At 65.1% G+C, this 52,989-nt stretch carries 67 protein-coding genes and 1 tRNA gene (1 of these 68 only partly in view); 15 read left to right on the top strand and 53 right to left on the bottom strand.

Going from position 1 to position 52,989, the window contains the following annotated elements:
• A protein-coding gene (locus tag AC1DW9_RS29790; protein ID WP_441508940.1) for an aminoglycoside phosphotransferase family protein crosses the window boundary here: on the top strand, positions 1-35 show its 3' end. 805 nt of this gene lie to the left of the window's left edge; 35 of the gene's 840 nt are visible here — the last part of the coding sequence; its start codon lies beyond the left edge, outside the window; its stop codon occupies positions 33-35.
• Positions 36-141: 106 nt separating this feature from the next.
• Here the strand turns inward: AC1DW9_RS29790 and AC1DW9_RS29785 are convergent, their stop codons facing one another.
• From AC1DW9_RS29785 to AC1DW9_RS29765, 5 genes are all read right to left on the bottom strand, one after another.
• Complete coding sequence (locus AC1DW9_RS29785; protein WP_441493248.1) at positions 142-2,124, bottom strand: acetyl/propionyl/methylcrotonyl-CoA carboxylase subunit alpha; 1,983 nt, start codon at positions 2,122-2,124, stop codon at positions 142-144.
• A 199-nt stretch (positions 2,125-2,323) separates the two neighbouring features.
• Positions 2,324-3,574 carry a YeeE/YedE family protein gene (locus AC1DW9_RS29780; protein ID WP_441508939.1) on the bottom strand — a complete coding sequence of 417 codons (1,251 nt, stop codon included), beginning with the start codon at positions 3,572-3,574 and terminating at the stop codon, positions 2,324-2,326.
• Positions 3,575-3,614: 40 nt separating this feature from the next.
• Positions 3,615-4,550 (bottom strand): sulfurtransferase, encoded by a 936-nt coding sequence (locus AC1DW9_RS29775; protein ID WP_441493250.1) that lies wholly within the window; start codon positions 4,548-4,550, stop codon positions 3,615-3,617.
• Between the two features lie 161 nt (positions 4,551-4,711).
• Positions 4,712-5,386 carry a cation efflux transmembrane domain-containing protein gene (locus tag AC1DW9_RS29770; RefSeq protein WP_441493251.1) on the bottom strand — a complete coding sequence of 225 codons (675 nt, stop codon included), beginning with the start codon at positions 5,384-5,386 and terminating at the stop codon, positions 4,712-4,714.
• 97 nt (positions 5,387-5,483) lie between these two features.
• Positions 5,484-6,245 (bottom strand): SDR family oxidoreductase, encoded by a 762-nt coding sequence (locus tag AC1DW9_RS29765; protein WP_476855257.1) that lies wholly within the window; start codon positions 6,243-6,245, stop codon positions 5,484-5,486.
• 158 nt (positions 6,246-6,403) lie between these two features.
• Here AC1DW9_RS29765 and AC1DW9_RS29760 point away from each other — a divergent pair, with 158 nt between their 5' ends.
• Complete coding sequence (locus AC1DW9_RS29760; RefSeq protein ID WP_441508470.1) at positions 6,404-7,492, top strand: Kelch repeat-containing protein; 1,089 nt, start codon at positions 6,404-6,406, stop codon at positions 7,490-7,492.
• A 25-nt stretch (positions 7,493-7,517) separates the two neighbouring features.
• Here AC1DW9_RS29760 and AC1DW9_RS29755 read toward each other — a convergent pair whose 3' ends face one another.
• From AC1DW9_RS29755 to lipB, 3 genes are all read right to left on the bottom strand, one after another.
• Positions 7,518-9,125, bottom strand: a complete 1,608-nt coding sequence (locus AC1DW9_RS29755; protein ID WP_476855256.1) for a carboxyl transferase domain-containing protein — start codon at positions 9,123-9,125, stop codon at positions 7,518-7,520.
• Between the two features lie 106 nt (positions 9,126-9,231).
• Positions 9,232-9,414 (bottom strand): hypothetical protein, encoded by a 183-nt coding sequence (locus AC1DW9_RS29750; RefSeq protein WP_113517734.1) that lies wholly within the window; start codon positions 9,412-9,414, stop codon positions 9,232-9,234.
• A 93-nt stretch (positions 9,415-9,507) separates the two neighbouring features.
• Positions 9,508-10,209 (bottom strand): lipoyl(octanoyl) transferase LipB, encoded by a 702-nt coding sequence (gene lipB / locus AC1DW9_RS29745; RefSeq protein WP_441493255.1) that lies wholly within the window; start codon positions 10,207-10,209, stop codon positions 9,508-9,510.
• 131 nt (positions 10,210-10,340) lie between these two features.
• Between lipB and AC1DW9_RS29740 the strand changes: the two genes are divergently transcribed.
• The 6 genes from AC1DW9_RS29740 (at position 10,341) to AC1DW9_RS29715 (ending at position 15,573) form a co-directional block, all read left to right on the top strand.
• Positions 10,341-10,610 carry a FliM/FliN family flagellar motor switch protein gene (locus tag AC1DW9_RS29740; RefSeq protein WP_074471588.1) on the top strand — a complete coding sequence of 90 codons (270 nt, stop codon included), beginning with the start codon at positions 10,341-10,343 and terminating at the stop codon, positions 10,608-10,610.
• Positions 10,611-10,719: 109 nt separating this feature from the next.
• Positions 10,720-10,804, top strand: a tRNA-Leu gene (locus tag AC1DW9_RS29735).
• Positions 10,805-10,978: 174 nt separating this feature from the next.
• Positions 10,979-12,385, top strand: coding sequence for a magnesium transporter (gene mgtE / locus AC1DW9_RS29730; RefSeq protein WP_441493256.1), 1,407 nt, complete (start codon positions 10,979-10,981; stop codon positions 12,383-12,385).
• Positions 12,386-12,462: 77 nt separating this feature from the next.
• Entirely contained in the window at positions 12,463-13,395 is a 933-nt protein-coding gene (locus tag AC1DW9_RS29725; protein ID WP_441493257.1) for a glycoside hydrolase family 25 protein, read from the top strand.
• 108 nt (positions 13,396-13,503) lie between these two features.
• A complete protein-coding gene (locus tag AC1DW9_RS29720) occupies positions 13,504-14,472 on the top strand; it encodes a glycoside hydrolase family 25 protein (RefSeq protein ID WP_476776869.1) in 969 nt (322 codons plus the stop codon).
• Between the two features lie 105 nt (positions 14,473-14,577).
• Positions 14,578-15,573 (top strand): CorA family divalent cation transporter, encoded by a 996-nt coding sequence (locus tag AC1DW9_RS29715; protein ID WP_441508474.1) that lies wholly within the window; start codon positions 14,578-14,580, stop codon positions 15,571-15,573.
• Positions 15,574-15,595: 22 nt separating this feature from the next.
• On the opposite strand, the gene dmeF is transcribed toward AC1DW9_RS29715, so the two are convergent.
• Together dmeF and AC1DW9_RS29705 are read right to left on the bottom strand one after the other, a co-directional pair.
• On the bottom strand, positions 15,596-16,582 hold the full coding sequence (gene dmeF, locus AC1DW9_RS29710; protein ID WP_441508475.1) for a CDF family Co(II)/Ni(II) efflux transporter DmeF: 987 nt from the start codon (positions 16,580-16,582) through the stop codon (positions 15,596-15,598).
• A 19-nt stretch (positions 16,583-16,601) separates the two neighbouring features.
• The gene (locus AC1DW9_RS29705; protein ID WP_441508476.1) at positions 16,602-16,868 is read right to left on the bottom strand and encodes a metal-sensing transcriptional repressor; all 267 of its coding nucleotides are present in this window, start codon (positions 16,866-16,868) and stop codon (positions 16,602-16,604) included.
• Positions 16,869-17,080: 212 nt separating this feature from the next.
• Here AC1DW9_RS29705 and AC1DW9_RS29700 point away from each other — a divergent pair, with 212 nt between their 5' ends.
• Together AC1DW9_RS29700 and AC1DW9_RS29695 are read left to right on the top strand one after the other, a co-directional pair.
• A complete protein-coding gene (locus tag AC1DW9_RS29700) occupies positions 17,081-18,253 on the top strand; it encodes an isovaleryl-CoA dehydrogenase (RefSeq protein ID WP_476855255.1) in 1,173 nt (390 codons plus the stop codon).
• Between the two features lie 4 nt (positions 18,254-18,257).
• Positions 18,258-18,776: a gamma-glutamylcyclotransferase family protein gene (locus AC1DW9_RS29695; protein WP_441493263.1), complete on the top strand. Its 519-nt coding sequence runs from the start codon at positions 18,258-18,260 to the stop codon at positions 18,774-18,776.
• 204 nt (positions 18,777-18,980) lie between these two features.
• Here AC1DW9_RS29695 and AC1DW9_RS29690 read toward each other — a convergent pair whose 3' ends face one another.
• From AC1DW9_RS29690 to AC1DW9_RS29680, 3 genes are all read right to left on the bottom strand, one after another.
• Entirely contained in the window at positions 18,981-20,777 is a 1,797-nt protein-coding gene (locus tag AC1DW9_RS29690; protein ID WP_441493264.1) for an ABC transporter ATP-binding protein, read from the bottom strand.
• Between the two features lie 384 nt (positions 20,778-21,161).
• Positions 21,162-21,335 (bottom strand): hypothetical protein, encoded by a 174-nt coding sequence (locus tag AC1DW9_RS29685; protein WP_441493265.1) that lies wholly within the window; start codon positions 21,333-21,335, stop codon positions 21,162-21,164.
• Positions 21,336-21,344: 9 nt separating this feature from the next.
• The gene (locus tag AC1DW9_RS29680) at positions 21,345-21,767 is read right to left on the bottom strand and encodes a rhodanese-like domain-containing protein (protein WP_441493266.1); all 423 of its coding nucleotides are present in this window, start codon (positions 21,765-21,767) and stop codon (positions 21,345-21,347) included.
• Between the two features lie 110 nt (positions 21,768-21,877).
• Here AC1DW9_RS29680 and AC1DW9_RS29675 point away from each other — a divergent pair, with 110 nt between their 5' ends.
• The 3 genes from AC1DW9_RS29675 to AC1DW9_RS29665 all read left to right on the top strand — a co-directional run bounded on the left by AC1DW9_RS29675 (position 21,878) and on the right by AC1DW9_RS29665 (position 23,762).
• Complete coding sequence (locus tag AC1DW9_RS29675; RefSeq protein WP_441508479.1) at positions 21,878-22,567, top strand: DUF599 domain-containing protein; 690 nt, start codon at positions 21,878-21,880, stop codon at positions 22,565-22,567.
• 100 nt (positions 22,568-22,667) lie between these two features.
• Positions 22,668-23,366 carry an alpha/beta hydrolase gene (locus AC1DW9_RS29670; RefSeq protein WP_441493268.1) on the top strand — a complete coding sequence of 233 codons (699 nt, stop codon included), beginning with the start codon at positions 22,668-22,670 and terminating at the stop codon, positions 23,364-23,366.
• Positions 23,367-23,495: 129 nt separating this feature from the next.
• Positions 23,496-23,762, top strand: a complete 267-nt coding sequence (locus AC1DW9_RS29665) for a DUF3253 domain-containing protein (RefSeq protein ID WP_441508480.1) — start codon at positions 23,496-23,498, stop codon at positions 23,760-23,762.
• 18 nt (positions 23,763-23,780) lie between these two features.
• Here AC1DW9_RS29665 and AC1DW9_RS29660 read toward each other — a convergent pair whose 3' ends face one another.
• The 9 genes from AC1DW9_RS29660 to crcB form a co-directional block, all read right to left on the bottom strand.
• Positions 23,781-24,569, bottom strand: coding sequence for a YdcF family protein (locus AC1DW9_RS29660; protein WP_441508481.1), 789 nt, complete (start codon positions 24,567-24,569; stop codon positions 23,781-23,783).
• Positions 24,570-24,740: 171 nt separating this feature from the next.
• Positions 24,741-25,259 (bottom strand): lysozyme inhibitor LprI family protein, encoded by a 519-nt coding sequence (locus tag AC1DW9_RS29655; protein WP_441508482.1) that lies wholly within the window; start codon positions 25,257-25,259, stop codon positions 24,741-24,743.
• A gap of 48 nt (positions 25,260-25,307) precedes the next feature.
• On the bottom strand, positions 25,308-25,928 hold the full coding sequence (locus AC1DW9_RS29650) for a glutathione S-transferase family protein (RefSeq protein ID WP_441508483.1): 621 nt from the start codon (positions 25,926-25,928) through the stop codon (positions 25,308-25,310).
• Positions 25,929-26,024: 96 nt separating this feature from the next.
• Positions 26,025-28,025, bottom strand: coding sequence for an acetyl-CoA carboxylase biotin carboxylase subunit (locus AC1DW9_RS29645; protein WP_441508484.1), 2,001 nt, complete (start codon positions 28,023-28,025; stop codon positions 26,025-26,027).
• 120 nt (positions 28,026-28,145) lie between these two features.
• Positions 28,146-28,583, bottom strand: a complete 438-nt coding sequence (locus tag AC1DW9_RS29640) for a hypothetical protein (protein ID WP_441493274.1) — start codon at positions 28,581-28,583, stop codon at positions 28,146-28,148.
• Positions 28,584-29,017: 434 nt separating this feature from the next.
• The gene (locus AC1DW9_RS29635; RefSeq protein WP_476776867.1) at positions 29,018-29,698 is read right to left on the bottom strand and encodes an HAD-IA family hydrolase; all 681 of its coding nucleotides are present in this window, start codon (positions 29,696-29,698) and stop codon (positions 29,018-29,020) included.
• 55 nt (positions 29,699-29,753) lie between these two features.
• The gene (locus AC1DW9_RS29630; RefSeq protein WP_441508486.1) at positions 29,754-30,242 is read right to left on the bottom strand and encodes a hypothetical protein; all 489 of its coding nucleotides are present in this window, start codon (positions 30,240-30,242) and stop codon (positions 29,754-29,756) included.
• A 91-nt stretch (positions 30,243-30,333) separates the two neighbouring features.
• Positions 30,334-31,602 carry an RluA family pseudouridine synthase gene (locus AC1DW9_RS29625; RefSeq protein ID WP_441493277.1) on the bottom strand — a complete coding sequence of 423 codons (1,269 nt, stop codon included), beginning with the start codon at positions 31,600-31,602 and terminating at the stop codon, positions 30,334-30,336.
• Positions 31,599-31,982, bottom strand: a complete 384-nt coding sequence (crcB, locus tag AC1DW9_RS29620) for a fluoride efflux transporter CrcB (RefSeq protein WP_441508487.1) — start codon at positions 31,980-31,982, stop codon at positions 31,599-31,601. Before crcB ends, AC1DW9_RS29625 begins: the two co-directional genes overlap by 4 nt.
• 159 nt (positions 31,983-32,141) lie before the next feature.
• On the opposite strand from crcB, the gene AC1DW9_RS29615 reads away from it, so the two are divergent.
• Positions 32,142-33,455: a hypothetical protein gene (locus AC1DW9_RS29615; protein ID WP_441508488.1), complete on the top strand. Its 1,314-nt coding sequence runs from the start codon at positions 32,142-32,144 to the stop codon at positions 33,453-33,455.
• A gap of 99 nt (positions 33,456-33,554) precedes the next feature.
• Here the strand turns inward: AC1DW9_RS29615 and AC1DW9_RS29610 are convergent, their stop codons facing one another.
• Entirely contained in the window at positions 33,555-34,862 is a 1,308-nt protein-coding gene (locus AC1DW9_RS29610; protein ID WP_441493280.1) for a replication-associated recombination protein A, read from the bottom strand.
• Positions 34,859-36,235, bottom strand: a complete 1,377-nt coding sequence (locus AC1DW9_RS29605) for a DegQ family serine endoprotease (RefSeq protein ID WP_441508490.1) — start codon at positions 36,233-36,235, stop codon at positions 34,859-34,861. The genes AC1DW9_RS29610 and AC1DW9_RS29605 overlap by 4 nt, the downstream gene beginning before the upstream one ends.
• A gap of 212 nt (positions 36,236-36,447) precedes the next feature.
• Here AC1DW9_RS29605 and AC1DW9_RS29600 point away from each other — a divergent pair, with 212 nt between their 5' ends.
• Positions 36,448-36,867 carry a BLUF domain-containing protein gene (locus AC1DW9_RS29600; RefSeq protein ID WP_441493282.1) on the top strand — a complete coding sequence of 140 codons (420 nt, stop codon included), beginning with the start codon at positions 36,448-36,450 and terminating at the stop codon, positions 36,865-36,867.
• 9 nt (positions 36,868-36,876) lie between these two features.
• On the opposite strand, the gene AC1DW9_RS29595 is transcribed toward AC1DW9_RS29600, so the two are convergent.
• The 29 genes from AC1DW9_RS29595 to AC1DW9_RS29455 all read right to left on the bottom strand — a co-directional run.
• Positions 36,877-37,848 carry a tripartite tricarboxylate transporter substrate-binding protein gene (locus tag AC1DW9_RS29595; protein WP_441493283.1) on the bottom strand — a complete coding sequence of 324 codons (972 nt, stop codon included), beginning with the start codon at positions 37,846-37,848 and terminating at the stop codon, positions 36,877-36,879.
• Positions 37,849-38,244: 396 nt separating this feature from the next.
• Positions 38,245-38,661 (bottom strand): 50S ribosomal protein L17, encoded by a 417-nt coding sequence (rplQ, locus tag AC1DW9_RS29590; protein ID WP_113517762.1) that lies wholly within the window; start codon positions 38,659-38,661, stop codon positions 38,245-38,247.
• A gap of 112 nt (positions 38,662-38,773) precedes the next feature.
• On the bottom strand, positions 38,774-39,790 hold the full coding sequence (locus AC1DW9_RS29585; RefSeq protein WP_043237077.1) for a DNA-directed RNA polymerase subunit alpha: 1,017 nt from the start codon (positions 39,788-39,790) through the stop codon (positions 38,774-38,776).
• A gap of 90 nt (positions 39,791-39,880) precedes the next feature.
• Positions 39,881-40,270 (bottom strand): 30S ribosomal protein S11, encoded by a 390-nt coding sequence (gene rpsK / locus AC1DW9_RS29580; RefSeq protein WP_043237079.1) that lies wholly within the window; start codon positions 40,268-40,270, stop codon positions 39,881-39,883.
• Between the two features lie 118 nt (positions 40,271-40,388).
• Positions 40,389-40,757, bottom strand: a complete 369-nt coding sequence (gene rpsM, locus AC1DW9_RS29575; protein ID WP_043237082.1) for a 30S ribosomal protein S13 — start codon at positions 40,755-40,757, stop codon at positions 40,389-40,391.
• Positions 40,758-41,241: 484 nt separating this feature from the next.
• Positions 41,242-41,823, bottom strand: a complete 582-nt coding sequence (locus tag AC1DW9_RS29570; RefSeq protein WP_441508489.1) for an adenylate kinase — start codon at positions 41,821-41,823, stop codon at positions 41,242-41,244.
• A complete protein-coding gene (secY, locus tag AC1DW9_RS29565; RefSeq protein ID WP_069880173.1) occupies positions 41,823-43,160 on the bottom strand; it encodes a preprotein translocase subunit SecY in 1,338 nt (445 codons plus the stop codon). The genes AC1DW9_RS29570 and secY overlap by 1 nt, the downstream gene beginning before the upstream one ends.
• Before the next feature lie 98 nt (positions 43,161-43,258).
• Positions 43,259-43,738 (bottom strand): 50S ribosomal protein L15, encoded by a 480-nt coding sequence (rplO, locus tag AC1DW9_RS29560; protein WP_069880172.1) that lies wholly within the window; start codon positions 43,736-43,738, stop codon positions 43,259-43,261.
• Positions 43,739-43,751: 13 nt separating this feature from the next.
• Positions 43,752-43,946 carry a 50S ribosomal protein L30 gene (rpmD, locus tag AC1DW9_RS29555; RefSeq protein WP_069882649.1) on the bottom strand — a complete coding sequence of 65 codons (195 nt, stop codon included), beginning with the start codon at positions 43,944-43,946 and terminating at the stop codon, positions 43,752-43,754.
• Positions 43,947-43,956: 10 nt separating this feature from the next.
• Positions 43,957-44,520 carry a 30S ribosomal protein S5 gene (gene rpsE / locus AC1DW9_RS29550; protein WP_113517766.1) on the bottom strand — a complete coding sequence of 188 codons (564 nt, stop codon included), beginning with the start codon at positions 44,518-44,520 and terminating at the stop codon, positions 43,957-43,959.
• A 68-nt stretch (positions 44,521-44,588) separates the two neighbouring features.
• On the bottom strand, positions 44,589-44,951 hold the full coding sequence (rplR, locus tag AC1DW9_RS29545; RefSeq protein WP_441493285.1) for a 50S ribosomal protein L18: 363 nt from the start codon (positions 44,949-44,951) through the stop codon (positions 44,589-44,591).
• Positions 44,952-44,962: 11 nt separating this feature from the next.
• Entirely contained in the window at positions 44,963-45,496 is a 534-nt protein-coding gene (gene rplF / locus AC1DW9_RS29540; RefSeq protein ID WP_043237092.1) for a 50S ribosomal protein L6, read from the bottom strand.
• A gap of 30 nt (positions 45,497-45,526) precedes the next feature.
• Positions 45,527-45,925 (bottom strand): 30S ribosomal protein S8, encoded by a 399-nt coding sequence (gene rpsH / locus AC1DW9_RS29535; RefSeq protein WP_043237093.1) that lies wholly within the window; start codon positions 45,923-45,925, stop codon positions 45,527-45,529.
• A gap of 12 nt (positions 45,926-45,937) precedes the next feature.
• Complete coding sequence (gene rpsN / locus AC1DW9_RS29530; protein ID WP_043237095.1) at positions 45,938-46,243, bottom strand: 30S ribosomal protein S14; 306 nt, start codon at positions 46,241-46,243, stop codon at positions 45,938-45,940.
• Between the two features lie 36 nt (positions 46,244-46,279).
• The gene (gene rplE, locus AC1DW9_RS29525) at positions 46,280-46,846 is read right to left on the bottom strand and encodes a 50S ribosomal protein L5 (RefSeq protein WP_043237096.1); all 567 of its coding nucleotides are present in this window, start codon (positions 46,844-46,846) and stop codon (positions 46,280-46,282) included.
• Positions 46,839-47,156 carry a 50S ribosomal protein L24 gene (gene rplX / locus AC1DW9_RS29520; protein ID WP_043237098.1) on the bottom strand — a complete coding sequence of 106 codons (318 nt, stop codon included), beginning with the start codon at positions 47,154-47,156 and terminating at the stop codon, positions 46,839-46,841. The genes rplE and rplX overlap by 8 nt, the downstream gene beginning before the upstream one ends.
• Positions 47,156-47,524 (bottom strand): 50S ribosomal protein L14, encoded by a 369-nt coding sequence (gene rplN, locus AC1DW9_RS29515; protein WP_043237099.1) that lies wholly within the window; start codon positions 47,522-47,524, stop codon positions 47,156-47,158. The genes rplX and rplN overlap by 1 nt, the downstream gene beginning before the upstream one ends.
• Before the next feature lie 109 nt (positions 47,525-47,633).
• Positions 47,634-47,876 (bottom strand): 30S ribosomal protein S17, encoded by a 243-nt coding sequence (rpsQ, locus tag AC1DW9_RS29510; RefSeq protein WP_043237101.1) that lies wholly within the window; start codon positions 47,874-47,876, stop codon positions 47,634-47,636.
• A gap of 11 nt (positions 47,877-47,887) precedes the next feature.
• Positions 47,888-48,100, bottom strand: coding sequence for a 50S ribosomal protein L29 (gene rpmC / locus AC1DW9_RS29505; protein WP_043237102.1), 213 nt, complete (start codon positions 48,098-48,100; stop codon positions 47,888-47,890).
• Between the two features lie 10 nt (positions 48,101-48,110).
• Positions 48,111-48,524 carry a 50S ribosomal protein L16 gene (rplP, locus tag AC1DW9_RS29500; RefSeq protein WP_043237103.1) on the bottom strand — a complete coding sequence of 138 codons (414 nt, stop codon included), beginning with the start codon at positions 48,522-48,524 and terminating at the stop codon, positions 48,111-48,113.
• A gap of 18 nt (positions 48,525-48,542) precedes the next feature.
• Positions 48,543-49,253 (bottom strand): 30S ribosomal protein S3, encoded by a 711-nt coding sequence (rpsC, locus tag AC1DW9_RS29495; RefSeq protein ID WP_043237104.1) that lies wholly within the window; start codon positions 49,251-49,253, stop codon positions 48,543-48,545.
• A 10-nt stretch (positions 49,254-49,263) separates the two neighbouring features.
• Complete coding sequence (rplV, locus tag AC1DW9_RS29490) at positions 49,264-49,647, bottom strand: 50S ribosomal protein L22 (protein ID WP_043237105.1); 384 nt, start codon at positions 49,645-49,647, stop codon at positions 49,264-49,266.
• Positions 49,648-49,650: 3 nt separating this feature from the next.
• On the bottom strand, positions 49,651-49,929 hold the full coding sequence (rpsS, locus tag AC1DW9_RS29485; protein ID WP_043237107.1) for a 30S ribosomal protein S19: 279 nt from the start codon (positions 49,927-49,929) through the stop codon (positions 49,651-49,653).
• Between the two features lie 8 nt (positions 49,930-49,937).
• A complete protein-coding gene (gene rplB, locus AC1DW9_RS29480; protein ID WP_069880166.1) occupies positions 49,938-50,780 on the bottom strand; it encodes a 50S ribosomal protein L2 in 843 nt (280 codons plus the stop codon).
• Positions 50,781-50,795: 15 nt separating this feature from the next.
• A complete protein-coding gene (locus tag AC1DW9_RS29475; RefSeq protein WP_043237110.1) occupies positions 50,796-51,107 on the bottom strand; it encodes a 50S ribosomal protein L23 in 312 nt (103 codons plus the stop codon).
• Positions 51,104-51,724 carry a 50S ribosomal protein L4 gene (rplD, locus tag AC1DW9_RS29470; RefSeq protein WP_069880165.1) on the bottom strand — a complete coding sequence of 207 codons (621 nt, stop codon included), beginning with the start codon at positions 51,722-51,724 and terminating at the stop codon, positions 51,104-51,106. Before rplD ends, AC1DW9_RS29475 begins: the two co-directional genes overlap by 4 nt.
• The gene (gene rplC, locus AC1DW9_RS29465; protein WP_113517770.1) at positions 51,724-52,449 is read right to left on the bottom strand and encodes a 50S ribosomal protein L3; all 726 of its coding nucleotides are present in this window, start codon (positions 52,447-52,449) and stop codon (positions 51,724-51,726) included. The genes rplD and rplC overlap by 1 nt, the downstream gene beginning before the upstream one ends.
• Positions 52,450-52,516: 67 nt before the next feature.
• Positions 52,517-52,825: a 30S ribosomal protein S10 gene (rpsJ, locus tag AC1DW9_RS29460; RefSeq protein ID WP_043237115.1), complete on the bottom strand. Its 309-nt coding sequence runs from the start codon at positions 52,823-52,825 to the stop codon at positions 52,517-52,519.
• Between the two features lie 69 nt (positions 52,826-52,894).
• Positions 52,895-52,989, bottom strand: a 95-nt coding sequence (locus AC1DW9_RS29455) for an EF-Tu C-terminal domain-related protein (protein ID WP_476855260.1), incomplete at its 5' end; no start/stop codon positions are given.

Here is a 52,989-nt window from a genome sequence, read left to right as displayed (position 1 = left end):
CGGAAAAGGCTGCGGCGCTCCTCGATGAAACCTAGAGCCGGCCCAATTCTCGGCTGGCACAAGGCTATCCCGCTGAAGCGCGGCGGTGGCATCAACGATGGCGGGCCAGCAACGCTGGGATAACCGAAATCAGTTGGAGCCCTACTCTCCCAGCACCACGACCTTGGCGCCCTCGGCCACCTGTGCCCCCGGCTGACCGGCAACTTCAGTCACGGTGCCGTCGCGCGGAGCCGTCAGCACATGCTCCATCTTCATCGCCTCGACGATCGCGAGCCGCTGGCCCTTGGTGACCAGCTCGCCGGGCTGGACGAAGAGCGCGATCAGCTTGCCATGCATCGGCGCCTTGATGACGCCCCCAGACCCCGCGGCGGCGTCGAGATCGACCGCAAACGGATCGTAGAGCGAAACCGTCGTCTGCCGCCCGCGGTGCAGCGCGAACCAGACGCCCCGCTCGGCCTGCGCCAGCGTGATCTCGTGCTCGCCCTCATCGATCTCATGGCCAGGCAGGCTGACGCGCGCACCGTCTTCATGCCACTCGATCCGGGCATCGATCCGTTCGCCGTCGACTGAGAGCGGCAGGCCAAGCGGCTGGCGCGGCATCAGCGAGAAGGCATCGGGAACGACCCAGGGCGAAAGCGCCCCGCCCTCATGCGCCGCCGCTGCAACGAGGCCGGCCTCCTGGCGCTGCTCCTCGAGCTGCAGCGCGGCAGCAGCTACCGCAGCGGCATCAAGCGGCTGCGGCACGGCACCCAGCGCATCGAGATTACGATCGATGAAACCGGTATCGAATGGCCCCTGCCGGAAGCCCTCGGCCTCCGCGAGATGCTTGAGGAAGGCAAGGTTGGTGCGCGGCCCGGCGACGATCGTTTCGCCCAGCGCCTGCGCCAGTCGGTCGAGCGCCTCATTGCGATCGGCGCCATGGGCGATGACCTTGGCAATCATCGGATCGTAGAACGGCGTCACCGTGTCGCCGGCCTCGACGCCCGTATCGATGCGGATGCCTTCCCCCTCGGTGAACTGCAGCGCCCAGAGCTTGCCGGTCGACGGCAGGAACCCCTTTTCGGGATCCTCGGCATAGAGCCGCGCTTCGACGGCATGCCCATTCGCCTGCACATCGGACTGGGTGAAGCCGAGCGGCTCGCCGGCCGCCACCTTGAGCTGGAGCTCGACCAGATCGAGCCCCGTGATCGCCTCCGTGACCGGGTGCTCGACCTGCAGGCGCGTATTCATTTCCATGAAATAGAAGCGGTCGGCCCTCAGGCCTTCCCGCCCATCCGCAATGAACTCGACCGTGCCGGCGCCGACATAACCGACAGCGCGCGCCGCCTCGGTGGCTGCCTTGCCCATCGCCGCCCGGACCTCGGCGCTCATGCCCGGAGCCGGGGCCTCCTCGATCACCTTCTGGTGCCGGCGCTGCAGTGAGCAATCGCGTTCGTAGAGGTGGACGACATTGCCATGACTGTCGCCAAAGACCTGAATTTCGACATGGCGCGGCGAGAGCACGTATTTCTCCACCAGCACGCGGGCATCGCCGAAGGCGCTCTTGCCTTCACGCTGGGCGCTGGAGAGCGCGTCGGCGAAATCCTCTGGCCGATCGACCTTTTTCATGCCTTTGCCGCCGCCACCCGCGACCGCCTTGATCAGCACGGGATAGCCGATCACTTCGGCTTGCCCCGCGAGGAAGCCGACATCCTGTTCGGCGCCGTGATAGCCCGGGACCACCGGCACCTTCGCCTTCTCGACCAGCGCCTTGGCTGCATCCTTCAAGCCCATGGCGCGAATGGCCGAGGCCGGCGGACCGACGAAGACGATGCCGGCAGCGGTGCAGGCATCGGCGAAATCGGCATTCTCGGAGAGGAAGCCGTAGCCCGGATGGATGCAGGCAGCATTCGCCTGCCTGGCAACGGCCAGGATCTTCTCGGCGTCGAGATAGCTTTCGCGGGCCGGCGCAGGACCGATCCGATAGGCCTCGTCCGCCATCTCTACGAAGAGCGCATCCTCATCGGCGTCGGAATGGACCGCGATGGTGCGCAGGCCCAGGCGCCTGGCTGTCCGGATGACGCGGCAAGCGATCTCGCCGCGATTGGCGATCAGGATGGAAGGCAGTTTCTCGGCGATCGTCATGGGCCGCGTCCTTTGAACGTCTGCCCCGTTATAGCAATCCGCACGGCGATGTCTGCGCGCCATTGCGCATCTGCGGATGCGCGGCTCGTCGCGCTTACGCCTCCTCCCCGCTTTGGGAGGAGGCGCAGCCGACTGACCGATCGCGAGGCAACAGAGCAGCCCTTTCGATAGCTTCGTTGCGCTCCAAGGGAAGACCCGCCTAACTCAGCACTCCGAGTCGGCGGCCGAGTTTCAGCGTGACCGTAGCTCCGACCAGCAGCGCCACACCAAAGATCCAGCCGGAGACTGCGCCTGCCGATACGCCCGAGAGCAGCGTGCCGACCGTGCAGCCAAGCCCGACCAGTGTTCCCCAACCGAGGAGCACGCCACCCAGAATCCCACGCAGGATCTGTGGCGGACGCGGCAGGCTCGGCCTGAACTCGCCCGAAGCGAGCGCAGCGCAGAAGGACGCCAGCACAAGGCCGATGACGAACAGACCGTTCGGCGTCAGCAAGGCGTCACGGATCACCGTGGCGCAGCCGCGAAAGCTGTCGAGGCCTTCCAGCCGCTCCGGCAGCAGGTCGAAAGCGTTCGCCACCTGCCGTGAGCGCGAGCCGAGTTCGGCCGTGACGCCGAGCGGGCTCAGCCGCAGATAGGCTGCTATGCCGACGAGGCCGAGGAAGAGACCGCCGAGCCAGGACGGCCAGCGCGCGACGAAGACCTGATGCAAAGGGGCTTGTGACTCCGCTTCGGTCCCGCCGATCGGCCGCCCTACCCGCAACAGCACGAGCGCCAGCGCGGCCAGCGCGCCAAGGCCACCGAGCAGCGCGCCGGCATAGCCGAGATGGCGCGGCAGCCAGAGCACCGCGGATTCCGAGATGCTGAGCAGGTAGAGTTCGTTCCAGCTCAGGAAACCGAACCCGAAGCCAAGCCCGGCCCCGATCAGCGCGAAGGGCGCGGTCGGCGAGCCTTCGCCCAGTCTGTACCAATGGGCACTGATGCAGGAGCCGGAGATCGCCATGCCGGCGCCGAAAGCCAGGCCCGCCAGAACCAGTACAGGACCGACCGGACCGATATGGGCCGTCGGCGGCAGCCGTGCCCCCGACGGGTCGGGCAGCCAGGCTCCGAAGATCAGGGTATAGCCGACGATGCCGACCGCAAGCGCAGTCAGGATACCGAGCAGACCGCGCGGGTCGCGCCGGTCGAGCCAGTCCCGCCAGATGCAGAGGAAGCAGAAGCGGGAGCGCTGCAGCACGAAACCGAAGACCGCGCCGAGGATCAGCGAGAGCTGCAGTTGCGGTGCCGGGTCGCCATGGGTTCCGACGAGATGGATCGCCCCGGCGAGCACCAGGACGACGGCCGTCGCGGCCACGAAGCGCGCAGGCGGGAACTGCAGCTCATCGGCAGCAATCCCGCCCGAGGCGGCTTCGCGCGCCCGCTGATAATCGAGCGCGCCAGTGTCGTCGGACATGCTCATGGATGCTGCCCGGGCAGACTCGCCAGCCTGGCGCTCACTTGCCGCTCCAGACCGTGCCCGCCGGGTTATTGATCGGCAGGCCGACGACATTGCCGTACTCAGTCCAGGAACCGTCATAATTGGCGACCTGGTAGCCAAGCAGGCGCGACAGGATGAACCAGCTATGGCTCGATCGCTCGCCGATCCGGCAGGTCGTGATGATCGGCTTCGAGCCGTCGATGCCGATCTCGGCATAGAGCTTCCTCAGCTCCTCGACCGGCTTGATCGTGCCATCAGCCTGGTTGACTGCGCGTGCCCAGGGCAGGTTGACGGAGCCTGGGATATGGCCGGCGCGGAGCGCCAGTTCCTGGAACCCAGCCGGTGCGATGATCTTGCCCGAGAACTCGTCGGGCGAGCGGATGTCGAGGATGCGGGCATCGGACTTCCTTTCGACGACATTCACGACATCCGTCAGCCGCGCGCGCAGCGTGCGGTTGGGTTGGGAGACGGTGAAGCCCGACGCCTTGACCGGTGCCGGACTGGTCGCGACCGGGCGCTTCTCCAGCTCCCATTTCTTGCGGCCACCATCGAGCAGCTTCACGTTGTCGCGCAGGCCGTAGATGTCGAACACCCAGGCGCCCCAGGCGGCGAACCAGTTGTTGCTGTCGCCGTAGAGAACGACCGTCGTATCCTTGTCGAGGCCGAGCTTGCGGGCCAGCGCCTGGAATTTCTCAGGTGTCGCGATATCCCGTGACACGGTCTCGACCAGATCGGTGTGCCAGACGACGTTCTGCGCCCCCGGGATATGGCCGCGTTCATAGAGCCCAGGCTCGACGCTGACCTCGACGATCCGAAGCGTCGGATTCGCGAGGTTCTGCTCGAGCCATTCGGTCGTCACCAGCGGACCGCCATTCGCCCAGGCAGCCCCGATCGATGCGAGCCCCCCCAGCACCGAACCGAGCACCCATCCCAGTCGCGTCTTCCCAGCCATATCGCCTCAACTCCGTCCATTTGATCGAGAAATCGGGAGGGAGATCGTCGCCGCCAGGGCCGCGCAAGAACAGCCGAACAGGATTTTTTTGTTTGCCGGGTGCGGACAAGAACCGTCCCCCGGCGCCTGCCGTAGGGGAAGATCCTTCCGAAAGGCCCGTGTCAGGCTTCCGCTGGGAGGGTTTTGTCCTGCGGCACCCGGGCAGCTTTCCAGATCGCCCAGGTCGCCTGGAAGCAGATGCCGGCCACGATGAGGTCGAACAGATATTCCGGCCAGCGCACCGGGGCGACGCGGGCGACGAGACCAAGCAGCGCAAAGCCGGTGGTCGAGATCACGTCGTTGCGGCTGGAGAGCCAGGTCGCCTTGATCACCGGATTGGTCTCGCGGCGGAAGCGCCAGAGCAGCGCGACGATCAGGATGGCGATGACGATCGCGCTCGCCGCGGAGAAGCCGAGCGTCCAGATCTCGATCGGCCTTGGGCTGACAATCTTGTCCCAGAGGTCGTAGAGCGTGTGGATACCGGCGACCGCCATGACCGCCCCGATACCGAGCGCGGCCCAGCGCTCGGCCCGCTCGTCACGGCCGAAGACCAGCGCGGCGATGCCGTAGAGCAGGACGTCGTAGACCCAGTCGACGCCGTCCTTGAGCAGTTGGGCGTTGCCGATGCCGTGCGCCCAGAGCACGACATGGGCGGCGAACAGGAAAATGCCGAGCGCGATGCCCCAGATGGTCAGGCGATAGGCGCGGGCCATGCGTGCCTGCGCCTTGCTGTCATGGCCGGGCCCGCCCCGACCTTCCATGTCTTCAAACGGCGTGTTCGTCTCGAACGCGGACATGCAAGGCGCTCCTCAAGGCCGGCATCCCACTGTCCTGCAACGAGCTGGCGACGCAAGGCGTCATGACCGGGACAGGCCCAGCCGTGACGCCGAGAGATCAGCCGCGCCCGACCAGCGGCGCCTTGGTCGCCATCACGGTGACGAACAGCACATTGGCCTCGATCGGCAGGCTCGCCATGTGCAGAACCGTGGAGGCGACATGCGCCACGTCCATCACCGCCTCAACCTTGATCGAGCCGTCGGCCTGCGGCACGCCGGTCGTCATCTTCTGCGCCATCTCGGTCAGTGCATTGCCGATATCGACCTGGCCGACCGCGATGTCGTATTTGCGGCCGTCGAGCGATGCGGTCTTGGTCAGGCCGCTGATCGCGTGCTTGGTCGCGGTATAGGCGGCCGAGTTCGGGCGCGGCACCTGCGCCGAGATCGAGCCGTTGTTGATGATGCGACCGCCGCGCGGGCTCTGGTCCTTCATCTGCTTGAAGGCCTCCTGCGTGCAGAGGAACGKCCCGGTCAGGTTGGTGTCGACCACCGCCTGCCACTGCTCCAGCGAGAGATCCTCGAGCAGGATTCCGCCCGGTGCATTGACGCCGGCATTGTTGAACAGCACGTCGAGGCGGCCAAAAGTCTCCTTCGTCCTGGCAAAGAGGTTCTTCACGGAAGCCTGGTCGGTCACATCGGTCGAGACGGCGAGCGCCTGCGCGGCCGGGGCGCCCGAGAGCTTGATCGTCTCCTCCAGCGCGTCCACCCGACGCCCGGCGAGGACCGTGCGATACCCGTCCTTGAGGAAGGCGATCGCGACGGCGCGGCCGACGCCCGAACCCGCACCGGTGATGATGGCGACCTTGTTGTGCCCAGACATGCGTATCCTCGCGTTTCCCGTGATTTCAACCGTTTCAGGCGGCCGGACCATAACAGCGTATGCAGTATGCGGAACAGGGTTTGGCGCAAGCCCGTCCCCGCCCTTTCGCTTGCCAAGGCCCGCGGCTGACATAGTCTTGTAGCGAGGGAGGATGCATGATGACCAGCCTGAGCCGCCGCCGTTTCATCGCCACCGGAGCGGCAACGCTTGCAACTGCCCCCGCACTGGCCCAGCAGCCGGGCCACGAGCACCATGGCGGCGCCTATGAGCGGCTGAACCAGCCCGGCCGCATCGACCGGCCGGAACTTGCAAAGACGCAGAACGTCTTCGATTCCCCTGCCCCGAAGGCCGCCAACCCCGGCCGCTGGCAGGCGAAGGCGCCGCTGCCGATGCCGCGCTCGGAAATGGCCTGGGCGACGGCGCATGAGGGCAAGATGCACATCGTCGGGGGGTATGCCGAGCAGCGCGTCGACCGCCCCTATCACCATGTCTACGAGGCAGCCTCCGACCGCTGGAGCGATGCCGCTCCGTTGCCGCTAGGCGCCAACCATGTCGGCGTCGCCTTCCTGGACGGAAAGCTCTACGCGATCGGCGGCTTCCTGGAGCAGAATCGCAAGCCGCATCCGCGCTGCTTCGTCTATGATCCGGCGAGAGACAGATGGGCCGAGATCAGGTCCCTGCCGCGCCCCGTCGGCTCGGCGGCGATTGTTGGCCTGGGCGGTCGGTTGCATGTCATTGGCGGCGCCATCGGCGAGACGACCGACACCAAGAAGTCGATCGACTGGCACCTGACCTACGATCCCAAGGCCGACAACTGGGAGAACCGCGCGCCGTTGCCGACCGCCCGCGACCACACCGGCACGCTCGCCATCGCGCCCCTGATCCATGTCATCGGCGGCCGCGTCGACTCCTTCCACACCAATTCGAACCTGCACCACGCCTATGACCCGGCGACCGACAAATGGACGCCGCGCAATCCGCTGCCAACAGCCCGCTCCGGCCACGGCGCGGTGCTCTACCGCGGAAAGGTCTTCGTCATGGGCGGCGAAGGCACCAACCGCGTCTTCGGCCAGATGGAGGCCTATGACCCCGTTGGCGATGCCTGGGAGCAATACGCTCCAATGCCAACGCCCCGCCACGGGCTCGGCGCTGCACTGGTCGGAGACGCCATCCATGTCGCCGGCGGCGGCCCGATCATGGGCGGCGGCGTCCAGAGCGCCGTGCACGAGGCATTTGTGCTGGGCTGAGCCCCTGGCGGCCAGCGCTCCCGCCTCACATCCGGAAGACGCCGAAGCGGGTCTCCGGCACTTCGGCATTGAGACAGGCGGAGAAGGCCAGCGCCAGCACGCGGCGCGTCTCGGAGGGAAGGATGATGCCATCGTCCCAGAGCCGCGCGGTGGCGTGATAGGGCGAGCCCTCATCCTCGTATTTCGCGCGGATCGGGGCCTTGAAGGCCTCTTCCTCCTCGGCCGACCAGGACTTGCCCTCAGCCTCGATATTGTCGCGGCGGACGGTCGCGAGCACGCTCGCCGCCTGCTCGCCGCCCATCACCGAGATACGGGAGTTGGGCCAGGTGAACAGGAAACGCGGWGAATAGGCGCGSCCGCACATGCCGTAATTGCCGGCSCCGAAGGAGCCGCCRAYCAGYACGGTGAWCTTCGGCACGCGGGCCGAGGCGACTGCCGTGACCAGCTTGGCGCCGTCCTTGGCGATGCCGCGCGTCTCGACATCGCGGCCGACCATGAAGCCGGTGATGTTCTGCAGGAAGAGCAGCGGAATGCGACGCTGGCAGCAGAGCTCGATGAAATGCGCGCCCTTCAGCGCGCTCTCCGAGAACAGGATGCCATTATTGGCGATGATGCCGACCGGCATGCCGTGGATGCGGGCAAAACCGGTGACCAGCGTCGTGCCGTAGAGTCGCTTGAACTCGTCAAATTCGGAGCCGTCGACGAGCCGGGCGATGACCTCGCGGATGTCGTATTGCTTCTTCAGGTCGGTCGGCACCACGGCCTCGAGCTCGGCGGGGTCGTAGAGTGGCTCCCTCGGCTCGGCGATGTCGATATCGGGACGCTTGACGCTGTTCAGGTTGGCAGCGATGCGGCGCGCAATCGCGAGCGCATGGGTGTCGTCGCCGGCATAATGGTCGGCGACGCCGGACAGCCTCGCATGGACATCGGCGCCGCCAAGGTCCTCGGCCGAGACAACCTCGCCGGTCGCCGCCTTCACCAGCGGCGGGCCACCCAGGAAGATCGTGCCCTGCCGGCGCACGATCACCGTCTCGTCCGACATCGCCGGCACATAGGCGCCGCCGGCCGTGCAGGAGCCCATGACGACGGCGATCTGCGGAATCCCCTCCGCCGAGAGCGTCGCCTGATTGTAGAAGATCCGGCCGAAATGCTCGCGATCGGGGAAGACATCGGTCTGGTGTGGCAGGTTGGCACCGCCGGAATCGACGAGGTAGACGCAAGGCAGCCGGTTCTCGCGTGCGATCTCCTGCGCCCGCAGATGCTTCTTCACCGTCATCGGGTAATAGGTGCCACCCTTGATGGTGGCGTCGTTGCAGACGACCATCACCTCGCGGCCGGCAACGCGACCGATCCCGGCGATCATGCCTGCGCCGTGGATCTCCTTGTCATACATCTCGAAGGCGGCCAGCGCCCCGATCTCGAGGAAGGGCGAGCCCGGATCGAGCAGGCGCAGCACCCGCTCCCGCGGCAGCAGTTTTCCACGAGCGGTATGGCGCTCCCGCGACTTGGCATTGCCGCCGAGCGCAGCGGCCGCGCGGTGCCGGGCCAGCTCGGCACGCAGGCCGTCCCAGGCCTCGGCGTTGGCGCGCGTCTCGGCCGAGTTGAGATCGACCTTGCTCTCGATGACCGCCACGGCACGCTCCCTTAAGCGAAGAAGTCCTCGCCGGGTTATGGCGCGCCACGCGAAAAACGCCAACCGGCGCGGATGCGCAGGGGCGCGAGCGCAAATCCGCCCGCTCTCAGCGCGCCACCGCAGGGGCAGCCACGGCGCCGATCGCGCCCCCCGCAACCGCTCCGATCGGCCCGCCGATAAGGGCCCCCGTGCCGGCGCCCGCAGCCGCGCCGGCGATGATCTTGTCGTTGGTGGTGCAGGCACCCAGCACGACCGCGCAGGCGGCCGCGAACATCACTGTCCGGATCATCTTCGTCCCCGTTTCCGATTCATCCCACCGCGGGAGGTTGGCCGGCTTTGGTCAACGGATGGTGAACGAAGGATGAAGAGCCTTAGTCGAGGCTCAGGCGAGAACGGTTGCCCCGAAGATCCTCTCGAACTCGGCACGCAGCATCGAATCGACCTCCGGAAGCGTCACCGGCAACCCGAGATCGACCAGCGAGGTCACGCCCTGGTCACTGACGCCGCAGGGCACGATTCCCCCGAAATGCGACAGCTCCGGCTCGACATTCAGCGAGATGCCGTGGAACGAAACCCAGCGCCGGACGCGGATGCCGATGGCGGCGATCTTGTCCTCGCTATCCGCTCCTTTCTCGGGCCGGCGCACCCAGACGCCGACACGGTCCTCGCGCCGCTCGCCGCGGACATTGAAGCGCTCAAGCGTGCCGATCAGCCAGGCTTCGAGGGCGGCAACGAATCGCCGGAGGTCGGGATCGCGACGCTTCAGGTCGAGCATGACATAGGCCACCCGCTGGCCGGGACCGTGATAAGTGAACTGCCCGCCCCTGCCGCTCTGATGCACCGGAAAGCGTTCGGGCTCGATCAGATCGGCCTCGCGGGCCGAGGTGCCGGCGGTATAAAGCGGCGGATGCTCGATGAGCCAGACGCGCTCGCGGGCCTTGCCGTCCGCGATCAGCGCCGCGCGCGCGTCCATCTCGGCGACAGCTTCGTCATAGCCGACAAGCCCCCCGGCATGGACCCATTCGACGGGCTCGGAGCCCGGCTGCGGCAGGAATGAAACCGCAAGCGTCTCACGTGTCTTCACGGTGCATTAACTCTGTTTGTTCAACGATCGCTAACCGGCTACCGCCTGTCGCCGGCAGGCTCATGCGCCGAAGCCGGCCGGCAGGCAAGTTTCGTTGGTTGAATTCGCAAGTAGGGTTTCGGAGGCAGGACTTGAAGGCCGATCTCGATCTCGTTTCGGTAGAGCTCACCGTGGTTCTGGGCTCGACTCAGATGCCGATCTACAAATTGCTGCGCATGGGCCGCGGTGCGATCATCGAGCTCAACGCCACCGAGAACGACGAAGTCCAGATTCTCGCCAACAATCACCCGTTCGCCCGCGGCAACGTCGTGGTCAGCGGTTCGCGCATCTCTGTCGAGATCACCGAGCTCCTGAAGCGCCCCACGGTCTTCAGCGCGCAGACCATTGCCGAGGCCGCCTGAAAAGGATTTCAAAGTTTTCCACACAACGAGCTTGTCGCGGCGGATTCGATTTGTTAGACCCGCGCCGCTCCGGAGTTCACCGCCTCACCGCGGTTTTCTCTTAGCCGCTGCGGTCATGGCGGAATTGGTAGACGCACTACCTTGAGGTGGTAGCGGGGAGACCCGTGGAGGTTCGAGTCCTCTTGACCGCACCAAATTCAGGCTGATGCCTTGAAACGGCGACCCTCGCGGGTCGCCGTTTTGGTTTTCGGCCCTGCCGGCCATGAAACGTGAGGTCGCCGCGGCGCGTTGCCAGCACAGTCCACGGCTGACACAAGAGGCCCTTCCCTCGAATCCAAGCCCTTTCCTCAAATCGTGGAGTCGGACCGATGGTCGAAGCCGAAAACGCTCCCGACGAATCCGCCACCCGCAGGATTCGCGACGAGGATGGCGCGATTGATCCCGCGCTGGTCGAACAGGTCTCGCAGGCCGTCCTGCTCTCGGACGTCACGACGTTGCGCGGCATCGTTGCCGACATGCACGAGGCCGATCTCGGCGCATTGCTGGAAGCCCTCGACGCCGACGAACGCCCGCGCCTGATCTCGCTGCTCGGCTCCTATTTCGACTTCACGGCGCTGACCGAAGTCGACGACACCGTTCGCGAGGAAATTCTCGAAGAGCTCTCGGCCGAGACCGTCGCGGAAGGCGTACGCGAACTCGACACTGACGACGCGGTCTACATTCTCGAGGACCTCAACGAGGCGGACAAGCAGGAGGTCCTCGACAAGCTCACGCCCTCCGAGCGCATCGCCCTGCAGCAGGGCCTGGATTATCCCGAGGACACGGCCGGCCGGCGCATGCAGAGCGAGGTCATCGCCGTGCCGCCCTTCTGGACCGTCGGCCAGACCATCGACTTCCTGCGCGACACCGCAGACCTGCCCGACCGATTCTTCGAAATATTCGTGGCCGACCCGGCCCATCATTTCGTCGGCACGGTGCGGCTGGACCGACTGCTGCGCAACCGGCGCCCCGTGGTGATTTCGCAGCTGCTGGAAGAGGACCGGCGGGTCGTCGAGGCGACCGACGAACTCGAGGACGTGGCGCGGCTGTTCCAGCGCTACAATCTTGTTGCGGCACCGGTGATCGATGCGACCGGTCGTCTCGTCGGCGTGCTGACCATCGACGATATCGTCGACGTCATCGAGGAAGCCGCGGACGAGGATGTGAAACAGCTCGGCGGCGTCAATCCCGACGAAGAGCTCTCGGACCCGGTCCGGAAGATCATCTGGAGCCGCTTCAGCTGGCTCTTCGTCAACCTGATGACCTCGTTTCTCGCCGCCGCGGTGATGAGCCTGTTTGAGAATCAGCTCGCAAAAGTCGTGGCGCTGGCGATCCTGGCGCCGATCGTAGCGAGCCAGGGCGGCAACGCCGCCACTCAAACCATGACGGTCGCTGTCCGCGCCCTGGCCACGCAGGAGCTTGGCGCCTGGAATCTGCGGCGCTTCTTCACCCGCGAACTGGTCGTCGGCCTCGTGAATGGCTTCGGCTTTGCCGTGATCACCGGCGCCATCGCCGCCGCCTGGTTCGGGAGCGCGGGCCTCGGCGCCGTCATCGCGATCGCGATGGTCGTCACCCTGATCTCGGCCGCCATTGCCGGCGTCCTCATTCCACTGGCACTCGACAAACTCGACATCGATCCGGCGATTGCGTCCGGAACCTTCGTCACGACGGTCACCGACGTGGTCGGCTTCTTCGCCTTTCTGGGGATCGCCACACTTCTGCTCGGCCTGGGGTGACGAAAGCAAAAACTTCGGTAACGTAAACCGGGCGTCAAGTTTTCTCCGCAATTCTCCGCGAGATGATCGCCCGTCGCATGTCCCGCCTCCGTTCAGCCCCATTTCTCGCCGTCGCCGTCGCCGCGCTCGCGGTCCTTGGCGGCTGCGTGGCGTTCGAGGGCCGATATCCGCAGAAGGGCGATGCCCGGCCGCATCCCGGCGTCGCGAGCGCCCTGAACTATGCCGTCCAGGGCATCGATATCTCGCGCTGGCAAGGCGAGATCGACTGGGCCGCGGTCAAGGGCGCCGGCACCCGCTTCGTCTACATGAAGGCGACGGAGGGCGGCGACCACATCGACCCCTCCTTTCTGCGCAACTGGGAAGGCGCGCGCCGGGCCGGCGTGCCGCGCGGAGCCTACCACTTCGTCTTCTGGTGCCGCCCCGCCCATGAGCAGGCAGTCTGGTTCAAGCAGCATATCCCGAACGACCCCGGCGCCTTGCCGCCGGTGCTCGATGTCGAGTGGAATGGCCATTCCAAGACCTGCCCGCAGAAGATCGACCGCTCGCTGGCACTGGAGAAGATCCAGCTGATGCTGACCGAGCTCGAGCAGCTCACCGGCAAGAAGCCGATCATCTATACCGACATCACCTTCCATAAGGACGTGCTGGAAGGGCAGTTCAACGAATATCCCTACTGGATCCGCTCGACGGCAGCGAAGCCCGAGACACGCTACGAGAACCGCCCCTGGGCCTTCTGGCAATTCACCACGACCGGCCGCGTGCCGGGCATCAGGGGCGATGTCGACCGCAACGCGTTCTTCGGCGACGAAGAGCAGTTCATCGGCTGGATCAACGGCGAGTTCGACATCGGCCGGAGGCAGTGGACCAAGCGGCGCGCCTCTCCGGCGCAACCCAGCCCCAGCATCGTCAATGATCCGGAATTCGAGCCTCCGGTCAGCCAGGCTCCGCCCGCCCCGGTCATACCCGGCGCGCTGCAGCCGGTGCCGTCCTCGCTGCAGATCGGCGGATAGCGGGCGCGCCGGTTAACCAACCCTGAAATCATCCGCTCGCATCCGAGCGAACGCTTACCGCGCCTTAACCACGACTGCCGCACCACTGTTTGCATGCAGGAGGGGCGGATGCCGGCGCGTATGAAGACCGAGTACAAGGGACTGCGGTGCTTTCTTGCAGTTCTCGGCCTTGCACTCGGCTGCTCCGGCCCTGCCCTCGCGCTCTATCCCAAGAAGGGCGACGCCTCGCCCCATCACGGCGTCCGCGATGCACGCCGCCAGGCTATCCAGGGCATCGACATTTCGCGCTGGCAGGGCGAGATCGACTGGGCCAAGGTCAAGGATGCCGGCACCCGCTTTGCCTTCATCAAGGCGACCGAGGGCGGCGACCACCTCGACCCCAATTTCCGCAAGAACTGGGAGGGGGCGAAGAAGGCCGGCGTAGCGCGCGGTGCCTACCATTTCGTCTATTGGTGCCGCCCGGCCAAGGATCAGGTGCGCTGGTTCAAGCGGCATATCCCGAAGGACCCGGATGCCCTGCCGCCTGTGCTCGATGTCGAATGGAACGGCGAGTCGGAGAGCTGCGGCAAGAAGATCCCGCGCGAGAAGGCGCTGGCCAAGATCAGCGAGATGCTGAAGGGCCTGCAGGAACACACTGGCAAGAAGCCGATCATCTATACCGACATCACCTTCCACGAGGATGTGCTGGAAGGCGAGTTCAACGATCATCCCTACTGGCTGCGCTCAACCGCGGCCCCACTGCGCCATCGCTATGAGCGTAGCAAATGGGAATTCTGGCAGTTCACCACCACAGGACGCGTGCCCGGCATAACCGGCGATGTCGACCGCAACGCGTTCTTCGGGTCCGAGCGGGAATTCGCAGCCTGGCGCGAGGGCCGTTTCGACATCGGCGCCCGGAAGTGGCGGGGTGGCGAGCCGAAGGTTGCCGGCAACCGCGCACCTGCGACATCGGCCGGCTCCAAGGCGCCGCAGGCTGCCGGAGGCGCGACGCTCAAGATGCTGCCTCCCGCGCGCGTCCCGGGCAAGGCGACCGCCAACCGTGATCCACAAGTGACCGGCTCTCTCGCCCGCGATTGACTTTGCGGCACCCGCTGCGCTGTCACGAAGCTGTCATGAGACGCGCGCCCTGATCCCGGGCAGCGCAACCTCTGATGAGAAATCGCCCGCCAGGGCGTGGCCGGAATGCTCCATGATCTGCAATCCCGGGCCGGGTTCGTCTGGGTCTACCATTTTGATTCCGACGGCCGTGCGCATCTCCTTCCTCGCCGCGAGATGCCCGACCTTGCCCTCCCCGAGGCCGAGTTCGTCTGGATCCATCTCGATCTCGTGCATGGCCGCGCCAAGCAATGGGTCGCCGATTGCACCGCTCTGCCCGCCGAGGCGCAGACCCTGTTCCTGACCCAGGACGATCACCAGCGCCTCCATCACAATCGTGACTTCGCCTGGGGCATTACCTTCGACCAGATCCGCGAGGTCGACAGCCCCGCCGACGAGATGGGCATGCTGCACTGGATCATCGCCGACCGGTTTCTGCTGACAGGTCGGAGACAGGCCATGCAGGCAACGCGCCTGACGCGCGACGCCTTGGAGGCCGGCTACCGGGCGAGCTCGCCGGTGATGCTGTTCGAGCGCATCATCGAGTTCGTCATCGAGGATGTGGCCGAAGCGGTGATGCAGCTGACAGAGGACACCGACTCGATCGAGGACCATGTCATCGACGAGCGCGTCAGCGACGAGGCTCGCCGGTTAGGGTTGATCCGCCGGCGGACGGTGAGGCTGCACCGCCAGCTCAACGGCCTGCACCAGCTCTTCCGTCGCTTCTCCGAAAATGCCTCGACACGGGCTGCGCCGGAGACCGTGAAGAGCGCCGCCAGCCGCCTGCTGCAGCGCGTCGACACCATGCTGACCGACGTCCAGATCGTGCAGCAGCGCGCCCGCCTGCTGCAGGACGAGATTGCCTCGCGCCTGACCGCCCAGACCAACAGCCATCTCTATGTGCTCTCGATCCTGACCGCGACGCTGATGCCGGCGACGCTGATCACCGGCCTGTTCGGCGTCAACACCAAGGGCCTGCCCTTCCTCGAGAACGAATGGGGCTTTGTCTATGTCGTGATCCTGTGCGCCCTGGCAGCGCTCAGCGTGTATCTACTGCTCAAGCGCCGCGACATGATCCACTGAGCCCGGGCGGGCTCCTGATGCATCACAGCGCGGCGATGCGCGGGTTCACCTCGACGGTGACATGGGACAGCATCGGCAACCCGGCGAGCAGTGCCTTGTAGGCTGCGGGCGGCTTCGGATCAGTGGCCACGACCGAGACGATCGCCGAGCAATGCCCTGGCCCAACCTGCCAGAGATGCAGGTCGGCAACCTCTGCGCCCTCGGCGGTGAGTCGCGCCTCGATGCCGGCGGCGAGAGCCTTGTCGGGCACAGTATCGAGCAGCACCGCTCCCGAGGCGCGCAGCAATCCGAACGACCAATGCGCGATCACCAGCGCGCCGACGATGCCCACCGCCGGGTCGAGCCAGACCCAGCCATAGAGGCTGCCGCCGAGCAGCGCGACGATGGCAAGCACGGAGGTGAAGGCATCCGCCAGCACATGCAGATAGGCCGCCTGGAGATTATGATCCCGCCCACTCCCGGCGTGGTGGTCATGATGGTGATTGTGGTCCGCGCCACCATGCGCATGATGGTGATGGTCATGGTGATGCGCAGGGCCATGGTCATGTCCGTGTTCGCCCTTCAGCAACCAGGCGCTGGCGAGATTGACCGCAAGGCCCAGAACCGCGACGGCAATCGCCTGCCCGAAGACGATCGGCACCGGCTGGACAAGCCGCATCACCGATTCCCAACCGATGAACAGGGCGACCAGCGCCAGGACGAGCGCGCTCGCGAAGGCTGCGAGGTCGCCGAGCTTGCCGGTGCCGAAGCTGAAGCGTGGGTCGCGGGCGTGGCGCCGCGCGAAGCGATAGGCGAGAGCCGCGATCAGCAGCGCCGCCGCATGGGTCGACATGTGCCAGCCATCGGCGACGAGCGCCATCGAGCCGAACAGCGTGCCGGCGGCGATCTCGCCGACCATCATCGTCATGGTCAGCGCAATGACGATCCAGGTGCGCCGCTCGTTCTCCTGGTGGTCTGCGCCGAGGAAGACATGGTCGTGACGCGGCGCCAGGCTGGCCAGTTCGGACATCGCTGGAACTCCCGTTGGATCAAAGATACTTGGTCAGCGCCTTCAGGCTCTCGATCGAGCGCCGCGTCTCGGGCGTCTGCGTGCCTGTCGTCTCGAACAGGTGATGGTCGATATGGTCGAAGATCAGCAGCATCTTGACCTTCTCCAGCGCCTTTTCGAACGCCTGGAGCTGCTGCACCACCTCTGGCACCTCGCGCCCTCCCGCGAGCATCTTCACGACGGTGTCGAGATGGCCCTGCGCCCGGCGCAGCCGCTTGACGATATCGGGATCATGTGCGTGGCTCATGCTCACATCCTATCCAGGGGATAGGATGTGTAAACCGAGTGTCGGCGCTCCCGCCCCCTCTCGGTCGCCGGCTGCAAGTGGCATGGCAGATCACCCGCCGGTGTGGCCACGCCCATCCGGGAGATCGCGCTGGAACAGCCTGACAGGGCCACAAAGCGCGCTATAACGCTGCAAAGCCGTGCCCGATGCGCGGCGTCTTCCGGGAGGCCACCATGCTCGCCAACGCCCCGCGCCCGTTCAATTTCGATCTCGGCGAGACCGCCGACGCGATCCGCGACACCGTCCACGCCTTCGCGCAGGAGAAGATCGCGCCGCGCGCCGAGGAGATCGACCGCTCAAACCAGTTTCCGCGTGACCTCTGGCCCGAGATGGGGGCCCTCGGCCTGCATGGCATCACGGTCGGAGAAGAGGATGGGGGCGCAGGCCTCGGCTATCTCGAGCATGTCGTGGCGATCGAGGAGGTCAGCCGGGCCTCCGCCTCGGTCGGCCTGAGCTACGGGGCCCATTCGAATCTGTGCGTCAACCAGATCGCCCGCAACGGCAATGCTGCGCAGAAGGCGAAGTACCTGCCAAAGCTGATCTCGGGCGAGCATGTCGGATCGCTCGCGATGTCCGAGCCCGGCGCCGGCTCGGACGTGGTCTCGATGAAGACACGGGCCGAGAAGAAGGGCGACCGCTACGTCATCACCGGCAACAAGATGTGGATCACCAACGGCCCGATCGCCGAGACGCTGGTGGTCTACGCCAAGACCRASCCCGCCGCCGGCGCGAAGGGCATCACCGCCTTCCTGATCGAGAAGGGCATGAAGGGCTTTTCGACCGCCCAGAAGCTCGACAAGCTCGGCATGCGCGGTTCGGACACCTGCGAGCTCGTCTTCGAGGAGTGCGAGGTCCCGGAGGAAAACGTGCTCGGCCAGGTCGGGCGCGGCGTTAACGTGCTGATGTCGGGGCTCGACTATGAGCGCGTCGTGCTCTCGGCCGGGCCCCTCGGCATCATGCAGGCGGCCATGGACGTGGTCATGCCCTATATCCACGAGCGCAAGCAGTTCGGCCAGTCGATCGGCGAATTCCAGCTCGTCCAGGGCAAGGTCGCCGACATGTATGTGATGATGAATGCCTGCAGGGCCTATGTGTATGCCGTCGCCAAGGCCTGCGACCGCGGCGAGACCACGCGAGAGGATGCCGCCGGCGCCATCCTGATCGCGGCCGAGAAGGCGACGCAGATCGCGCTCGACGCCATCCAGCTTCTGGGCGGCAACGGCTATATCAACGATTATCCGACCGGCCGCCTGCTCCGCGATGCAAAGCTCTACGAGATCGGGGCCGGCACCAGCGAGATCCGCCGTATGCTGATCGGCCGCGAGCTGTTCCAGAAGACGAAATAGGCCAGTGCCCCTCTATTTCGCCTATGGTCTGAATATGGACATCGCCGGGATGGCCAAGCGCTGTCCCGGTTCGAAGCCACTCGGTCTCGCGCGCCTGCCGCGCCATCGTTTCATCGTGACGAGCGATGGCTATGCCTCGGCTGTTCGCGATCCGCGCGAAACCGTCCATGGCGTGCTCTGGGACTGCTCGCTCGGCGACATCCGCGCACTCGACAAGTTCGAGGACATCGCCAGCGGTCTCTATGTGAAGATCAGCCAGCCGGTCATCGTCGAGGGCGGCGCCAAGCGGGCCCTGGTCTATGTCGGCCGCAGCGGCACGCTCGGAAAGCCGCGCCCCGGCTATATGGAAACCGTCATCGCGAGCGCCAAACACTGGGCGTTGCCAGAGACTTACGTCACAGGCCTGAATCGGTTTCTGACCAAACCGAATCTCGACATGAAGTCGTTGAATCCAGATGTGAGCGCGGAGCTTCCGCCCGGCCCCGTCGCGGGTGTCCGGCCGCGGGCCCTGGCTCCGAAATAGGTCGCCCGGAACCTCCACGTCTTGTCCCCCCGGAGACGAAGACGCGTATGGCCGGGACAAGCCCGACCATACGCAAAGGGCGCTCCGCAGGTAGTCTGGCGGCTCAATGCATCGGCCCGAAAAGTGGATTGCGGTTTTCGGGAAAGCCGATGCAATGACAGATGGTTAGATCATCGGACCGGATACGATATCCGGTCCGATGATCTATGCCGCCAGCCCCTTCGCCAGTTCGCTGACCTGCTTCTCGAACAGCGCGCGATAGGCGCCGTTCTCGCGGGTCAGCAGCGCCTCGTGGCTGCCTTCTTCGACCACCCTGCCGCGATCGAAGACCAGGATGCGGTCCATCGCCCGCACCGTCGAAAGCCGGTGCGCAATGACGATGGTAGTGCGCCCCTGCATCAGGCGCTCCATCGCCTCCTGGATCAGCGCCTCCGATTCCGAATCGAGGCTCGAGGTCGCCTCGTCCAGGATCAGGATCGGCGCATCGGCCAGGAAGGCACGCGCGAGCGCAACACGCTGGCGCTCGCCACCCGAGAGCTTGACGCCACGCTCGCCGACCAGCGTCGCGTAGCCCTTGGGCAGGCGCATGATGAAGTCATGCGCGTTGGCGAGCTTCGCCGCCTGGACAATCCGGGCCATCGAGGCGCCCGGCTTGGCATAGGCGATGTTCTCCGCCAGCGAGCGGTGGAACAGCACCGGCTCCTGTTGCACGATGGCGATCTGCGCCCGCAGGGAGGTCTGCGTCACATCAGCGATGTCGCGCCCGTCGATGGCGATGCGCCCCCCGGAGACGTCGTAGAGACGCTGAACCAGCTTGACGAAGGTCGTCTTGCCGGAGCCGGAGCGCCCGACCAGACCGACCTTCTCGCCGGCCCGGATCGTCAGCGAGAAATCGCGATAGAGCGGCTCGACATGGCCTCCGTAATGGAAGGTCACCTGCTCGAAGGCGATCTCGCCCGCCGGCACCACCATGTCGGTCGCTCCCTTGCGATCGGGCACCCCATAGGGATGGGCATGCATGGCGACGAGTTCCTCCATGTCGTTCACCGAACGCTGGAGGTTGTGCACGTGCTGGCCGACATCGCGCAGATAGCCGTGAACGACCGCGTACGAGGTCAGCACGAAGGCGACGTCGCCCGGCGTGGCCTGGCCGTTGGCCCAGAGCCAGATGACCAGGCCGATGACCGCGGCGCGAAGCGCCAGCAGGACGATCTGCTGGGCCGTGCCCGAGGTCGTGCCGCGCACCCATGTCCGGCGGGTCCTGAGCGCCCATTTTGCCAGGACACCCGCCAAGCGACCGTCCTCGCGCAGCTCGGCGCCATAGGCCTTGACCACCGGATTGCAGGAGATCGCATCAGCCAATGCACCGCCGACACGCGTGTCCCAGCTATTGGCGAGCCGCGCAGCGGGCGCGACATAGCTGAGCGACAGCGCGATCGTGACACCGACATAGATCACCGAGCCAAGGAAGACGACGAGGCCCATCGCCGGCCAATGCCATGCCAACAGTGCCGTCGTGCCCACCAGCACGACCAGCGACGGCAACAGCGCGATCAGGACCGTGTCGGTCAGCAGGTCGAGGGCCCACATCCCGCGGGTGATCTTGCGCACCGTCGAACCGGCAAAGTTGTTGGCGTGCCAATCGGTCGAGAAGCGTTGCAGGCGTGCGAACGCCTCCTGCGCCGTCTCGCTCATGGTGCGCAACGTCATGCCGGTGATGCCGATGAAACCGAGATGCCGGAACAGCACGCTGACCGCTCCGAGTGCGAGCATCGCGCCCAGCGCCCATAGCGCCGCATCGAGTGCGCTGGCGCCCTCGCCCGCCACCGCATCGACGAGGCGGCCGGCATAAAGCGGCATGAACAGGTCCGCGGCAGTCGCCGCCATCATGGCCCCGGCCACGCCGAGAACCGGCCCTGGTCGGCGCGCCCAGTGCCGGAATGTGAAGCCGAGAACGGCCCGGAACGGCTCCTGCCGCCCGGTTGAGGATTGAAGAGACATAGAAATCATTCGGCGCCGCGCGGGAGCCGACTCCAAATCAGGTGGAGCCGATGCGAATGCGATCGTCTCCGGATGAAACGTAGAGATGAAAAACCCTGGCTGGGGACCGCCTCAGGCGGGCCGCGGCAATGTCCGACCTAGTGGCGGGACATTCGTGGGGGAGTGGCGACGATGATCATGAATTGCATTCAGCCCTCCCCTTTCGCGTGTTGAAGCCAAGATAAACAACATGCCGCATCGGCAGCGAACGCGCAAGCCGCTTCATTTGCAACCGGGGCATGTGTGACCTCGGGGGCACAGGCAATCTTCGGGCAACCCTGGAAAGCGGACCGCAGCGATGACGCCCTGCATGGGCAAGTCCCGTTATCGGACCTGCCGGATTTCCTACCAGAACAGGGCAACCAGCCTGACGGCGATTACCAGCAGGAAGGCGACGATGATCGTGCCGAGCACCTGTTGTCGCTTGGCGCGATCGGGAAACTGGCGAGCCAGCAGGCGTCCGAGCGGCTTGCGGAAGATGACGCCTGCGACGAGCAGAACGATCAGGATATGGGACAAGATGCAGACCTAGCCCTTGTCGCCGGCGTTCCTCGGCTCCGGCGCATCGAGGGGCGCACCAGCCTTCTTCCACGCGCCGAACCCGCCGGCGATATGCGCCACCGGCTTCAACCCCATCTCCTGCGCGGCCTGCGCAGCAAGCGCCGAACGCCAGCCGCCTGCGCAGAAGAAGACGAAGCGCTTGTCCTGCTGGAACACCGGCTTGGCATAGGGGCTTTCGGGATCGATCCAGAATTCGAGCATGCCGCGCGGGCAGTGGAAGGCACCAGGCATGCGCCCCTCCCGCTCCAGTTCACGCGGATCACGCAGATCGACGAAGACGACGTCGTCACGGCCGACCAGCGCGTTCGCCTGCTCGACGGAGAGCGTCTCGACCTTGGCCTCGGCTTCCGCCAGCAACGCCTTGTAGCCTTTGGTGATCACTTGCGGCATTGCCGGCCTCCATCTCGTCGGCGGCACCGTGGCCGCTCGTGCACATCGCGTCAATCGCGGGCTTGCAGCGCGGCCATGCCGACAGCACTCTGGCCCAAGGGAGGCGATTCATGGCCGGCTTCACGACGATCGATATGATCGCCTTCATCTTCTTCGTCGCCTCGTGGCTTGGCTATGGCCTGGCCGTGGAAAAGGGCCCACATGGGGAGCGAAGCCTCAACGCGCGGATGAATCTCCGTCGCGCGCGCTGGATCCAGGAATCGGTCCGGCGCGAAAACCGCATCATCGATACCCAGGTGATGAACGGACTGCAGAACGGCACCGCCTTCTTCGCCTCGACCTCGCTGATCGCGATCGGCGGCTCGCTCGCCCTGCTTCAGTCGACCGACCGCGTCGTCGCGATCTTCGCCGATCTGCCCTTCACCGCGCCGACCTCGCGCGCGGCCTGGGAGATCAAGGTGATCGGGCTTGCGGTGATCTTCGCCCATGCGTTCTTCAAGTTCGCCTGGAGCTACCGGCTCTTCAACTACTGCGCGATCCTTCTCGGCGCGATCCCGCCAAGGGAGCGGGTCGACGAGGAGGAGACGAAGGAGGCCGTCCGCGAGACCATCGCAATGAACATCGCCGCCGGGCGGCATTTCAACCGCGGCCAACGCGCCTTCTTCTTTGCACTCGCCTATCTCGGCTGGTTCATCGATCCTTGGCTGTTCCTCGCTGCAACGGCCGCAGTGCTGACAGTGATGTGGCGCCGGCAGTTCGCGTCGGAATCCGCACGAATCTTCACAAGCCCCGGTCACTGATTCGGGCTGTCCGGCCGCAACGATTGCTCTGGACACCGGCTGAACCTCCGTGAGACCGTCCGCCCCGGGGGGGAGCCGATCCGCGGATCAGGAGGCCAGCATGAGCAAGCAGCCAGCAATCGTCCTGGTGCATGGTTTCTGGGGCAATGCCTCACACTGGAACAGGGTGATCCTCGAACTCTCCCGGATGGGCTACACATCGCTCCACGCCGTCGAAATGCCGCTGACCTCGCTGGCCGATGACGCCGAGCGCACCCGCAAGATGGTGACGCAGCAGAAGGGCCCCGTGCTGTTGGTCGGGCACTCCTATGGCGGCGCAGTGATCACGGAAGCCGGAGATCTGCCCAATGTGGTGGGTCTCGTCTATATCGCGGCTTTTGCCCCAGATGCTGGCGAGAGCCCGGGCGGAATCACCCAGGAACACCCGCCAGAGGCGGCCGCAAACCTCTCTCCCGACAGCGACGGCTATCTCTGGGTCCTGCCCGACAAATTTCATGAGAGCTTCTGCCCCGACCTGACGCCCGAAGAGGGCTTCGTGATGGGTGTGACGCAGAAGGCCCCGCTTGCCAGCACCTTCGGCAACACCATCACCGCGCCGGCCTGGAAGAAGAAGCCATCCTGGTACCAGATCTCCGGTGAGGACCGGATGATCGCGCCCGCGAACCAGGAGCGCATGTCGGCCCGCCTCAACGCGCGAAAGGTCATCACGCTCGCTGCCAGCCACGCTTCGCTCGCCTCCAAGCCGGCCGAAGTCGCCGCTCTGATCGACGAAGCAGCCAAAGCGACCGCACCGGCTTGAGCCCTTCGTCTCCGCGCACTGCCGCGATGGCGACCGCAGTGCTTTTCACCTCACGCGGCAGGGCAAGCCGATCCCTCCGCCCTGGCCTCGCCGCTTGACGAATCCTGCAGCCCTGCCTCTCTGGGAGGCATGACCGATCACGTTGACGCCCTCGAAGCCGCCATACTCGACCTGCTCACGGAGGCAGGACTGGGTCGTACGATCAGCGCGATGGATGCCGCGCGCCGCGTCGGCGGCGACCATCCCGATGGCTGGGGGCCGCTGATGCAGCCGATCCGCCGCATCGCCGTGCGGATGATGAAGGAAGGTCGCCTCGTCATTACCCGAAAGGGTCGCCCGGTCGATCCGGACGATTTCCGCGGCGTCTACCGCCTGTCCTTGCCAAGCAGCGAATAGGCCCTGCTCCCCGCAACGTCAGGGAGCGGGGAACAGCGCATCCGTGTAGCCGGCGGCGTAATAGGCAACGAGACCAGCCCATTCCTTGAAGGCGAGCTCTGCGATGTCGAGGCCGCGCGACGCCTCGCGGTAGGGCCTGAAGAAATCGGCCGGCTCATTGCTCGAGAGATAGTCGACCGGGAATGCCTCGACCGCGAATCCGGCCTTTCGGAAGACGCCCATCGCGCGCGGCATGTGCCAGGCCGAGGTCAGGAGCAACCAGCGCTCGCCCGGCTTCGGCATCACGAGGTCGCGGGTAAAGATCGCGTTCTCGCGGGTATTGCGCGACTTGTCCTCAAGCACCACCCGCTCGGGCGGCAGGCCCAGCGCCTCGAAAAGCAGCCTGGCGCCATCGGCCTCGGTCCTGACCACGGGCGAGAGCAGATTGGCGCCGCCGCCGGTGAAGGCGATTTTCGCCTGCGGATGCAGCCGGGCGAGCTCGACCGCCTTGGTCATGCGGGCACCGGCGTGGTTCAGCACGATGTCGCCGCGCGCGACGCCGATTGCACCGCCCAGCACGATGACGCCGGTAACCGGCCCCCTGGCGGCCTCCTGCTGCGGAAAGCGGTTTTCCAGCGGCCGCACGATGATCCGCGGCAGCGGGCTGAAGGACAGCACCAGGATGCCGAGCATGGCAAATCCGCCGAGCCAGCGCGCCGGGCGCGCGAAGCGGGTGAAGGCCAGCAGCGCCGCCAAGGCCGCCAGCAGGATCAGCAAATTCACCGGCGAGAACAGGAACCAGATGATCTTGGACAGGACGAAAAACATCGGCGGACTCCGGAACGCACCGGCTGTCTAAGCATCGGCCCGAAAACCGGATTGCGGTCTTCGGGACAGCCGATGCAAACACAGAAGGCTAGATCATTGCACCGGATGCGATATCCGGTCCGATGATCTAGCCGATGACGAGACGACGCTGCATTAACGACGCAACGACGCTCAACGGGTAATGCTGGGTGGATTGGAGGGGCGGCGCACCGGATTGCGCTGGCCGACCATTCGCTCGAGCTCGAGCGAACGGCTGGCCACCTCGCGCAACATGCAGCCCGCCTGCATCCCGGCCACGCGGACAGACGGCTGCATGCTCCCATAGAATGCGCATTTCTGCGCAGCATAGCCTTCCCAGGCGACCTGAAGCGCAGCGAACTGGCCCCGCGCGCCGCTTTCGGCATTGCGCATGACCGCCAGACTCGCGAAGGTCAGGCGCTCGCGCCAGACCGCCTCTTCTCGCCTCGCACAATCGGCTTCGGCCGCACGCCGATCGCCTGAAGCCTCTCGTACGCAGGTCACCGCCACCGACCCGATGCACGAACTGGCAGCCCCACCGCTCTGGCTCAGGCAGGACACCATCTGCGTGCGGTCGGCCGATAGCACCGGATTCGAGGGAGGCGACTGCGCCCAAGCGCCTCCTGCAGCCATTGCCGCCATGCCGAATGCAAGAATTCCCAAGCGGGTCATGGTCACCATCATGTCAAGCTCTGCGGGGAGGGCAAGGCGGCGACACGCTCACGTGATCGGCAGGGGCAGCGCTGGCTTCGCAGCAGGCCGGGCCACCACTGTCTCGTACCAGCGCTGGACATTCGGCCGGGACGCACGCGGCACCGGCATGTTGAGCCAGCGATGCGCGCCCGGCGCAACGGCGATATCGGCCATGCCGAAGCGCGCGCCGGCGAGGTAATCACGTGAAGCCAGATGCGCCTCGAGGATGTCCAGCTTCGCCTCCGTCTTGGCGATGGAGGCCTCGATGACAGCCATGTCACGCTTCTCCGCCGGTGTCCGGATCAGACCGATGAAGGCCGGAGCCATCGCCGGCTGCAATTCGGCAATCATCCAGTCCATCCAGCGATCGGCCTCGGCGCGGCGCGAGGGATCCTCCTCCCAGATCCAGCCCGCCCCATAGCGGGCCGCGAGGTAGCGCACGATGCTGCTGGACTCCCAGATGCAGACATCGCCATCCTCCAGAACGGGGATCATGCCGTTGGGGTTCTTGGCCAGATAGGCCGGCTCGCGGTTGCCGCCGAACGCGCCGCCAAGATCGACCCGTTCAAAACTCTGGCCAACCTCACCGGCCGCCCAGACGGCCTTCTGCACATTGATGGAACTGATCCGTCCCCAGATCGTCAGCATGAAGAGCTCCCCGCCACCCTTTGGCCGGACAGACTTTCCTGCCTGACGCCACGGAAAGCAAATCGTTCTATCTGCAGGCGGTCTGCCGCCTCAAGCTCAGGCGAACTCCATGATCACGGCATCGACCGCGAGCGAATCGCCCTCCTTGGCGAGGATCTTCGCGATGGTGACGTCCTTCTCGGCACGCAGCACGTTCTCCATCTTCATCGCTTCGACCATGCAGAGCGCCTCGCCGGCCTTGACTTCCTGGCCGACCTTCACGGACACGGCCTTGACCAGCCCCGGCATCGGGCAGAGCAGGAATTTTCCGGTATCGGCCGCAACCTTCTCCGGCATCAGGGCGGCAAGCTCGGCCTCGCGCGGCGTATAGACATGGGCGCTGGCATAGGCTCCGGCATGGCCAAGCGATACGCCGTTGAGGATCGCCCTCACCTGCGCCGCAATCGAGACACCATCGAGCGTGCCGCGCCAGACCGGTTCACCCGGCCGCCATTCGGAGGCGACCGCCAATGAACGGTCGCCGAAGCTGACGAGGATCGTCTCGCCCTGCTCCGCCACGATGCCCTCGAAGCGCTCACCGCCGAGCGTCACGATGCGGGTGCGTTCGAACTCGACCTTGCGCCATCCCTCCATCTGGGCCGAGACATGTCGCTTGCGCTGGTTGAGACGGTGGTCGCAGGCGATCGCGATAGCGGCCATGCGCAGCGCTATCTCTCCCTTCGGCTGCGGCAGGGAGAAGCCTTCCGGAAACTCCTCGGCGATGAAGCCCGTCGACAAGTGTCCGGCGATCCAGCGCGGATGCTGCATCAGCGCCGAGACGAACGGGATGTTATGGCGGATGCCCTCGATGGCAAAACCGTCGAGAGCACGGGCCTGCGCTTTGATCGCCGCCTCGCGCGTCGGCGCGTGGGTCACGAGTTTTGCGATCATCGGGTCGTAATAGATCGAGATCTCGCCGCCTTCGAAGACACCGGTGTCATTGCGGACGGTCGCCTCGCCATCCGGACCTTCGGCCGGTGGGCGATAGGTCACCAGCCGCCCCGTCGAAGGCAGGAAATTGCGGGTCGGGTCCTCCGCATAGACGCGGGATTCGACAGCCCAGCCGTTCAGCTTGACATCGGCCTGCGTCAGCCGGAGCTTTTCGCCATAGGCGACACGGATCATTTCCTCGACGAGGTCGATGCCGGTGATCATCTCGGTGACGGGATGCTCGACCTGGAGCCGGGTGTTCATCTCTAGGAAGAAGAAGGAGCGGTCCTGCCCTGCGACGAACTCGACCGTTCCGGCCGAATCATAATTCACCGCCTTGGCGAGGGCCACCGCCTGCTCGCCCATCTTGCGCCGGGTCGCCTCGTCGAGCAGCGGCGACGGCGCCTCCTCGACGACTTTCTGGTTGCGGCGCTGAATCGAGCACTCGCGCTCGCCGAGATAGATGACGTTGCCGTGCTTGTCGCCAAGCACCTGGATCTCGATATGACGCGGGTCGACGATGAACTTCTCGATGAAGACGCGGTCGTCGCCAAATGAGGACGCCGCTTCCGATTTCGCCCGGGCAAAGCCCTCGGCGACTTCCCCGGCCGAATGGGCAATGCGCATGCCCTTGCCGCCGCCGCCGGCMGAGGCCTTGATCATCACGGGATAGCCGATCTCGTCGGCGATCTTCACGGCTTCGGTGGGATCTTCGATGACGCCGAGATGGCCGGGCACGGTCGAGACCTTTGCCGCGGCGGCCGCCTTCTTCGACTCGATCTTGTCACCCATCGCGGCAATCGCGCCGGGATTGGGGCCGATGAAGACGATACCTGCATCCCTGAGCGCCTGGGCGAAGGCCTCGCGCTCGGACAGGAAACCATAGCCGGGATGGACAGCCTCTGCCCCCGTCGCCTTGCAGGCGGCGATGATCCTGTCGATCAGCAGATAGGATTCGGCCGCGGGCGCCGCGCCGACATGGACCGCCTCATCCGCCATCTCGACGTGGAGCGCGTCGCGGTCGGCATCCGAATAGACGGCAACCGTCTTGATGCCCATCCGCCGCGCCGTCTTGATGACACGGCAGGCGATCTCGCCACGGTTCGCGATCAGAATCTTCGTGAACATGGGTGGCGTCTCCCGGCTGTCTGAAAACACTGTGACAGTCGGGGTTTATTGGAGGCCGCAGCCCGCGTCCACTGATGCGAAAGTTCGGGAATGGGCGGCGGGCTGTGCGCGACCGCCTGATCAGTTCGTCCGAAGAACGCGTTCGAGGCGCTGGCCCGGCACCATGAACGTGCTCTTGCGCATGGCGAAGGCGATCAGCATCTCGTCGCAGCGATCCGCCTCGCGCACGATCTCGAAGGCGATGCGTCGCGCCGTCTCGGTCGGGCCGTCGCCAGCAGAGAGCGTCGTCACCAGCCAATGTGCCTTCTCGCGATCGATCACGCCTGTCGGGCGGCTTTCCCAGACAGCGAAGTCGACGACCAGAGTGACCAGGTAATTGGCGAAGGAGGCGCTGGTCGCGACGACCGCGCGATCCAGCGCAATCAGAACATCGATGACATCGCGCGTCATCACGCTATCGACCAAGATTTCGCGCTGAAGCATCTTGGTGTCTTGATCGTCGATCGCGTGCTTTTCCATCACGCGATCGACGAATTCACGGAGCTCATGACCAATCATCGTTMGACTCCTGCCCAGCTTTATTTTGCGCCGGTGCGTTCCTGTTGTGGGAACACCATGACGCGGCACCCGCCAGCAGGTGGTTAACGGCCAAATCTGAACTTCTGTTCAGGTTAAACGGTCCTGATCGGACGTGGTTGCGAGGATGTTACTGAAGTGCCGCCATGCATCGGGTCGCGGTCGAAATCCGGCACCGAATCGGTTTCCGCTCGACGGCACGCCGTCCTGCTCGCCGCGATGACGGAACCTCCGCGCGCCTCTCTTACGGACAGGGCGTTTCGGCTGCACAGTTTGCGGCGATTTCCAGTTCGACCGGGACGTCGGCGCGAAGGAGCGAAGCGGGGACATGGATCAGTCTTCGCGCCGATCCGACGGCGCGAAGAGACTGTGGAACCCGATCGGAGCGGAACGTCGCAGTGCCCTCGCCGCCGCCCTCAGGTCGGCTCAGCCACCGCGAGCCCGTCAATGATGCCCGTCAACTCGGCACAATCGGTGAGGACATGGCGCGCGCCGAGCGCCTGCAGGGATGCCACCGGCTGGAAGCCCCAGGAGACGGCTACCGGCGTGACCCTAGCGGCAACCGCCATCTGGATATCGAAGGAACTGTCGCCGACCATCAGGGTACGTTCCGGTCGCGCGCCGGCTTCCCTCATCGCCTGCAGGATCATGTCGGGATGGGGCTTGGACGGTGCATCATCGGCCGTCTGGATCGTCGCCATGTGCTGACGCCAGCCATAGCGCTCGACGATGTAGTCCGCGCCCCGACGGGACTTGCCGGTCGCGATGCCGAGCACCGTATCGGGCCGCGCAACCAGCGCGTCCAGCATAGCGGCAACGCCCGGGAAGAGCGGCTCGGCGAGGCTTGGATCGGTCTCGGCCTGCCGCCGCATGGCGCCGAAGACCTCCCTATAGGTTTCCGTCAGCTGGTCGTCGGGGCGTTCCAGCCCCGCAAGCTGCATCAGCGCAATATCGAGCGTCAGCCCGACGATGCCGAGCCCCGCCTCGCGGCCTGGATAGACCAGGCCGCAACGCTTGAAGGTCTCGACCTGGGCGCCGAGGATGATGGCGGCTGAATCGATCAGCGTGCCGTCGAGATCGAATATGACGAGGTCCATGCAGGCGCTTTACCGTGGATCGCGACTGCGATCCACTGCACCCGGCGCGGCTCCGTCATGAACGGCTCTCGCGGGCGCAGTCCGCGACCGCCTTGCGCAGGTCCTCGCCATCGAGCCCTTTCGCGCGGCTCTCCTTGCGACATTCGGCACGAGCCGCCAGATCGGGCCGCTTCGCCTTGAAACAGGCGGCCAGCGCGTCGCGCCGCGCAGCGCCGGTCAGGCCACCCTCATCGGCCTCCGTCTTGCAGGCGGTACGCGCCGTCACGGCCGTGGGCTTGCCGTCGCGCGTCAGCCCATCGCGGGCATAGAGTTGGACGCCCGGAAACTTTGCCTGCATGCAATCGCGCATGGCCTGGCGCAAATCGTCGCCACTCAGCGCAATATGTTCGGCGACACAATCCTGCCGCGCCTTGGCGCGCTCGACGCGCGGCACAGGCTCATCCGCCGCTGCAGCAGCAGCTTGCGGGGCGGTTGGTGACTGCGCAGCGGCAGATGTGGCAAGCGAAAGGGTCAGGCCGGCAAGAACGAAGGCGAAACGCGTCATGGGAGCACCTGCGTAAGAGTGATGAGAACAAAATTAGAACATATCTGTTTTTGTTCCGCAAGTGTTCTCTTACACAAGGTAACGCCAACTCCTACTCGTCGGGCGCGTCCACGATCGGGTCATAGCGCTCGTCCTCGAAACCGAGCAGATTCCAGGACTGGCGCATATGTGGCGGCAGCGGCGCGCTGACATCGATCGTGCCCTTGCCGCGCGGATGCGGCAGCACGATGCGGCGAGCCAGCAGATGCAGCTTGTTCTGGATGCCGCCCGGCAGCTCCCAGTTCTGAATGTTGAAGTATTTGGGATCACCGACGATCGGGTGGCCGATATGGGCCGCATGTGCACGCAACTGATGGGTGCGGCCGGTCACCGGTTTCAGCGAGAGCCAGCCGAGCTTCTGCGCCGCGGTCTCGACCACGGCGTAATAGGTCACGGCATGCATCGCACCGTCGTCGCCATGTTTGGCGACCGCCATCCGCTGATCGCCATCATAGGCTTCCTCGCGGGCGAGATAGGTCGAGATCCGGCCCTGCCGGACGCGCGGGACGCCGGCAACCAGCGCCCAGTAGACCTTGCGGGCCGAGCGCGAACGAAAGGTCTTTGCCAGCGTCGCCGCCGCAAAGCGCGATTTGGCGATGACGAGGCAGCCGGACGTATCCTTGTCGAGCCGGTGCACGAGGCGCGGCTTCTGGCCGTCCTTGCCGGTCAGGGCATCGAGCATGCCGTCGACATGGCGCGTGGTGCCCGAGCCGCCCTGCACGGCCAGGCCGGCAGGCTTGTTGAGGACCATGACATCGTCATCCTCGTAGAGCGTGATCGAGCGCAGGAACTCGACCGTGTCGGAATCGGCCCTGGCCGACCGCGGACGCTCCGCCTGCTGCTCGAGCTTCAGCGGCGGAATGCGCACAGTCTGGCCGGCCTCGAGCCGGTCCTTGCTGTCGGCGCGCTTGCCGTTGACGCGCAGCTCGCCCTTCCGGACGATCCGCTGGATATGGCTGAAGGACAGCTGCGGAAAGCGTGTCTCAAGGAAGCGATCGATCCGCATCTCGTTCTCGTCCGGCGTCACGACGAGTTGCTGAACGCCGGTGGCAAGCACCTCTGCGGTCACGGCCTTGACCTCGGCCCGCGTCGGTCCGGCTGGGCGCTGTGCCCGTTGCACTGGCGACCTGCCAACCGGTGCGCGGCGCGCGACGTCCTCGCCCTCGCCCGGCCTGGCCTGGCCCGAAGCGCGCGCCGGCCGGCGCGCGTCATGGCTTGGCCGCTTCTTCCCGGCACCGGCCGCGGGAGGCCTGCCGCCGCGACCCGTTTGCCCCTTGCCGCCGGAGCCCTTGCTGCCGGAGCCCTTGCCACCTTGCCTCATGATAGCCCCCGGACGAGTGCGAGCCCACCGACCAGCGCTGCCAGAGACAGCGCGACGGAGCCCAGAACATAAATGGTGGCGAAGCCCAGTTGGCCGCGCTCCCAGAGCAGAACGGCCTCAAGCGAGAAGGCCGAGAAAGTCGTGAATCCACCCAGGACGCCCGTGGTCAGGAAGAGGCGCGCCTGTTGCGACCAGCCCTCGCCCGCCCTGAAGGCGAGCCAGCCGACGATCAGCCCCATGATCCCCGAACCGAGAATATTGATGGCCATTGTGCCATAGGGAAAACCCGTCCCCAGCCATTTCAGTGAGGTGTAGTTGACGCCGTGTCGCAGCGCGCCGCCGATGCCGGCGCCCAGGAAGACGAGAAACGTGGATGTCATCGTCCTGCAATAGCCAGCACACCCGACCTGCACAAACGAAATCCGGTCTCAGGCCCCGACAATCACGGGAGTGCGCCCTCTCACGGCGCAATTGACACACCCGGATCCCGTAACGACAGATGACCACTGACGACAATGCCTTGGAGCCGCCCGCCACCGATGACCGCCGTGACAGGCCGCGCTGAGGAGAAGCCCTGCCTGCATCGCACCTGGGCGATCGCAGCCTCGGCCTTGCTTGCCTTGCCGGCCTTCGCAGCACTGACCGGGGAAGCAGTCGCACTCCCGCCGCCCAAGGGCCTGAAACCCGCCCGCCCCCCGAGCCTTGCGCGCAGTTGCACGATCACGCCGACCGAGCTTGAGCCCCTCTTCGGCGGCAAGGCCGATCCCCGCCGGCAAATGGAGGACGAAAGCAGCGATGACGAGGAAGAGGACGATGACGAGGACAGCATCCCTGGCCTGATCCTGCCCGGCTCCGCCACCTGCCTCTCGGTGTCGGGCACCGTCAGCGCTGGCCTGCAGAATGACAGTGTCCGGGCATCGCGCTCCGTTTCCTTGCCGCAGTCGAGCCTGACATCCTTTCCGACAAGCGCGAGTATTCGCATCGCGACGTCGCATGATCTCGCCTCCGGGCTGCGCGTCGGCAGCGCCTTCTCCTTCACCATGCAGAGCCCGACCGACGATGTCGCAGGACTCACTTTCGACGAGGCGACGGTGTTGGTCGGGCCCTGGATTTTCGGCCTGGACACCTCGCGCTTCAGCTTCTGGACGGGCGACGAGTTCATCTTCAGCACGCGGGTGCCAAGTCGGACCGTCGGACTGTTGGCCCTGGAATTGCCCTTGACGGAGACCTGGATCGCGACACTTGCCATGGAAGATCCCGCGTTGGGCACGACCTCGACCCTGCCGGTTGCGGCCGGCCGCATGCCGGATGGCGTGGCACGGCTCGTCTACCAGTCCGGGCCATGGACGTTGCATGGCGCTTTGGCACTTCGCGACATCTCCGGCCGAAACTCCCGCTTGGGACGCGCCGGAATTCTGGGCGTTACCTATGAGGCCGAGATGCTGGGGCGCCCCGGTAGCATCACGGCCCAGGTCGCAGGCGCGGTCGACGCGGCGCCCTATATCGGCTCGCAACTCGACGCCGCCGTCGTTCGGACGGTGCTCCTCGGCAGCGACCCGACCCGCGGCTTCTCGACCGCCCTTGTGATGCGGCGGGAATGGACCGACGAGATCGCGACCAATTTTTACGTCAGCCGCTACCAGCTATCGGTTCCGCTGATCGACCAGGCCAAAGGCAAGATCAGCATCGACCGCGCCGCCGCCAATCTGGTCTGGACACCGGTCGAGGGTCTCAAGGCCGGGATCGAAGCGTCGGTCGCGCAAGCCCGGATATCCCTGACTGGCCGGCAGGTCGCCGCAGGGCTGGCGGGGCGTCTGATCTCGACTCAAGTCTTCATAGAGCGCGCGTTCTGATGCATCGGCCCGCAAAATGGAGCGCGGTTCTCGGAAAGACCGATGCGGACGCAGAAGGTCGGATGATCGCACCCGATACCTGTCCGATGATCCGATCTTCTACCTGCTGCGCTCCGCCCTGAGCTTTTCCCAGTATTCCAGCCGCTTTCGGATCTCGCGCTCGAAGCCACGCTCGGGTGGATCGTAGAACAGCTGCCGGCCGAGCGCATCCGGCCAGTAGTTCTGGCCGGAGAAAGCATCGGGTGCGTCGTGGTCATAGGCGTAGTCAGCGCCGTAGCCCTCTTCCTTCATCAGCTTCGTCGGCGCGTTCAGAATGGTCTTGGGTGGCATCAGCGAGCCGCCCTCCTTGGCCGCGCGCCGCGCCGCCTTGTAGGCGATATAGGCCGCATTCGATTTCGGCGCCGTCGCCAGATAGATCACCGTGTTGGCGAGCGCGAGCTCGCCCTCGGGGGAGCCCAGTTGTTCATAGGTCTCGGCCGCGGCGCGGGCATGGACGAGCGCCTGCGGGTCGGCGAGCCCGATATCTTCGACCGCCATGCGCACCAGCCGCCGCGCCAGGAAACGCGGATCCTCACCGGCATCGAGCATGCGGGCGAAGTAATAGAGAGCCGCATCCGGATCAGAGCCGCGGATCGTCTTATGCAGTGCCGAGATCAGGTTGTAGTGGCCGTCCTGCGCCTTGTCGTAGATCGGTGCGCGACGCTGGATCACCTCGGCGAGACCGGCCTCGTCGAAGATCTCGTCCGGCTTGGCGGCACGCCAGATTTCCTCGGCCAGCGTCAGTGCCGCCCTCCCGTCGCCATCGGCAAAGCGGGCAACCGCCAGCCGCGCCTCCGGCGTCAACGGCAATTCCTTGTTCTCCAGCACCTCGGCCCGGCCGAGCAGAAAGAGCAGCGCGTTCTCGTCGAGGGATTGGAAGGTGAGCACCCGCGCCCGCGACAGAAGTGCGGCGTTGAGCGCGAAGGACGGATTCTCGGTTGTGGCACCGACCAGCGTGATCGTGCCGTCCTCCATGACTGGCAGGAACGCATCGAGCTGAGTGCGGTTGAAGCGATGGATCTCGTCGACGAAGAGCAGCGTGCCCTTGCCTCCCAGCCGTCGCCCGCGCGCTGCCTCGAACACCTTCTTGAGGTCCGCGATCCCGGAGAAGATCGCGCTGATCTGCTCGAACCCGAGATCGACCGCACCGGCGAGCAGGCGCGCGACCGTCGTCTTCCCGGTGCCCGGCGGCCCCCAGAAGATCAGGCTGCCAATCGAGCCCGAGGCCAGCAGTCGCGTGAGCGCGCCATCCGGCCCCGTCAGGTGCCCCTGCCCGGTGACCTCGGCCAGCGTCGTCGGCCGCAAACGGTCGGCAAGCGGGCGCGGCCCCGCCTTGTCGAGGCCGGAAGCGGAAAAGAGGTCGCTCACCCCGGGAAGACCGATGTCACGGTCTGTCCGGCACGCGAGATCGTCACCTCCCAGGCGCGCTTGCGCTGACGCAGGGCCGCCTCGACATCGCGCGAGCGCTCCATGCGCTCTCCGTTCAGGGCCAGGATGATGTCGCCCTTCTGGAAACCGACGCGAGCCGCAAGGCTGCCTTCCTCGATGGCACTGACCACGACGCCTTCGGTTCCGGCATCGATCGAAAGCTCCTCGGCAACCGCCGGCGACAGGTTGAGCACCGTCAGCCCCGAAAGCGGCGTGCGGCCCGAAAGCGTCACGGTTTCGCGCGGCCGCGTCTCGGGCGCGGGAACGAGCTTCACCGGAACCACCAGGCGCTTGCCGCCGCGCAGGACGGTCAGAGAGGTCGTACCCCCGATCGGGCGGGTCGCGAAACGATAGCCGAAGGCCTCGGGATCATCGACGGCGACTCCGTCAAGCGCGAGGATGACGTCCGAACGCTTGAGCCCGCCCTCGGCGGCCGGCCCCTTCTCGACCACGCTGGCAACGACCGAGCCGGCCGGGCGGTCGAGCCCAAGCCCGTCGGCGACATCGGCCGTCAGTGCCTGCAGCCTGGCGCCGAACCACGGCCGGCGCACCGAAGCAGCACCCGACTTCGCGCTTTCGACGACGACGCGAACCATCGACGAGGGAATCGCAAAACCGATGCCGTGGCTGCCGCCAGAGCGCGAGAAGATCGCGGTGTTGATGCCGATCAGTCGGCCTTCCATGTCGACCAGCGCGCCGCCGGAGTTGCCGGGATTGATCGCCGCATCGGTCTGGATGAACGACTGCGCATCGGCGACACCGACCTGCGTACGAGCCAGCGCCGAAACGATGCCCTGCGTCACGGTCTGCCCGACGCCGAAGGGATTGCCGATCGCCAGCACGATATCGCCGACTTGGAGCTGGTCGGAATCGGCAAGGTCGATCGCGCTCAGATCCTTGGCGCCGTTCAGCTTCAGCACGGCAAGATCGGTGCGTGGATCGCGCAGGACAATCGTGGCTTCCACCTCGCGCTTGTCCGCAAAGGCGACCTTGACCTCGCTCATGCCCTCGATGACGTGGTTATTGGTCACCACGAGCCCGCTCGCATCGACGATCACGCCTGAGCCAAGCGATCGTTGCACGCGTTCGCGCGGGACACCGAACCCGTCATCGCCAAAGAAGCGGCGAAAGAACGGATCGTCCATGAAAGGGTTCTGAGCCCGACGCTCGACACGGGCGCCATAGACATTCACGACCGACCCGGCCGTCTTCTGCACGATCGGCGCAAAGGAAAGCTGAACCTGCTGACGGGTTTCCGGAACCTGCCGCGCCTGCGCAAGCAATGGCAGCGGCGCAAGACTCGCAATGAGCATCAAGGCGGTCGGCAAGGCAGTTCTTCCGAAACGGACCGGCATGATCCCGCGCTTCATTCCTGTCTCCACGCTGAAGCAAAACACCGCTCGCGGCGTTCCAAGTCTTCCAATACGAACCATTCCCGGGAAATCTCTTCGCCCGCGACGCCACTGGCGCCATCCGGATCATCGAACGGGTCAGTCGAGCAAAGATCCGCGAAGGAGCTGGTCCCTTGAGTCTGATACGTCTTGTTTATGCCAGCCGGAGTCGCCTCGTCGAGGCCAATCGCAGTGAGGAGGTTGGCAGGATGATCGCCAGCGCCCAGCGGCTGAACGTACAGAACGAGGTGACGGGATTTCTCCTGGTGACGCCCGGGGCCTTCGCGCAGGTGCTCGAAGGCGAGGCGCATAATGTCGCGGAGACATATGGCCGGATCGTGGTCGATCCACGCCATACCGGGATCCGCCTGCTGGCCGAAGAGCAGATTGCGGCCCGGAGCTTCCAGAACTGGTCGATGGGCCTCGCCGAACATGACGAGACCACGCACTTCATCTTCGGTCTCTACGGTGTCACGCCAGAGGCCGATCTCCAGGTCCAGCCTGCCGACGTGCTGCTGGATCTCGCTGGCGAGCTTGCCCGCCAGCGAGCATAGGGCCAAGCCTCACTTGTCCTGAAGCAGGATCTTGTACTTTTCGATCTCGCCCGGAACCATCGCGCCGACATGGGCAGGCGTGAGTTCGTTCTCGGCTGGCAGCACGGACGAAAGCTCCTTGAATCGAGCTTGCAGGTTCGGGCTCGCAAGCGCGGTCCGCAAAGCCTGATTCAGCTTGGTGACGATCGGTTCAGGCAGGCTTTTTGGGCCGAAGAGCGCATTCCAGCCCTGGGCCTCGAAAGCCGGCAGCCCGGCCTCCCTGGAGGTTGGCACATCCGGAAGGCTGTCGAGCCGGCTCGGTGTCGCGACCACGAGCGCCTTGACCTTGGCTCCCTGCACCGCGCCCGAGAGCGAGGTTGCAGCATCGCAGACGCCGTCGATCTGCCCGCCCATCAGGTCGTTCAAAGCCGGTCCTGCGCCCCGATAACTGACGAGCGCAACCTCGACACCAGCCGCCTTGATGAAGTTCCGGCAGATCAGATAATTCGACGAGCCGACACCAGCATGCCCGAGACTGACCTTGCCGGGGTTCTTCTTGGCATAGTCGACGAACTCCATCAGGTTCTTGGCCGGAAAATCGAGCTTGAGCGCGATCATCGGCGATGTCTTGGCGACGAGGCCGATCGGCGCGAAATCGGCCTGGGTGTATTTCAGATCCGGATAGATCGAATAGGACGCAGCATTGGTTCCGCTATTGCCGATGACGATAGTGTAGCCATCGGGATCGGCCTTGGCGGCGCGCGTCAGCGCCGTCGCGCCCCCCGCCCCTGCCATGTTCTCCATGACGATGCGCTGGCCGAGCACCCGCCCCATCTCGTCGCCGACCAGCCGTGCGATCACGTCGGAGGAGCCCCCGGCTGCGAATGGCACGATCATGGTGATCGGCTTGTTGGGATAGCCGTCCTGCGCCAGGGCGGGAGCCGCCAGCGCCAACATCGCCGTCAGCGCCAGCCGCCGCGTGGTCAATAGTCTTGAAATCATCAGTCTCTCCCTCCGGGGCCGCCTCTTGCGGGCGGTTTTCGCTGGGAAGCTTGACCATTGCGCTTTGTGGCGCACAAGCGGCGTTTCGAGCAATAATCTTCGGCATCAGTTGCCGATCCAGCGCCTACTGACGCGAAACGCGATGCCCCGCCTGTCACCGCGAACGAAGCTCTGGGCCTCCCGCGCTTGATGGCCGTCCGCTCCGGGCCGGTCGATGTCATCCGCGCCCCGCGCGAGCCTTCATTTCCACCACCAATGGCGGTCGAGAGCCCCGTCGGACTGTGTCCATACGTCATCGCAGAGGCCGACATCCGGGTCGCGCGCCTCCCCGGCCCCTTCGCAAAAGAAAAGGCGGCCTTGCGGCCGCTCTTCAAATCTCCGGGGAAGCAGCCTTGCTCAGGCGGCTTCGTCGTCAGCCGTGAAGACCGGGCCGGAATCCTTGCCCTTGGCATCGACATCGCGATCGACGAACTCGATCACGGCGAGCGGGGCGTTGTCGCCGAAGCGGAAGCCGGCCTTCATGATGCGCAGATAGCCGCCATTGCGCTCCTTGTAGCGCGGGCCGAGGACCGCGAAGAGCTTGCCGACGAGTGCGACATCCTTGATCTGGGCGATCGCCTGACGGCGGGCGTGCAGGTCGCCGCGCTTGGCGAGGGTCACCAGCTTCTCGACGACCGGACGCAGGTCCTTGGCCTTCGGCAGCGTGGTGGTGATCTGCTCATGCTTGATCAGGGCCTGGGACATGTTGGCGAACATCGCCTTGCGATGCTCAACCGAGCGGTTGAAACGACGACCGCGGAAACCGTGACGCATTTGGCTCTCCTGTGATTACGGCCGCCGTGCCACGGTACGGCCGTTCATTATGCTCCGGCGCTCACGCACCGTGCGGGAAACAGGCGCGGAGGCAAGCTCCGCGCCGGCGGGATCAGTAATGCTCTTCGAAGCGCTTCGCCAGCTCTTCGATGTTCTCCGGCGGCCAGCCGGTCACGTCCATGCCGAGATGGAGGCCCATGGTCGCGAGCACTTCCTTGATCTCGTTCAGCGACTTGCGGCCGAAGTTCGGGGTACGAAGCATCTCGCCCTCCGACTTCTGGATCAGGTCGCCGATATAGACGATGTTGTCGTTCTTCAGGCAGTTCGCCGAACGCACCGAAAGCTCGAGCTCGTCGACCTTCTTGAGCAGCGCCGGGTTGAAGGGCAGCTGCGGCGCGGTCGAGACGGCCTCTTCCTTGCGCGGCTCCTCGAAGGTGATGAAGACGGCAAGCTGGTCCTGCAGGATGCGGGCGGCGAGCGCCAGCGCGTCCTCGGGAGTGACCGAGCCGTTGGTCTCGATCTGCAGGGTCAGCATGTCGCGGTCGAGATTCTGGCCCTCACGGGTGTTCTCAACGCGATAGGAGACCTTCTTGACCGGCGAATAGAGGCTGTCGACCGGGATCAGGCCGATCGGTGCATCCTCGGGACGGTTCTGCTCGGACGGGACATAGCCCTTGCCGGTATTGACCGTGAACTCCATGCGGATCTCGGCACCCTCGTCCAGCGTGCAGAGCACGAGCTCGGGGTTGAGGATCGACACATCGCCGACGGTGTTGATGTCACCGGCGGTGACGGTGCCCGGGCCCGACTTGCGCAGGGTCATACGCTTGGGGCCCTCGCCCTGCATCTTGACGGCGATCGCCTTGATGTTGAGGACGATGTCGGTGACGTCCTCGCGAACGCCGGGAATCGACGAGAACTCATGCAGCACGCCGTCGATCTGGACGGCGGTGACCGCAGCGCCCTGAAGCGAGGAGAGCAGCACGCGCCGCAGCGCGTTGCCGAGCGTCATGCCGAAGCCGCGCTCGAGCGGACGAGCGATCACGGTAGCATGGCGCTTGGGGTCGTCTCCGACCTTGATTTCGAGCTTGTTCGGCTTGGACAAATCCTGCCAGTTCTTGCTGATCACGACCGCACTCCTGGTGCTTCATCTCTCGGCGGCGACGGGCCGCCCCGTACCGGCGCCCGCCAGTGCGAGCGCCGCAATCCAATCCGGGCGTCAGACGCGACGGCGCTTGCGCGGCCGGCAGCCATTGTGCGGGATCGGCGTCACGTCGCGGATCGAGGTCACGGTGAAGCCGGCGGCCTGGAGGGCGCGCAGAGCCGATTCACGCCCCGAACCCGGGCCCGTCACCTCGACTTCGAGGGTGCGCATGCCGTGCTCGGCAGCCTTGCGGGCCGCATCCTCGGCCGCGACCTGGGCGGCATAGGGGGTCGACTTGCGCGAACCCTTGAAGCCCATGGTGCCGGCGGACGACCACGAGATCGTGTTGCCCTGGGCGTCGGTGATGGTGATCATGGTGTTGTTGAACGAGGCGTTCACATGCGCGACGCCAGAAACGATGTTCTTGCGTTCACGACGACGAACGCGCTGGGCTTCCTTGGCCATGGTCTCTTTCTTTCATCCTTCGAGCGCGCCCGTCATGCCAGGCGCTGGGGATGTCGCCTGCCCTTGAACGGGTCAGGCGACGCATAGACAGCGGGCCGGATGACCGGCCCGCCGAAACTCACTTCTTCTTGCCGGCGATCGGCTTGGCCTTGCCCTTGCGGGTGCGCGCATTGGTATGCGTGCGCTGGCCACGGACCGGCAGCGAGCGACGATGACGCAGACCGCGATAGCAGCCGAGATCCATCAGGCGCTTGATGTTCATCGAGACTTCACGACGCAGGTCGCCCTCGACAAGGTAGTCGCGGTCGATCGTCTCACGGATCTGAAGCACCTCCGCGTCGGTCAGCTGGTTGACGCGACGCTCGTCGGCGATGCCGACCTTCTGGCAGATTTCCTTGGCCTTCTGGGCACCGATGCCGTGGATATACTGCAAACCGATGACGACGCGCTTGCCGGTCGGAATGTTAACGCCCGCGATACGAGCCATGGTCTCTTCTCCATTGTCGGCCGAGGCGCCCGATGGCTGCCCGGCAGTGAAAACCTACCCGCGTCCGGTGGAGGCCGGCCCCTGCGAGCGTTGAATCGGCTCCATGCGAGAACGCGACGTCGCCCCTCCTCGCGAAGGTAACGGCATCGCCACATGCAACCGGATGAGGGTCGTTAGTCGGTCGAAGCTCTTGAGTCAACCCGCCGAACTCAGGAATCATGCCAGCTTCCTCGAAGCTGCTCTTACTCGGCCGGCAGGCGGCGTTACGGCTCAGCCCAGCTCAAGCGGACTGCGCCCCGCCCGACCGAAATCGATTCGGCACCTGCCGCAAGCGCGTTCCGGGCTTCGTTGAGCGGGGCGGCATACGCCCTCTTCGAAACAGAAATCCCCGGCGCGACGAGAACCGTCTCCGCCGGGGCTGATATCGCTGACGACAGCAAGGTCAGAAGTACGAGCCCGATGCCGAACCCGTGCCCGCGCATTGCTAAGCGCCGAGTGCCTTGCAGATCGCACCCGTCACCTCGTCGATCGGCTTCATGCCGTCGATCGCAGTGAGCTGGCCACGCTTCGCATAATAGGGCGAAACCACAGCGGTATCGCGGTTATAGGCTTCGAGCCGGGTCTTGAAGACCACCGGATCGTCATCCTTGCGCACCGGTTGCCCGGCCGCCTTCGCCTCTTCGGCACGACGGATGATCCGGTCGACGAGCTTGTCCTGATCGACCGTGAGCTCCAGGACCGCGTCGAGCTTCAGCCCCTTCTGCGCCAGCATGGCGTCGAGCGCCTCGGCCTGGGCCAGCGTGCGCGGAAAGCCGTCGAGGATGAAGCCCCGCTTCGCGTCCGGCTCTTCGATGCGATCGGCAACGATCCCGATGACGATATCGTCCGAGACCAGTCCGCCGGCATCCATCACCGCCTTGGCCTTGAGCCCCACCGGCGTCCCGGCCGCAACCGCGGCCCGGAGCATGTCGCCGGTCGAGAGCTGCGGAATGCCATGCTTCTCGACGATACGGGTTGCCTGAGTACCCTTGCCCGCCCCCGGCGGCCCCAGGAAGATCAATCGCATCAGCGCCTCGCCCCTCGCAACTTCGCCTTCTTGACCAGCCCCTCATACTGGTGGGCCAGCAGATGCCCGTGAACCTGCGCCACGGTATCCATGGTTGTCGTCACCACGATGAGCAGCGAGGTGCCGCCCAGGAGGATGATCGGAATCTGGGCATACGTGATCATGAACTCGGGGATAAGGCAGACAATAGTCAGATAGCCTGCGCCGAGAACGGTGATCCGGGTCAGCACGCGGTCGATATGCTCGGCGGTGCGCTCGCCCGGGCGGATGCCCGGCATGAAGCCGCCATGCTTCTTCAGATTGTCCGCCGTCTCGACCGGATTGAACACGATGGCGGTGTAGAAGAAGCAGAAGAAGATGATCAGCGCGGCGTAGAGGATCATGAACAGCGGCCGGCCATGCGCCAGATAGGTCGCCACCGTCGACAGCATGCCGGTGCCGCCCGAGGCCTGCGAGAAGCTGGCGATCGTCGTCGGCAGCAGCAGCAGCGAGGAGGCGAAGATCGGCGGGATGACGCCCGACGTGTTGAGCTTCAGCGGCAGGAACGAGGTCTGGCCCTCGTACATGCGGTTGCCGACCTGGCGCTTGGGATAGTTGATCAGCAGGCGGCGCTGGGCCCGCTCCATGAACACGCAGAAGGCGATGACGCAGATGGCCATGACCAGGATCAGCAGCAGCAGGCCGGTCGAAATCGCGCCCTGACGGCCAAGCTCGAGGGTCTGGGCGAGCTGCGACGGGAATTCCGCGATGATGCCCGAGAAGATGATCATCGAGGTGCCGTTGCCGATGCCGCGGCTGGTGATCTGTTCACCGAGCCAGAGCAGGAACATCGTACCGCCGACCAGCGTGATCGTCGTCGAGAGCAGGAAGAACGGGCCGGGTTCGAGCACCAGATTGCCGGACCCCTGCAGGCCGACACCGATGCCGTAGGCCTGGAACACGGCCAGCACGAGGGTCAGGTAGCGGGTGTACTGGTTGAGGACCTTGCGGCCCTGCTCGCCTTCCTTCTTCAGCGCCTCGAAGGTCGGCACCACGCTCGACAGGAGCTGGATGATGATCGAGGCCGATATATAGGGCATGATCGCGAGCGCAAAGATCGCCAGTCGCCCGACGGCACCGCCCGAAAACATGTTGAACAGGCCGAGCACGCCGGTCTGCGACTGTTTGAACAGGTCGGCAACGGCGTCGGGGTTCATGCCCGGCAGCGGGATATAGGTACCGAGCCGGTAGACGATGAGCGCCCCCAGCGTGAACCAGATCCGCTTCTTGAGCTCGTCCGCCTTCGCGAGCGCGCCGAAATTCAGGTTTGCCGCAAGCTGTTCAGCCGCCGATGCCATGCGTCCGGTCCTTGATCGGAATAAACGTCAAACAGTCGAACGGCGGCCTAGGCTTCTGGCCTGGCCGCCGTTCGCAATCGCTCATGTAAGCGTCGCTGTCACGCCTGTGAAGCAGCAGCCGCCAGGATCTTGACCGAGCCGCCAGCCTTTTCGATGGCCTCGACCGCCGACTTCGACGCGCCTGCCACTTCGAAGGCAAGCTTCGTCTTCAGTTCGCCGACGCCGAGGATCTTGACGCCGTCGGGGGCCGCCTTCGAGATCACGCCAGCCGCAACCAGCGCCTCGATGGTGACGACGCCCTTGCCGTCGAGCTTGCCGGCCTCGACCGCCTGCTGGATCCGACCGAGATTGACCTCGTTCAGTTCCTTGGCGAAGAGGTTGTGGAAGCCGCGCTTCGGCAGGCGACGATAAAGCGGCATCTGACCGCCTTCGAAGCCCTTGACCGCCACGCCGGCACGGGCCTTCTGACCCTTGACGCCGCGTCCACCAGTCTTGCCCTTGCCGGAGCCGATACCACGGCCGACACGGATGCGGGACTTGTGGGCGCCTTCGTTGTCACGAATGTCTGTGAGTTTCATCGGACAATCCCCCTCACTTCGCGTCGACGACGCGGACGAGGTGCTTGACCTTCTCGATCATGCCACGGACGGAAGCGGTGTCCTGCAGGGTCGATTGGCGGCGGATCTTGTTCAGGCCGAGACCGATCAGGGTCTGGCGCTGCGAGGCCTCACGGCGGATCGGGCTACCGATCTGCTCGACGACCACGGTCTTTTCAGCTTTTGCCATGGTGCAGCCCTCACGCTTCGGCCGCGGCGTCGGTGCCGGCATCGCGACGACGCGACTGCAGGGCCGAAACCTTCAGGCTGCGGCGCGCGGCGACGCCACGCGGGCTGTCCTCGTTCTTGAGCGCCGAGAAGGTGGCGCGCACGAGGTTGTAGGGGTTCGACGAACCGAGCGACTTCGACACGACATCCTGCATGCCAACCGCCTCGAAGACGGCGCGCATCGGACCACCGGCGATGATGCCGGTACCGGCCGGAGCTGCACGCAGCACGACGCGACCGGCGCCGTGGCGGCCCTGGACGTCGTGATGGAGCGTGCGGCCTTCGCGCAGCGGAATGCGGACCAGCCCGCGCTTGGCGGCTTCAGTCGCCTTGCGGATGGCTTCCGGCACTTCGCGAGCCTTGCCATGGCCGAAGCCGACGCGGCCCTTCTGGTCACCGACGACGACGAGGGCAGCAAAGCCGAAACGACGGCCGCCCTTCACCACCTTGGCGACGCGATTGATGTGGACCAGACGATCCACGAATTCCGAATCGCGCTCTTCGCGATCCTGACGGTCACGAGGTTCTCTCGCCATGTCATCCTCTTACTTGCGCGGACGCTGCCTGATGCAGCGCCGCTCGCTCGAGCATCCCGGATGGGATGTCAGAAGTTCAGTCCGGCCTCGCGGGCCGCATCGGCAAGCGCCTTGACGCGACCATGATACATGTAGGAGCCGCGATCGAAGACCACGTCCTTCACGCCGGCCTTGACCGCACGCTCGGCAACCAACTTGCCGATCGTGGCCGCAGCCTCGACATTCGCGCCCGACTTGATGTCGCCGCGGATGTCCTTGTCCAGGCTCGAGGCCGACGCGAGGGTGATGCCCTTCGCGTCGTCGATGACCTGGGCATAGATCTGCTTGCCGGTGCGATGCACCGACAGGCGAGCGCGGCCATTGGCGACCGCCTTGATGGCGCGACGGACACGGGCCCGGCGGCGCGCAGTGTTTTCTGTCTGCTTGCTCATGGCTCGCGTCCTTACTTCTTCTTCCCTTCCTTGCGGAAGATGAATTCGCCGGCGTACTTGACGCCCTTGCCCTTGTAGGGCTCGGGACCGCGATAGTCGCGGATCTCAGCGGCGGTCTGGCCGACCACCTGCTTGTCGATGCCGGTGATGACGATTTCAGTCGGCTTCGGCGTGACGATCGCGACCCCGGCCGGGATCGCATAGTCGATGTCGTGGCTGTAGCCGAGCGACAGCTTGAGCACCTTGCCGGTGACGGCGGCCTTGTAGCCGACGCCGTTGATCTCAAGCTTCTTCTCGAAGCCGTTGGTGACGCCCGTCACCAGATTGGCGACGCGAGCCCGGGACGTGCCCCAGAGCGAGCGCGCACGCTTGCTCTGCGAGCGCGGCTGAACGGCGATGGCGCCGTTCTCGAGCGCAACCGAGACATCATCGGGCACGGAGAAGGAGAGTTCCCCCTTCGAGCCCTTGATGCTCACGAGCTGGCCGGACACGTTGGCGGTTACGCCAGCGGGAACCGGAACAGGCTTTTTACCGATACGAGACATTGGATTTCTCCTGATGAGCGGCGCAGAAGGTCAGAAGACCTTGCAAAGCACTTCGCCGCCCACGTTCTGCTCGCGGGCAAGATGATCGGGCATCACGCCCTTCGGCGTGGAGACGATGGTCACGCCGAGGCCGTCGGCCACGCGCGGCATCGTGTCCACCGAAGAGTAGACGCGGCGGCCGGGCTTCGAGACCCGAGAGATGGCACGGATGACCGGCTGCCCCTCATGGTACTTCAGCTCGATGTCGAACTCGGTCCGGCCATTGCCGAACTCGGTCGTGGAATAGCCGCGGATGTAACCCTCGGCCTGAAGCACGTCGAGCACGCGGGCACGAAGCTTCGAGCCCGGGGTGGTCACGCGCGACTTGCGCCGCATCTGCGCATTGCGGATGCGGGTCAGCATATCGCCAAGCGGATCAATGATCGCCATGATGCGTCCTCCTCACCAGCTCGACTTGACGAGGCCGGGAACCAGCCCCTTGTTGCCGAGCTCGCGCAGAGCAACGCGCGACATCTTCAGCTTGCGATACACGGCGCGCGGACGGCCGGTCACTTCGCAGCGGTTGCGCACCCGGTTTGCAGCCGAGTTGCGCGGCAGTTCAGCCAGCTTGAGGCGAGCAAGGAAGCGCTCGTCCATGGACTGGCTCTCGTCATTCGCGATCGCGAGAAGACGCGCCCGCTTGCCCGCGTACTTCTTCACGAGCTGCCTGCGGTGTTCGTTCTTCTCGACGGAGCTTTTCTTAGCCATCGATCTCTCCTGGTTTCCGCGTATGAGCGGTAAGGCTCACTGCCGGAACGGGAAGTTGAAGTGCTTGAGCAGAGCGCGCGCTTCGTCGTCCGACTTCGCAGTCGTGCAGACGATCACGTCCATGCCCCAGACCTGGTCGACCTTGTCGTAGTTGATCTCAGGGAACACGATGTGCTCCTTGATGCCGAGCGCGAAATTGCCGCGCCCGTCGAACGACTTCGGGTTGAGACCACGGAAGTCGCGCACGCGCGGCAAGGCGATGGTGACGAGCCGGTCGACGAACTCGAACATCTTGGTCTTGCGCAGCGTGACCTTGCAGCCAACCGCCATGTTCTCGCGCAGCTTGAAGCCGGCGATGGCGAGGCGGGACTTGGTGATGACCGGCCTCTGACCGGCGATCATGGCGAGGTCGCCAGCTGCACTGTCGACCTTTTTACGGTCGGCAGTCGCTTCGCCCACGCCCATGTTGATGACGACCTTCTCGATCGTCGGGACTTCCATCACGTTCTTGTAGCCGAACTCGGCGATCATCGCCGGACGAACGACGTCCTCGTAATGCTTCTTCATGCGCGGCGTGAGAGCCGCCTGCTGATTCTCAGCCATCGATCAGATCTCCCGAACGCTTGGCGAAACGCACCTTGCGGCCGTCATCGAGCACCTTGAAACCGACGCGGGTCGGCTTGCCGTCCTTGGGATCGGCGACGGCCAGGTTCGACAGATCGATCGTGGCCTCCTTGCTGATGATGCCACCCTCGGACTGTGCCGAGGCCTTGGTGTGCTTCTTCACGAGGTTGACGCCACGCACCACGGCGCGGGCATCCTTCGGCAGCACCTGGAGCACTTCGCCGGCCTTGCCCTTGTCACGGCCGGCCAACACGACGACCTTGTCGCCCTTCTTGATCTTCGCAGCCATTACAGCACCTCTGGCGCAAGCGAGATGATCTTCATGTGGTTCTTGGCGCGAAGTTCGCGCGGAACCGGTCCGAAGATACGGGTGCCCACCGGCTCCTTCTGGTTGTTGATCAGCACGGCCGCATTGCGGTCGAAACGGATCACCGAACCATCGGCGCGCTTCACGTCCTTAGCGGTCCGAACGACGACCGCCTTCATGACGTCGCCCTTCTTCACGCGGCCGCGGGGAATGGCTTCCTTGATCGAAACGACGATAATATCACCGACACCGGCGTATTTCCGCTTCGACCCGCCGAGAACCTTGATGCACATCACACGACGGGCGCCGGAGTTATCCGCGACCTCGAGATTCGTCTGCACCTGGATCATGGCCTTGATCCTTCCAAACTGTATCAGCGCGGTTTCCGGGCGCGGCGTCAGCGCCGACCCGGACTACGACTGACGGGGGTCGATCGCCCCCTGGCCTCAATAAAGTGACTTACGCCTTAGGAGCGTTGTCGAGCACAACCCAGCTTTTCAGCTTGGAAATGGGCTTGGATTCCTCAATCCAGACCGAATCCCCAACCTTGAACGTCTGCGCCTCATCGTGGGCGTGATAGTTCTTGGTCCGGCGAACAGTCTTCTTGAGGAGCGGGTGCGTATAACGCCGCTCGACCTTCACCACAACAGTTTTGTTCTGCTTGTCGCTAACGACGACGCCCTGCAGCACGCGCTTCGGCATTGTCCTACTCCTCAGGCGCTCGCCGCAACGGTCTTCGACCGCTGCAGCGTCTTGATGCGAGCGATATCCTTGCGCACCTCAGTCACCCGAGCGGTATTCTCGAGCTGGCCGGTAGCGCGTTGGAAACGCAGGTTAAACTGCTCCTTCTTCAGCTTCAGGAGTTCGTCCTGGAGCTGGTCGACACTCATCACCTTGAGATCGGACAGGCGTTGCGTAGCTTTCATGTCGCCCTCCTTACTCGGCGATGCGCTGGATGAAGCGGGTCTTGATCGGCAGCTTGGCGGCGCCGAGACGAAGCGCCTCGCGCGCCGTCTCCTCTTCCACCCCGTCGATCTCGAACATGATTCGCCCAGGCTTGACCTTGGCTGCCCAGAATTCAGGGGCGCCCTTGCCCTTGCCCATGCGGACTTCGGTCGGCTTCTTCGAAACTGGCACGTCCGGGAAGATCCGGATCCAGACGCGGCCAGCACGCTTCATGGCGCGAGTGATCGCACGACGGGCAGCTTCGATCTGACGGGCCGTGACGCGCTCAGGCATCAGGGCCTTCAGGCCGAACTGGCCGAAATTGAGGTCCGTGCCGCCCTTGGCAACGCCTGAGATGCGTCCCTTGAACTGCTTGCGGAACTTGGTTCGCTTTGGTTGCAACATGGCTCTTCTCGATCAGCCTTACGCAGCCTGCTCGCGACGATCGCGACCGCCGGAGCGACCACCTTCGTCAGAGAGACGCTTGTCCTGGGCCATCGGGTCGTGTTCGAGGATCTCGCCCTTGAAGATCCAGACCTTGATGCCGCACGTGCCGTAGGTGGTGAAGGCGGTGCCGACACCGTAATCCACATCGGCGCGCAGCGTGTGCAGCGGCACGCGGCCTTCGCGGTACCATTCCAGGCGCGCGATTTCCGCGCCGCCGAGACGACCCGAGCAGTTGATGCGGATGCCCTCGGCGCCCAGACGCATGGCCGACTGAACGGCCCGCTTCATGGCGCGACGGAACGCGACGCGACGCTCGAGCTGCTGAGCGATGGAGTCGGCCACCAGGGTGGCGTCGATCTCGGGCTTGCGGACCTCGACGATGTTGATCGTCACATCGGCCTTGGTCAGCTTCGAGACTTCCTTGCGCAGCTTCTCGATATCGGCGCCCTTCTTGCCGATCACCACGCCCGGACGAGCCGAGTGGATGGTGACGCGGCACTTCTTGTGCGGGCGCTCGATGATGATCTTGGAGACCGCCGCCTGCTTCAGCAGCTTCATCAGCGCGGCGCGGATCTTCATGTCTTCGTGCAGCAGCTGACCGTACTCACCCTTCTGCGCGAACCAGCGCGAGTCCCAGGTGCGGTTGATGCCGAGGCGAAGGCCGATCGGATTGATTTTCTGACCCATCGTTCTCTCCTCAGGCCTTGGCCGCCTGGACTTCGCGCACCACGATCGTGATGTTCGCGAAGGGCTTCATGATCCGGGCTCCACGGCCGCGGGCGCGGGCATGGAAGCGCTTCATGACCAGGGCCTTGCCGACGAAAGCCTGCGCAACGACGAGATCGTCGACGTCGAGATCATGATTGTTCTCGGCGTTGGCGATGGCGCTCTGCAGACACTTGCGAACGTCGAGCGAGATCCGCTTACGCGAGAACTCGAGATCGGCGAGCGCGGTCGAGACCTTCTTGCCACGGATGAGCTGAGCGACGAGGTTCAGCTTCTGCGGGCTGACGCGAAGGTTGCGGGCAACCGCAACGGCTTCGTTCTCCGGCAGCGCACGGGGGGCGGATGGCTTACCCATGGCTTACTTCCTCTTCGCCTTCTTGTCGGCAGCGTGGCCGTGGAAGGTGCGCGTCGGCGAGAACTCGCCGAACTTGTGGCCCACCATTTCCTCGGACACGTTCACCGGCACATGCTTGTGACCGTTGTAGACGCCGAACGTCAGACCGACGAACTGCGGAAGGATCGTGGAGCGGCGGCTCCAGATCTTGATCACCTCGGCCCGGCTCGCCGAACGGGCGACCTCGGCCTTTTTCAGAAGGTATCCGTCGACAAACGGACCTTTCCAAATCGAACGCGCCATGACGGACCTCAGTTCTTCTTCTTGCGGGCGTGACGGCTCGACACGATGAACGTATCGGTCCGCTTATTCGAGCGGGTCTTCTTGCCCTTGGTCGGCAGTCCCCACGGCGTGACCGGGTGACGACCGCCCGAGGTACGACCCTCACCACCACCATGCGGGTGGTCGACCGGGTTCATCGAGACGCCGCGGTTATGCGGACGACGGCCGAGCCAGCGCGAGCGACCGGCCTTGCCCATGTTGGTGTTCATGTGGTCGGGGTTCGAAACCGCGCCCACCGTAGCATAGCACAGGCCGCTGATCAGGCGCTGTTCGCCCGAGTTCAGGCGGACGATGACATAGCCCTGGTCGCGACCGACGATCTGGGCGTAGTTGCCTGCAGACCGCGCCAGCGCCCCACCCTTGCCGATCTTGAGCTCGACATTGTGGACGATGGTGCCGATCGGCATCGCGCCCATCGGCGAAGCATTGCCGGGCTTGATGTCGACCTGGTCGCCGGAGATCACGCTGTCGCCGACCGCCAGGCGCTGCGGCGCCAGGATGTAGGCCTGCTCGCCATCAGCGTACTTGAGCAGCGCGATGAAGGCGGTGCGGTTCGGATCATACTCGATCCGCTCCACGGTCGCCGCCACGCCCGGCTTGCCGCGACGCTTGAAGTCGACGATCCGGTAGCTCTGCTTATGTCCACCGCCACGGAAACGAACCGTGATGCGGCCGAGATTGTTGCGCCCACCCTTCGAGGACTTACCCTCGGTGAGAGCCTTGACCGGCTTGCCCTTGTAGAGCTCGCTGCGGTCGACGATCACGAGCTGGCGAAGGCTCGGCGTGATCGGCTTGAAACTTTTCAAAGCCATGATGACGATCCTTCCTCAGAGGCCCGTGGTCACGTCGATCGAGTGACCTTCTTCGAGGGTCACTACGGCCTTCTTGACGTCCGAACGCTGTCCGAGCCGGCCCCGGAAGACCTTGACCTTGCCTTCGGTGACGAGCGTATTGACGCTCTTCACCTTGACATCGAACAACTTCTCGATAGCCGCCTTGATCTGCGGCTTGGTCGCGGTCTTCGCGACCTTGAAGACGACTTTGTTATGCTCGGAGAGCATGGTCGCCTTTTCGGTGATCACCGGGCCACGAATGACATCGTAGTGGCGCGGATCCAGGTTCTTTGCAGACTGGCTCATTTGAAGCGCGCCTCCAGCGCATCGACAGCCGAGCGCGTCAGCACAAGCTTATCGCGACGCAGGATGTCGTAGACGTTGATGCCCTGAACCGGCAGGACGTCGACGTTCGGGATCGAACGCGCGGCCAGGCCGAAGTTCACATCGATCTCGGCGCCGCCGATCACCAGCGCGCTGGACAGATCCAGCTTGCCGAAGTGACCGAGCAGGACCTTGGTCTTCGGCTCGGCGAGCGTGACGTCGTCGATGATGATCAGGCCGGCGTCCTTGGCCTTGGCCGAGAGCGCATGGCGCAGAGCCAGGGCACGGACCTTCTTCGGCAGATCATGCGCATGATCACGCACGATCGGACCGAAGGCCTTGCCGCCGCCGCGGAACTGCGGAGCCGAAGCTGCACCGTGACGAGCGCCACCGGTGCCCTTCTGCTTGTAGATCTTCTTGCGGGTGCGATCGACTTCCGAACGCCCCTTGGACTTGTGGGTCCCGGCGCGACGCTTGGCGAGCTGGTAGCGCACCATGCGGGCGAGAAGATCGGCGCGCGGCTCAAGACCGAAGATCGAGTCCGAAAGCTCGACCGAGCCGGCATTGCCGCCCTCGAGAGTGGTGATATCGAGCTTCATCACGCGTTCTCCTCAACTGCTTCAGCCGCAGGAGCCTGCGTGGTTTCGCCAGCAACCTTGAACTTGCCAGGAAGCGGCGCATCCTTCGGCAGGGCGCGCTTGACGGCGTCGCGGACGTGGATCCAGCCGCCGGCAACGCCGGGAACGGCGCCCTCGACCAGGATCAGGCCGCGCTCGGCGTCCGTCTGGACGACGCGCAGGTTCTGCGTGGTCACGCGCTCGGCACCGAGATGGCCCGGCATCTTCTTGTTCTTGAAGGTCTTGCCGGGGTCCTGACGACCACCGGTCGAACCGATCGAACGATGCGAGACCGAGACACCGTGCGTGGCCCGCAGACCGCCGAAGTTCCAGCGCTTCATACCGCCGGCAAAACCCTTACCGGTGGTGGTGCCGCTGACATCGACGAACTGGCCGACGACGAAGTGATCGGCAGTCAGCTCGGCGCCGACGGGGATCAACGCATCGTTGCTGACGCGGAACTCCACGACCTGGCGCTTGGGCTCGACCTTGGCCACGGCAAAATGACCGCGCTCAGCCTTCGAGACGTTCTTGACCTTGGCCAAGCCCGACCCGAGCTGAACGGCGACATAGCCGTTCTTCTCGATCGTGCGATGCGCGACAACCTGACAGCTGTCGAGCTTCAGCACGGTGACTGGGATGTGTTCACCGGCATCCGTGAAGATGCGGGTCATCCCGACTTTCTGTGCAATCACACCGGAACGCATCGGTGCATACCTTCTCTTGGGGTCATGTCCATCCGGGGTATCCGGAAACAGAGGACCCGACGATGGATCAGAGCTTGATTTCGACGTCGACGCCGGCGGCGAGATCGAGCTTCATGAGGGCGTCGACCGTCTGGGGGGTCGGATCGACGATGTCCAGGACCCGCTTGTGGGTCCGCATTTCGAACTGCTCGCGCGACTTCTTGTCGATGTGGGGCGAGCGGTTGACCGTGAACTTCTCGATAAGCGTCGGCAGCGGGATGGGCCCGCGAACCTGGGCGCCTGTCCGCTTCGCCGTCGACACGATCTCGCGCGTGGAGGCGTCGAGGATGCGGTGGTCGAACGCCTTGAGGCGGATCCGGATGTTCTGACCGTTCATGGTCTTGTTCTCTCCGTGACGTGAAAAGGCAAAGGCCCTTGGAAGGGCCTTCGCCCTCACGAAAACGCGTTACGCGATGATGCTGGCGACGACGCCGGCGCCGACGGTCCTGCCGCCTTCGCGGATGGCGAAGCGCAGCTTCTCCTCCATCGTCTCCTCCATCG

The organism is Allobosea sp. P4_E12, from assembly GCF_056401655.1.
This window is presented reverse-complemented; position numbering and strand designations above follow the sequence as displayed.

What these genes read in the sequence shown, in the direction of transcription:
- AC1DW9_RS29785 (WP_441493248.1), bottom strand. Translation starts at nt 2,124, where the DNA reads ATGACGATCGCCGAGAAACTGCCTTCCATCCTGATCGCCAATCGCGGC.
- AC1DW9_RS29780 (WP_441508939.1), bottom strand. Translation starts at nt 3,574, where the DNA reads ATGTCCGACGACACTGGCGCGCTCGATTATCAGCGGGCGCGCGAAGCC.
- AC1DW9_RS29775 (WP_441493250.1), bottom strand. Translation starts at nt 4,550, where the DNA reads ATGGCTGGGAAGACGCGACTGGGATGGGTGCTCGGTTCGGTGCTGGGG.
- AC1DW9_RS29770 (WP_441493251.1), bottom strand. Translation starts at nt 5,386, where the DNA reads ATGTCCGCGTTCGAGACGAACACGCCGTTTGAAGACATGGAAGGTCGG.
- AC1DW9_RS29760 (WP_441508470.1), top strand. Translation starts at nt 6,404, where the DNA reads ATGACCAGCCTGAGCCGCCGCCGTTTCATCGCCACCGGAGCGGCAACG.
- AC1DW9_RS29750 (WP_113517734.1), bottom strand. Translation starts at nt 9,414, where the DNA reads ATGATCCGGACAGTGATGTTCGCGGCCGCCTGCGCGGTCGTGCTGGGT.
- mgtE (WP_441493256.1), top strand. Translation starts at nt 10,979, where the DNA reads ATGGTCGAAGCCGAAAACGCTCCCGACGAATCCGCCACCCGCAGGATT.
- AC1DW9_RS29725 (WP_441493257.1), top strand. Translation starts at nt 12,463, where the DNA reads ATGTCCCGCCTCCGTTCAGCCCCATTTCTCGCCGTCGCCGTCGCCGCG.
- AC1DW9_RS29720 (WP_476776869.1), top strand. Translation starts at nt 13,504, where the DNA reads ATGCCGGCGCGTATGAAGACCGAGTACAAGGGACTGCGGTGCTTTCTT.
- AC1DW9_RS29715 (WP_441508474.1), top strand. Translation starts at nt 14,578, where the DNA reads ATGCTCCATGATCTGCAATCCCGGGCCGGGTTCGTCTGGGTCTACCAT.
- dmeF (WP_441508475.1), bottom strand. Translation starts at nt 16,582, where the DNA reads ATGTCCGAACTGGCCAGCCTGGCGCCGCGTCACGACCATGTCTTCCTC.
- AC1DW9_RS29705 (WP_441508476.1), bottom strand. Translation starts at nt 16,868, where the DNA reads ATGAGCCACGCACATGATCCCGATATCGTCAAGCGGCTGCGCCGGGCG.
- AC1DW9_RS29690 (WP_441493264.1), bottom strand. Translation starts at nt 20,777, where the DNA reads ATGTCTCTTCAATCCTCAACCGGGCGGCAGGAGCCGTTCCGGGCCGTT.
- AC1DW9_RS29680 (WP_441493266.1), bottom strand. Translation starts at nt 21,767, where the DNA reads ATGCCGCAAGTGATCACCAAAGGCTACAAGGCGTTGCTGGCGGAAGCC.
- AC1DW9_RS29675 (WP_441508479.1), top strand. Translation starts at nt 21,878, where the DNA reads ATGGCCGGCTTCACGACGATCGATATGATCGCCTTCATCTTCTTCGTC.
- AC1DW9_RS29670 (WP_441493268.1), top strand. Translation starts at nt 22,668, where the DNA reads ATGAGCAAGCAGCCAGCAATCGTCCTGGTGCATGGTTTCTGGGGCAAT.
- AC1DW9_RS29665 (WP_441508480.1), top strand. Translation starts at nt 23,496, where the DNA reads ATGACCGATCACGTTGACGCCCTCGAAGCCGCCATACTCGACCTGCTC.
- AC1DW9_RS29660 (WP_441508481.1), bottom strand. Translation starts at nt 24,569, where the DNA reads ATGTTTTTCGTCCTGTCCAAGATCATCTGGTTCCTGTTCTCGCCGGTG.
- AC1DW9_RS29655 (WP_441508482.1), bottom strand. Translation starts at nt 25,259, where the DNA reads ATGACCCGCTTGGGAATTCTTGCATTCGGCATGGCGGCAATGGCTGCA.
- AC1DW9_RS29650 (WP_441508483.1), bottom strand. Translation starts at nt 25,928, where the DNA reads ATGCTGACGATCTGGGGACGGATCAGTTCCATCAATGTGCAGAAGGCC.
- AC1DW9_RS29640 (WP_441493274.1), bottom strand. Translation starts at nt 28,583, where the DNA reads ATGATTGGTCATGAGCTCCGTGAATTCGTCGATCGCGTGATGGAAAAG.
- AC1DW9_RS29635 (WP_476776867.1), bottom strand. Translation starts at nt 29,698, where the DNA reads ATGGACCTCGTCATATTCGATCTCGACGGCACGCTGATCGATTCAGCC.
- AC1DW9_RS29630 (WP_441508486.1), bottom strand. Translation starts at nt 30,242, where the DNA reads ATGACGCGTTTCGCCTTCGTTCTTGCCGGCCTGACCCTTTCGCTTGCC.
- AC1DW9_RS29625 (WP_441493277.1), bottom strand. Translation starts at nt 31,602, where the DNA reads ATGAGGCAAGGTGGCAAGGGCTCCGGCAGCAAGGGCTCCGGCGGCAAG.
- crcB (WP_441508487.1), bottom strand. Translation starts at nt 31,982, where the DNA reads ATGACATCCACGTTTCTCGTCTTCCTGGGCGCCGGCATCGGCGGCGCG.
- AC1DW9_RS29615 (WP_441508488.1), top strand. Translation starts at nt 32,142, where the DNA reads ATGACCGCCGTGACAGGCCGCGCTGAGGAGAAGCCCTGCCTGCATCGC.
- AC1DW9_RS29605 (WP_441508490.1), bottom strand. Translation starts at nt 36,235, where the DNA reads ATGCTCATTGCGAGTCTTGCGCCGCTGCCATTGCTTGCGCAGGCGCGG.
- AC1DW9_RS29595 (WP_441493283.1), bottom strand. Translation starts at nt 37,848, where the DNA reads ATGATTTCAAGACTATTGACCACGCGGCGGCTGGCGCTGACGGCGATG.
- rplQ (WP_113517762.1), bottom strand. Translation starts at nt 38,661, where the DNA reads ATGCGTCACGGTTTCCGCGGTCGTCGTTTCAACCGCTCGGTTGAGCAT.
- rpsK (WP_043237079.1), bottom strand. Translation starts at nt 40,270, where the DNA reads ATGGCCAAGGAAGCCCAGCGCGTTCGTCGTCGTGAACGCAAGAACATC.
- rpsM (WP_043237082.1), bottom strand. Translation starts at nt 40,757, where the DNA reads ATGGCTCGTATCGCGGGCGTTAACATTCCGACCGGCAAGCGCGTCGTC.
- AC1DW9_RS29570 (WP_441508489.1), bottom strand. Translation starts at nt 41,823, where the DNA reads ATGCGATTGATCTTCCTGGGGCCGCCGGGGGCGGGCAAGGGTACTCAG.
- secY (WP_069880173.1), bottom strand. Translation starts at nt 43,160, where the DNA reads ATGGCATCGGCGGCTGAACAGCTTGCGGCAAACCTGAATTTCGGCGCG.
- rplO (WP_069880172.1), bottom strand. Translation starts at nt 43,738, where the DNA reads ATGAAACTCACAGACATTCGTGACAACGAAGGCGCCCACAAGTCCCGC.
- rpmD (WP_069882649.1), bottom strand. Translation starts at nt 43,946, where the DNA reads ATGGCAAAAGCTGAAAAGACCGTGGTCGTCGAGCAGATCGGTAGCCCG.
- rpsE (WP_113517766.1), bottom strand. Translation starts at nt 44,520, where the DNA reads ATGGCGAGAGAACCTCGTGACCGTCAGGATCGCGAAGAGCGCGATTCG.
- rplR (WP_441493285.1), bottom strand. Translation starts at nt 44,951, where the DNA reads ATGAGCAAGCAGACAGAAAACACTGCGCGCCGCCGGGCCCGTGTCCGT.
- rplF (WP_043237092.1), bottom strand. Translation starts at nt 45,496, where the DNA reads ATGTCTCGTATCGGTAAAAAGCCTGTTCCGGTTCCCGCTGGCGTAACC.
- rpsH (WP_043237093.1), bottom strand. Translation starts at nt 45,925, where the DNA reads ATGGCGATCATTGATCCGCTTGGCGATATGCTGACCCGCATCCGCAAT.
- rpsN (WP_043237095.1), bottom strand. Translation starts at nt 46,243, where the DNA reads ATGGCTAAGAAAAGCTCCGTCGAGAAGAACGAACACCGCAGGCAGCTC.
- rplE (WP_043237096.1), bottom strand. Translation starts at nt 46,846, where the DNA reads ATGGCTGAGAATCAGCAGGCGGCTCTCACGCCGCGCATGAAGAAGCAT.
- rplX (WP_043237098.1), bottom strand. Translation starts at nt 47,156, where the DNA reads ATGGCTGCGAAGATCAAGAAGGGCGACAAGGTCGTCGTGTTGGCCGGC.
- rplN (WP_043237099.1), bottom strand. Translation starts at nt 47,524, where the DNA reads ATGATCCAGGTGCAGACGAATCTCGAGGTCGCGGATAACTCCGGCGCC.
- rpsQ (WP_043237101.1), bottom strand. Translation starts at nt 47,876, where the DNA reads ATGCCGAAGCGCGTGCTGCAGGGCGTCGTCGTTAGCGACAAGCAGAAC.
- rpmC (WP_043237102.1), bottom strand. Translation starts at nt 48,100, where the DNA reads ATGAAAGCTACGCAACGCCTGTCCGATCTCAAGGTGATGAGTGTCGAC.
- rplP (WP_043237103.1), bottom strand. Translation starts at nt 48,524, where the DNA reads ATGTTGCAACCAAAGCGAACCAAGTTCCGCAAGCAGTTCAAGGGACGC.
- rpsC (WP_043237104.1), bottom strand. Translation starts at nt 49,253, where the DNA reads ATGGGTCAGAAAATCAATCCGATCGGCCTTCGCCTCGGCATCAACCGC.
- rplV (WP_043237105.1), bottom strand. Translation starts at nt 49,647, where the DNA reads ATGGGTAAGCCATCCGCCCCCCGTGCGCTGCCGGAGAACGAAGCCGTT.
- rpsS (WP_043237107.1), bottom strand. Translation starts at nt 49,929, where the DNA reads ATGGCGCGTTCGATTTGGAAAGGTCCGTTTGTCGACGGATACCTTCTG.
- rplB (WP_069880166.1), bottom strand. Translation starts at nt 50,780, where the DNA reads ATGGCTTTGAAAAGTTTCAAGCCGATCACGCCGAGCCTTCGCCAGCTC.
- AC1DW9_RS29475 (WP_043237110.1), bottom strand. Translation starts at nt 51,107, where the DNA reads ATGAGCCAGTCTGCAAAGAACCTGGATCCGCGCCACTACGATGTCATT.
- rplD (WP_069880165.1), bottom strand. Translation starts at nt 51,724, where the DNA reads ATGAAGCTCGATATCACCACTCTCGAGGGCGGCAATGCCGGCTCGGTC.
- rplC (WP_113517770.1), bottom strand. Translation starts at nt 52,449, where the DNA reads ATGCGTTCCGGTGTGATTGCACAGAAAGTCGGGATGACCCGCATCTTC.
- rpsJ (WP_043237115.1), bottom strand. Translation starts at nt 52,825, where the DNA reads ATGAACGGTCAGAACATCCGGATCCGCCTCAAGGCGTTCGACCACCGC.